Here is a 57,671-nt window from a genome sequence, read left to right as displayed (position 1 = left end):
CCCATAGTGTTATATCGATGCTTGGCGCGAGAGCTCACAAAGAAATTTTCGACTCCAGGGATTCTTCACTGTTTGGCTCGGCGGGTCATCCTATCATTGGAAGCCATATTCAAATATGCGCTCCAGATGGCAGTGAAGTCGCCCAGGGGGAGATAGGCGAAATAAGAGTAAAATCTGACCTGGTTATGAAGGGGTACTGGAATAATCCAGAGGCTACAAATGAAGCCATCCAGAATGGTTATTTACTTACCGGCGACATCGGCCGTATCGACGAGCGAGGCTATCTTTTTGTTGTCGACAGACTGAAGGACATCATCGTTTCAGGTGGGGAGAATATATCTTCCCTGGAGGTTGAATCCGTCCTCATGCGACACCCAGCTGTTGCCGACGCCGCTGTCATCGGCGCACCTCACGAAAAATGGGGCGAGATTGTTCTAGCACTACTCGTTGTAAAATCACAGGTGAATGCCTCAGAAATATCAGAATTCACTCGCGAGTATCTATCCGGATTTAAGGTACCTAAACTAATTGTCTTTATCGATAGTATTCCGCGCAACGCGGGCGGGAAAATTCTAAAGCGAAAACTGCGAGAATCCTATGCTACACCCAACGAAAGCGCTCCATCTTTAGCTAGCGCTGAGGCCACAAATTAATTAGTGGTTATAAGCGTTCTAATAGGAAACGTCGAAACGCGGGCGGCACAATTAAGTTTTAAACCATTTGTAATAGCTCTGACTTGCACAGACAGCGACCTCCTTTTATAGCTATCTTTCTGTGCAAGCCGGAGCAACTATATTTAGTTCAATAAAAATAAGCCACATCCCTACCTCTTACCCTGAGATTTACGCCATCACAGGCCATCGCCCACTTCCTATCTCTCCTTACGGCCTATGAGTGAAATCCTGAATTTTGTATTGTGAATACTAGCTTAGCTCGCGATTTTGATGCTATTCAGGGCGCCGTTTATGGAATGACATCGCTGGCTCAAGCGAGACCTTGTCGCAAATGAACAAATCACGACTATAGAGTCCAGCTTGATAAAGCGTGGTGTATAGAGCTATAAACCATCTTTTGCGCAAACAACAAGTGCCTGAATAAGGTCTTTTGCCATTTTTTAGGTAATTTATATACTCAGGGTATTAAATCTATCCTGTACATGTTGATATAATCACGCCGATATTGATTGAGCACACAACACGGAACCTCATGCCAAAAAGCAAAGCCATGTACGGCATAACTCGAATTGATGATGACTACCATCGCACACACGCTTGGCGGGTCAGCCTGCGTAGACAGAACAAGATGCACGTCAAGAATTTCCCCGATAAAACCTTTAAGGGCAAGCGCAAAGCCCTGGCTGCGGCGAAAGTCTTCCGCGACGAGATCATAGATAAGTACCCACCCACTACGCGTCAAGCAATGTGTAATATCCAGCGCAGTAATAACAAGTCAGGTATTACTGGTGTTTACAGCTACGCGAAGAGATACAAACTAAAAAATAATTGTATTAAAGAACTCTGGTACTGGGAGGCCCACTGGCCCGGAGAAAAACCAGGCACCTTCGGCAAGGCAACATTCTCTTTCCAACAATACGGAGAAAAGAAGGCACATAAACTCGCCATAGCTGCGCGCAAAGCTGGCGTCGCGAAATTGAAAGGCGTGTTTTGGGCCAGCGAGCGGGGAGAGAAGTCACAGTAGCACCAAGCGGAAACCTAAGTCTTTCGACTTGATACAGTGTGACGCTCTGCAATTTCTCAGATCCGACAATTATCGCTATCTGCTGTGTTTTAACGCAGCACTCAAATTTCACCCAATCCCGAAAGACGCAGCTCACCGCCGCCCCACTAAATAGCCCCTGAGTCGGCTCGCATACTTAATAAGCGATAGGCCTGCACGCACTAACACCCTGCCAAACCTAAACCGGTCGAAGGTAGATTTCAGGGAAGCGTCGTTTTAAATTTATTTGAAACTTATTCAAGACGTTTTGTAGAATCTCTTAACTCGAGGCTAAACGGCAAAATAACGCGGCTAGCTGCGGGGCTTGCGCCAGACAAAATATTGAGCAACAGCGTCATTGCCTGCTCGCCTATTTCATTGCGGGGCTGATGAATTGTCGTTAGACGCGGACTGGTGTACTCAGCAAAAACGATGTCATCGAAACCCAGAATGGAGATATCCCTGGGCAACTCACACCCTGCATCGCGACAGGCTTGCATTGCGCCAATCGCCATTTCGTCGTTCGCACAAAATACCGCACTCGGACGCTGCTTCCTTTGCAACAGCGTGGTCATAGCACGGTAACCCGATGCTAAAGTAAAGTCGCCCTGCGCGACCAAGCCCTTTTCAAAACGAAGCTGACTCGACTTCAGGGCATTTTTGTAACCCTGAAGCCTGTCCTCACAAAGAATAGAGTCTTCGGGGCCATCAATATAGGCTATATGACGATGCCCCAAGCTTAGTAAATGGCGAACCCCCACCTCCGCCGCAGCGACATTATCTATACCCACTGCCGGAACGGGAATATCTCGATGGTACTCACAGGCCATAACAAAAGGCGGCCAAGCGGGGTCGAGCGACTGTCGACCTTTGCGATACGGGAATGGAATATTTCGACCGAGACAGATAATGCCATCAGCTTGTTTGTGAGAGACTAAATCACTGTAAATACGCTCGTTCTCGTCGTAGCCCTGAGTATCACCTAAAAGCACTCGGTACTTAAATTGCCGAGCGACTTGTTCGATACCTTGAATAATATTGGCAAAGAACGGATTGGCGATGTCTGGCACTAACACGAGTACGGTGTTACTTCTGCGCCGGCGAAAATTTTGGGCCAATGTGTTTGCAACATAGCCACTTTCCTCGACCGCCTGAATGACTTTATTTCGGGTTTTTTCCGACACTTTATCTGGCTCGGCCAGCGAGCGCGATACCGTCGCGATCGACACCCCGGCTAGTTTGGCGACGTCTTTAATGGTTACCATGTGACTCCTTCAGTGACGACGCTCAGGCTATGTCGCACTGTCATTTTTGTACGCCGCTGTAACGCGATCTCGCCACCAAACCATGCCAAATACCGGTAGGAGCAACAGGGGCAAGATGGCGACGGATTGGAATGATTCTACGGAAGCATACCTCAACACAGCAAGCATCTCTGCCCCCTCCAAGCTCGCCAAACGCGCTACGCCACCGGCCGCCTCGATTTTCGCGGTATCGAAAATTGCGCCCATTTTCGGCAATAAAAATTGAATCGAAAGCCCACCCGCAAAGCCGGTCAAACCTAAAAATAAGGCGCCGCCACGCGTATACCGCTCGCTGACAACAGACAACATGGTGGGGTATAAAAAGCACACTCCCATTCCCCACACCGTCGCTGCGGCAAAAGCGGCCAGCGGGGACTTGGAGATACTGAGCGCGTACAGGCCTATAGCCGCCAACACACAACTGCAAAACAACAAGCCGACTGACGATACATATTTAGCGATGGCGCCCGCAAAATGCCGCATCACAAACATCAGCGTACTGACGTAAATCAACACCCAAATGCCCGGCATTCCGACAATATTGGTCAGCGCCAAATCAACCCACTGCCCGGGCGCCAGTTCGGTAGCAGCGGTTATCATCATTGCAAAGAACCAAATGAAGTAGCTGGGCGCGCGAAACAGTTCGCGAAACATATCACCGTAGGAAACCCCCGACTGCACCCTTTCTGACTCCGGAAAAATCGTAGAGAGTGTGAGATACGCCAGCAGTAATCCGGGCACTATCAGCATCAATAAATTTGCTTGCCACGGTAAGTCGAGCGCAGAAAATGCTAAGCCGGCCAGCCCGCCAACGACAACGCCCGCAGGCCACCATGCGTGAAGTATATTCAAACGTCGGGTTTTTTCATCCGGATACACCGCAGTGATCATCGGATTGCTTGCCGCCTCTACCGCGCCCCAACCCAAACCCGTCAATAAAAATCCTATGTAAATTAGCCAATACGTTATCCCGCTAAGCGGCATGAAAGAGGCGATAGCGACAGCCAGGCTGCCGCCGATATACCCCAATGCAGAAAAGAGCATCATGGCTCGCATTCCAACTTTGTCGACCAGTGCGCTACCAAATAAAAGGGTAAGTGCAAAACCGATAAAGGTCGCCCCCAACACTTCGCCGACCAGCGCGGCAGAGCGCGCCAAGTTCATCTGATTAAAAATATCAGCCTGAATGTCAGACGCGATACTAGCGCGCACAGCAAAGCCTAAGCCGATCATAAATATCGACAAATTACCGACCAGAAAAAGCCGTTTACGATCCAGCGCTTCGCTCATAGAAACAACCTCTTATTATCATTGTGCTGCCGCCAATGCGGCCTTATTAATTCGGCTCGATCCCCAGCACTTGGCGATTGAATGCGTCGTCGCCGCCCGCGCCAGCGAAATCATCAAAAGCCCGATCAGTGAGGCGTATCATGTGATCGCGAATAAAGGGCGCCCCTTCCCGAGCGCCGTCTTCTGGATGCTTCAGACAACACTCCCATTCCAACACCGCCCATCCGTCATAGCCGTATTGGGCGAATTTACTGAATATCGCCTTGAAGTCGATCTGCCCGTCGCCGGGTGAGCGGAAGCGGCCGGGGCGGTCCACCCAATTGTCATAACCGCCGTAAACACCGCTGCGACCATTGGGGCGAAACTCGGCATCTTTCACATGAAACGCTTTAATCCGCGAGTGATACAAATCGATAAAGGCGAGGTAGTCCATCTGCTGAAGTAGTAAATGGCTGGGATCGTAGAGTATATTTGCCCGCGGATGATGATCGACGGCTTCGAGAAAACGCTCAAAACTTGCGCCGTCATGCAGGTCTTCACCGGGATGAATTTCGAAGCAGCAATCCACCCCCGCCTCGTCAAAGGCATCAAGAATCGGGCGCCAGCGTTTGCCCAACTCTGCAAATCCAGCCTCTACTAAACCTGCTGGACGCTGGGGCCACGGATAAAAGGTATGCCATAGCAACGCGCCGGAAAACGTGGCGTGAGCAGTCAGCCCTAAGCGCTGACTGGCTTTAGCCGCTAACATCAATTGATTTACCGCCCACGTCTGCCGCGCGGCTGGATTGCCCCGCAACTCAGCGGGAGCAAATCCGTCCATCAATTGGTCGTACGCTGGGTGCACAGCCACTAACTGGCCCTGAAGGTGGGTCGACAGTTCAGAAATCTGCAGACCTGCAGACGCTACTCGACCCTTGAGTTCATCGCAGTAGTCCTGGCTTTCCGCCGCTACTGACAGGTCAATTAAGCTGCTCTCAAAACTAGGGAGCTGCACACCCTCATAACCCAATTCTTTCGCCCAAACGCACAGACCTTCCAAGGTATTAAAGGGAGCTTCACTGCCTGTAAATTGAGCAAGAAAAATAGCTGGGCCTTTCATTATTTATTCTCCAGTTCCGCAATGGCTTGCAAGGGATGCCACTTCCGGGTGGATTGCGACGCCGCAACGGTCGCCTCGATAAAGCGCATGCCACGCAGAGCATCTGCTATACCGGGCACGTCGCGCTCAACCGCGGTGGCGTCGCGGCCCTCTAGCCGTGCGCGTACCTGACCGGCAAAATTTCGGTAGTGATTGGCGAATGCCTCTAAATAGCCTTCCGGATGGCCAGCCGGCGTGCGGCTGTTGGCCAAAGCAAGCGATGACAGTCCTGGCCCGCCCGCACGCAGTATCTGCGCAGGGCGATCAGCCCATTTTAAGCACAGCGTATTTGGTTCGTGCTGCTGCCAATCCAAGCCACCTTTGTCGCCATACACGCGCAGCCGGAGATTATTTTCCTCACCAGCGCAGATTTGACTGGCGATCAACACCCCGCGCGCACCGTTTTCAAAACGCAGTAATACGGTTGCGTCATCGTCCATTTGTCGACCTTCAACCACCGCGTTGAGATCAGCGCAAATTGCTGCGATAGCCTGACCGCAAACGTACTCACTTAGCTGCGCAGCATGCGAACCAATATCGCCAACACAGCTGCTTATTCCCGCCTGCGCCGGATCAAGCCGCCACGCCGCTTGTTTGCTTTCGGCTTCAACACCGGACTGTGCCAACCACCCCTGCGGATACTCCACCAATACTTTGCGCACCTCACCCAGCGCACCACTAGCAACAAGACTCCGCGCCTGCTTTATCATTGGATAGCCGGCGTAGGTGTGAGTCAGACCATAGAGCAAACCGGTCTTCTGCAGCTGCACCGCCAACTGCTCCGCCTCGTGCAGTGAGCGCGTTGCAGGTTTGTCACTGAGCACATGAAACCCGTGCTTTAACGCCGCCGCTGCGATTGCGAAATGGCTGTCGTTCGGCGTGACTATAACGACAAAATCCATACGCTCACCATCAGGTAGCGCCGCCTCTGCCGCCATCATACTTGTATAGCTTTGGTAACTGCGCTCCGCGGGTAGACACAAACTTTCGGCAGTCTCCTGCGACTGCACCGGGTTGCGAGAAAACACACCACACACCAGTTTAATCTCGCCGTCCAAGCGAGCGGCAATACGATGTACAGGACCGATCATGGCGCCGGGGCCGCCCCCCACCATACCCATACGGATTTTTCGACGCGCGCTCATAACTCTCCCTCTCGCTCGACGGCCGGCACTGCCTTAGCGGGATCCGGCTGCGCAGTTTTTAACGGCGACTTAAGCCAATGCATTGCCTCTACCAAAAACCGCTGGTAGTCCGCCAGCCTATATGTGTGAGGCTGATGGCCAATAGCGCTGTACAGCACCCGCCCCTTGCCCAACGCATGACGCCAGGCAATGGGATGCTCGCCCGGCATATGATCGCTGCCGAACAGACTGTCGCCCTTTACCTGGTATGAAGACTCATCAACCGTCAGCAAAATCTCATAGCCTTTGTCGCGGGGATTCGCCGCAAAGGCGTACCACTCTTCGTCGGCTACCAGCCAGGGAGAAGGCAGGTGCCGGGTTATCGGCGAGGCCGGATCAGCCACAAGCACATCGGCATCCTGAAACTGTGGATGCATGGTATGACCGATAAACTGCGCGCCCACCAAGGTGTCGACATACCATTGCCAGCGGTAACTGGAGTCACCTCCCGAGGCGTGAATACCCAACCAGCCACCGCCGCCCTCCAACCACTGCCGCAATGCGTCGCGCTGGAGCTCAGTAAGTACGTCGCCAGACACGTTATTCCAAATGATGAGGTCGAACTGGGCGAGCAACTCCGGAGAATGCACAGCCGCATTATCAGTAAGATAAGCCTGCCAACCCTGTTCAGTAATTAATGACGACAACACCGACTTGGCGACAGGAATCGCCTCTTTGTGAATAAAGCCGTTGGTCTTGCTGAATACCAGCACCGCGGGTCGACTAAATGCCGGCAGATTCGGCGCTTTGGTATCGTAGTCGTAACGTGGGATGAGCCCCATGGAGCGCACCTGGTAATAGGCCACCGCGACTAAGATCAGTAGCGCTGCCAAGCCCACCCACAAGCTGCGCTTTAGCCATTGTTTCACTTATCATTTCCTCACTGTTCAGCGCGGCACACGACGATAATCACAAGACCCCCGCCTGCATCTGTTTCACTGCGTAATCACAGGCTCTGGCGGTGAGTGCCATATACGTTAGCGACGGGTTGACGCAAGACGCTGACGTCATACAGGCGCCATCCGTAACGAACAGATTCGGTACATCGTGGGCCTGATTGTGGGCATTAAGCACCGCTTCTGCTGGATCATTACCCATGCGGGCAGTGCCCATCTCATGCACCGCGCCGCCCACCGGACTGTCAATTTGGTGCTGCTTCAAATTCAGCACCGCGCCCGCTGCGCGCATAATGCGATCGCTTTGACCGACCGCATCCTCCCACAACTTGTATTCGTTCTCGCGCCACTGCGCATCGAATACCACTTGTGGGATACCAAAGCGGTCGCGCTTATTTGGATGCAAATAGAGATGGTTGCGTTTGTCTGGCAGACATTCGGCAAACACGGCCATCGCCCATACCCATGGACCTGGCTTTCGAAGGCTGTCTTTGAGACTGGCACCGAAGCCTTTGCGGTGATAATTCACCTTCCAGTTCATACGCACAACATTGCCTTGAATACCGTAGCCGCGCACGAAGTCGCTTTGGTCTTCCTGCCCCGGCAGATTGCGAAACCGCGGAATATACGTCCCATTCGGCCGATTTCCATACCAATAACTATCCATGTCGTCGAGGAAAATTCCCATCGACGCGACTCCGTGAACATGGTCCATCAGGTAGCGTCCCAATGCACCACTGCGGTTTGCCAAACCATTGGGGAATGCCTCAGACGCAGAGTTTAGCAATAACTGGGTGCTGCCTACGGTGGATGCACACAGGAACACCAAGCGCGACCGAAAGCGCAGGCGCTCACCCGTTTGACTGTCGATCACGCGCACTTCTGACACCTTGCCGGTCTCAGAATCAAGCACTAATTTCTCCACCACAGAGTTGGGACGCAAGGTCATATTTCCGGTGGCGGTGGCCGCCGGCAAGGTCGCGCTCTGCGAGCTAAAATAACTGCCAGTGGAACAACCGCGGTGACAGGGGCCGCAGTAATGGCAGGCCGCTCGACCATTGTGATTTTGGGTGAGAACAGCCGTCCGGCCAATGGTCAGATTCACGTCCGGTGCCTTGCGTTTTAGACGCCCGCGAATAGTCTCTTCAATTTTATGCATCCCCATGGGCGGCAAGAATTCGCTATCTGGCAATTCATCCAAGCCCAACTTCTCGCCGCTGACGCCGATAAACTTTTCGACGTAGCTATACCACGGCGCGATATCGTCGTAGCCAATTGGCCAGGGAATACCGTGACCGTCGCGCTGATTGGCCGCAAAGTCCTGCTGACTCCAGCGATAGGTCTGCCGCCCCCATACCAGAGAGCGACCGCCCACCACGTCAGTGCGAATCCAGTTAAACGGCTTTTCCGTTTGATAGGGATTTTGCTTATCGTTAACGAAGAAGTGACGCGTTGCCTCACCAAAGGCGTAAGACGTGCTTTGTACCGGATACTCGTCTGCATACAACTCGCGGGGGGGCTTACCCTGAAAAGGCAGCTTCCAATCCGGCGCATGTTCGCCGGTATAGTCGGCGCCATGACGCAATTCGCGACCGCGCTCAAGCACGAGTACCTTCAAGCCCTTTTCGGTCAATTCTTTTGCCGCCCAGCCACCGGTAATCCCAGAGCCAACGACTATCGCATCAAAATCGTACTGTGTTGTTGCAGACATCGCCGTTCCTTTAAATCAGCACTGAAACCCAACTGCTATCGTCGTCATGCAGTTTTTGATGACCGTCAAACTTCATCGGCATAGCCTCGTAACGCAGCACTTGCGTGCCACCGACCTCAGAGGTAAAAAAGCCCCAAATCGTTAATTCTTTAAGCTGGCAAATAAACGGGGCATCACTGACATACACCGGTATTTCGCCAAATGAATACCAACTGGAATCCGAGGCTGCGCTTTCCAGATCTTCTAAAATATTAATTCGCGTTTTTTCAGCTAGCGTTTCAAAAGCTTGCTGATGATCGCGCTGCACCTGCGCCATCAACGCCTCAAAACCATCGACGAACAGACTTCGCTCTTGCTCATTGAGCCACTCAAAAACCATGAGCTCTACGAAGCGCGGCACGCCGGCATCGATGGCGCCCGGTGATTCCGTACGCGGTATGACCGTTTCCGTTAGCATTGCCAGGGTGGCCCGCTGCGCAGCGTTAAAATACGACATCTTGCGGTCGATATAATTGGGCGCCGCCGCCATGTGCTGCTGTTGTTCCACAGTTAATGTGATGCCCATCTGGCTGGCGCTAACACCGCCAATTAGCAGCGCCGCACACTCCAAAAACTCTCGACGATTCATGAATGACCTCCCAGCTTTGACCGCAAATAACGCCACCACGGCAGCGCCACTAACAAACCGGCAAGTAGACACGCCAGCCACTGGTAGTGCCATTCGCCAAAATAGAATGAGGCCGCTTTAAAAACACTATAGCCATAGTAGATAAAGCCAACGCCTGTAAGGTGGTGTAGCTCGTAAAAAAGCGTCGCTGTTGCGCCCAGTAGGGCATAGAGGTAGACAGCCACCCCCAGCCCCGCCAGCAGGCGCGGAATTCGAATTTCGACACGTTCAACCATGATCTCTAGTCACCCATTCTTCAAAAGCTTAGCTCCACCTCGATACCGGAAACACGCGGCGGTAGATTGCCAATTAATACAAGTTGACTGGGACGATCGCTGCCCAGGAAAAGCGGTGCCGCCGAGAAAAACAAATCACTATTATCTTCGAGGTTCTCAACAAAGGCGGTGACTTTGATCTGACGGCTGGCGTTTTGCCAGCCCAAACGCACCGAACTGTTGGTGTATGCATCCACGACATCGTCGTCGTTACCCAGTCCCCGGCGGTTAATTTGATCTGTCCAGCTGGTTTGCACGGAGGTAGTCACCCGCCCCCAGTCATTTAACTCAACAACATAACTGGCCAACAGCGACACCGCAAACTCCGGCGATGCTGGCAAGGTTTCGCCAGAAAAGTCGAAAGGATCGTTCGCATCACAACCCGGCGCTGGACTGCCCTGCTCCCGCACCGGATCGTTGCCGCAGTAGCTGTCATAAGACGCATCCGTCCACGCAAAGCCGCCCATCACACTAAGACTGGCGGTAGGCATCCAGCGCAAATCCATTTCTAAACCGTGAATTGATGCGGCGGCAGCATTTTCAGTAATCACTCCGCCTGGGGTTATCTGGCTAACCTGCAAATTCTGATAATCGTAAAAATACAAGGCCATATTGGTCTGCAGACTCTGCCCCAGGAAACTTGCCTTCCAACCAAACTCAAGGGAATCGAGAAACTCCGGATCGACTGGATTTTGAATCACGCCCTCTTCTAAAGATTCGATTCGCTGCGCTAAACCTGGCTTATAACCCCGCGCTGCCTTCACATACGCCATACCGCTTTCGTTGTAGAACCAGCGCACACCCAACTCACCGGTAGTCTCTTCGAAGGCGGCGTACTGATTGATATCTTGCTCCTGAACCAGCGGGAAGTTGCCGAGCGGAGTCACAATGGCATTTACCGAACTCGCCGTCTCGTTGGTAAATTCGTCACGATTGTGGCGAATGCCGGCAGACACCTCGATATTTGGCCAGCCAAACAATTCACCCAAGTCCAAATTGGTATTGAGAAATACCGCCCGACTGTCATCGACAATATGAATACCATCGATCCGCACCTGTGCCGTGATAGGACCGGAGATCACATCCAGCCAATCCGGCAAGCCCACCGTCGATGGCGACAAATGACTGCGCACGTCGATAGCCTGCCGCCAGTCATCGGTTTTGCGATACGCGAAAAACCCCAGCAACCAATCCACACCACTCGCGTTATCTGATACAAACCGCAGTTCTGCCGTGCGTCGGACATCGCTGGGGTGCTCAGATACGCCATCAGTGATGGCAGCGTCGGTGCCGTCCAGGTCAAATACTGACCGCCAATCGCGACGCATTTCACCGCCCACGATTACCACGTCCATATTACCGAGCAACGGCAGGTCTTCTAGCGACCACGTGAGATCTGCCGATATACGCGTAAAATCTTCTTCAAAGTTACCGAAGCGCTCGTGGGCCCGCGACCGAACTTGCCTCACGTCATCGGGTAGCGGAGTCGCGCCCAACGCTTCCAGCTCGCCACTTTGGCGAGCCTTCCGGGAAGGGGAAAACACGGTGTTGGTGCCGTTGGTCCGATACTGATATTTAATTGCCCGGAGCCCAAGCGCCAGCGAATCATGTAACTGACTCGTTAGATAAATGCGTAAAAAGCGGTCTTGGAGATTACCCGGATCAGCGTCATCTGGTGTCAGCAGATTGTCATAGTTGCCGTCTTTTTCACGCGCGAAACCGGCAACGCGGGCCAATAGGCGGTCATCACCCGCGCCGAGTAAAGGCATATTAATATAGGCACGCAGCTCTTTTGAGCTTAAGTCCGTCTGCCGATAGCTGCCCCCCATCCCCAGCTCAGGCTCCGGCTTAGCCCACTTGGCGTTAATCGCCCCGGCAGTTGCATTTCGTCCGTAGGCGGTGCCCGATGGGCCACGCACCACCTCCACAGCCTGCAAATCGTAATAGGGCTCTCCGCGCAGATCCAAAAAGAGGTCGTTCACGTGAAATGCCACTGGCGATGGGCCGTCTCGGGTGCGACTAATTCCGCGTATAGCGACCTGCTCACTGCCCGCCTCCTCGCCCTGAACGATCACACCGGGCATGAACTGGGCCATGGTGCGAAAATCCTGAATATTCTGCTCAGCCAGCATTTGGCCGCTCAACGCAGACACAGAGCCGAGCACATCCTGCAGCGACTCGCTACGCTTAGAGACCGTCACTACAACTTCTTCTATCATCAAGCCAGATGGCGCGCGATCTGGAGCCACACTGGCTTGAGCAAAAGCTGAGCTGACGATAAGCCACTGCAGTACTGCAGTCGCCGCGACCCAAAAAATCTTAGACACCATGGCTGTCTCCCTACCCCTTTGCCAACTGACACGTTGTTCGGGGCATTAGTTATTATTATGTAATCGTTTACATCATAATAACGACCGCCTCCAAAATACAAGTCCCATAATGCAATTTATGTGAAGTAGGCCTTAGCTTGGCTGCCGAGTGATGACAACAAACAGGCGCAAAAATCATTACCGACATCGACAGCCAAACGATAAATTATGATGCCGCGCGCCACTCTTAACTATGACGTATCCTATATACGCCTGCTCTTGCTAACAAAACCCAATACAACACCAATTCGCAAATTGGCCATTTTGATTCTTTTATTACGCAGACATACCCAAGTCACCCACTATTGAGCACAACTCAATATAAATTCTCCACAACCTTGTTATATCCGCCATTAATCAGGTATATTAAGGATCATCATAATCACAGCAAGCCTCAATAGCAGAACACGAGCTCTTAACTCAGCACGCTTAAGGATCAACATGAGCGACAACATCATCAAATACCACGTGGGCGACAGCGGCATTGCCACCATCACCCTCAATCGCCCCGACATTCACAATGCCTTTGACGATACCGTGGTTGCCGCACTGACCACCGCCTTTAGGCAAGCAGGTGAAGACCCCGCTGTGCGGCTTGTGGTTTTGGCCTCTACCGGTAAAAGCTTCTGCGCCGGCGGCGACCTCAACTGGATGCGCCGCATGGCGACCTACAACTTTGAAGAGAATTTGCGCGATTCCAATATGCTGGCCGAGATGCTGCGCACATTGAATTACCTACCCAAACCCACGATTGCGCGGGTACAGGGTGCCGCCTACGGTGGCGGCGTCGGCTTAGTCGCCTGCTGCGATATGGCGGTGGCCTCACCCGAGGCCGTATTTTGCTTGAGCGAAGTGAAGGTCGGATTGATACCCGCCACCATTGGCCCCTATGTGGTTCGCGCCATTGGCCAACGCGCCTCGCGCCGCTATTTCACCACCGCCGAGCTAATCAGTGCCGACAAGGCGCTTACTCTGGGCCTGGTCTCAGAAGTCGTCGCTAGCGATCAGCTTGACGAGTGTATCGCCGGCATCACTAAAAATTTGCTACGCAATGGCCCCCGCAGCGTCGGCGAAGCCAAACGTCTAGTACTGGATGTGGCCGACGGCGAAATAGACGCCGCCATGATTGCCGACACCAGCCAGCGCATCGCCGAGACCCGCGGCTCTGACGAAGGCCGCGAGGGGCTGACCGCCTTTCTAGAGAAACGCAAACCGGCCTGGATTAAATAATCGCTTTATAGCCGAACCCACTTAACTCGATTAACACGCTAACAGGAACGTATTATGAGCCAAGATAAAACCGTGCTTATCGCCAACGGCCAAGGCTTTTGGGGTGACAGCCTCCTGGGTCCGCTGCGCCTGGTTGAAGAAGGCCCACTGGATTACCTAACGCTGGATTATTTAGCCGAAGTCACCATGAGCATCATGCAAAAGCAAAAGCTGCGTAATCCCAACGCGGGCTATGCGACTGACTTCGTGGAAATGCTGCGCCAAATTTTGCCGACTTGCCAAAAGAAGGGCATTAAAGTGATCGCCAATGCCGGCGGTGTAAACCCTAGAGGTTGCCTGGAAGCGATACAAAGTGTGGTTAAAGAACTGGGCATGACCGGCATTAAAATCGGCATCGTTGAAGGCGACGATATTCTCGACCAATTGCCGGAACTGATAGCCTCTGGCGAGAAGTTCAAAAACCTCGACAACGGCGAGGCCGTGGACTCCATCCTAGACAGAATGTCTAGCGCCAACGTTTACATCGGCGCCAAGCCCATTGTGGATGCGCTGGCACAGGGTGCTGACATTGTGGTGACGGGCCGTTCGACCGATCCATCACTGGTTGTGGCGCCACTGATTTACGAATTTGGCTGGTCAATGGACGATTTTGACAAGCTGGCTGCAGGCACCGTCATGGGTCATATCTTAGAGTGTGGCGCGCAGTGTACTGGTGGTAACTATAACGACTGGCGCAATGTGCCCGACTTCGCTCGCATCGGCTACCCGGTGGTTGAAGCTAAAGCCGACGGCACCTTTGTGGTCACTAAACACGCAGGCACCGGCGGCTTAGTTAACATCGACACCATAACCTCACAGCTGATGTACGAGCTGGGCGACCCGGTCAACTATTTAGGGCCTGACTGCACCTCTGACTTTACCACCATCAAGCTAGAGCAAGACGGCGAGAACCGCGTGCGTGTCAGCGGCGTGAAGGGTTCTGCCCCCACCCCAACCTATAAAGTCTCTATGTCGTATGAAGACGGTTACAAGATTGTTGGCCAATTAACTTATACCGGTCCAGACGCCATAGAAAAAGCCAACCTTGGCGCGGCTATTTTGTTTGAACGCGTCGGCATGTACGGCAAGCCCATCCCCGAAGCGGATCGCTTTGTTGAATTGTTCGGCACCAATGTTTGCTACAAAGGCATTGTGAAGCAGGAGCAAGAGCCCAGTGAAGTACTGCTGCGTGTTGGCGCCAAAAGCCACGACAAAAACCTGCTCAACACCTTAGCTCGCGAGCTAGCACCGCTGATTACTAGCGGCCCCGTTGGTGTTACCGGCTTTGCGGCTGGTCGTCCACGCCCGACTGAGATTGTAGGTTACTGGCCTGCCTTGATCGACAAAACTAAAGTCACCACCAGCGTCATTGTGGAGGAAGTATAAGATGGCCCGTGTACAATTATTTGATGTAGCAATTGCCCGCTCTGGCGACAAAGGTGACGGTTCTAATGTGGGTATTAAAGCCCGCACACCGGAACTGTATGAGTTTCTGCGTGAGAATTTAACAACCGCGGTGGTTAAAGAGCACTTTAAAGAAATCTGCTTTGGCGACGTAAAGCGTTACGAATTGCCCAACCTGCAAGTATTGAACTTCATTCTTGAAGATTCACTTGGTGGTGGCGGCACCGAAACGCTGATCATGGATGCCCAGGGCAAGGTGCACAGCCTGGCGCTGCTGCACATGGAAATGGATATACCTGACGCACTGCTTGCCTAGTCAGCGAGTATTAAATGCGTAAGACGATTCAGGCCGGTTATCCGGCCTGAATGCTTTTTTGCTTTTCAAATGTGCTTTTCAAATTAGACAAAGCAAAACACAATACACACTCACCTGAAGCCAAAGAAAGTAAAAGCCATGAGCGGAATACTAAGCGCCTTACATCAGCAGGCTAAACAATCACCTAAGCGCGTTATTCTGCCAGAGTACTACGACCCTAGAGTAATAAGCGCGGCATCAACTCTAGCCCAGAAAAAGCTGGCGACGCCCATCTTAATAAGCGCTCCAGACAACACACCATTGCCCGCTGATATAGAAATATTTGACCAACGTCCGGACGCAGAATCTTGGCGCAACAAAGCCATCGCAGCCTTTACCGAAGCGCGCGCAGCCAAAGGTATGACCGAAGACAAAGCCCGCGACGCACTGCAAAACCCGGTACTACTTGCCGCCGTACTGATTAAAATCGGCTACGCCGATGCCGGCGTTGCCGGCTCTACCGCCACCACGGCCGACGTCTTGCGCGCAGGGATACAAGGCTTAGGTTTAGACGCCAACGCCAAACTGGTTTCAAGCTTTTTCCTGATGGAATTACGCGATGGCAGAGTGCTGAGTTATGCCGACTGCGCCGTCATACCTGACCCCAATAGCGACGAGCTAGCGGACATTGCCATCAGCAGCGCCGCGAGCTATCTGCGCTTGACCAAAGAACAGCCCAAGGTCGCCATGCTGACTTTTTCAAGCAAAGGCTCAGCCAGCCACCCCCGCGTCGACAAGGTCATTGACGCCCTAGCCCTAGCCAAAGCGCGTGCGCCGGAGCTTGATATAGATGGCGAGCTGCAATTCGACGCCGCCTTTGTGCCCGCTATCGGCCAACGCAAGGCGCCGGAATCGACCGTCGCCGGCCAGGCAAATGTGTTTGTGTTTCCTAGCCTAGAAGCAGGTAACATCGCTTATAAAATCACCGAACGCATCGGTGGCGCCAAGGCCATCGGCCCCATTTTGCAGGGGCCGGCCAAACCTTGGATGGACTTGTCACGGGGATGCACTGCCGAAGACATCGTCGATGTCGCGGTAATTGCAGCGGTGCTAGCGGAGTAGGTAAAACAAGGCACAACAAACAAGGCTTAAAAAAAGTGGCGCACTGAACTCAGCGCGCCATTTTTTATTCAGCGATAAAACAACTCAGAAGCAGCTAATGCCTACACATTTAGATCAACGTAATAGCAGTAAAGGCCGCTTCGTTTTATGCAGCATTTTAGCCGTTAAACTACCCAAGAGCATATCGCGCAAAGGATGATGACTGTATGCACCCATTACCGTTAAGTCGATATCATTCTCAGCCTGATAGTGGCACAACTGCTCATCACTTTTACCCTTAGGCAAATTTACAAGCTCGTGACTAACCCCGGCGGTCTGCAATACAGCTGCCGCTTCATTCAACACACTGCTAGCCGTAGACTCGTCACCGACATAGACCAAATGACAGGGGATATCTTTAAACACTGGGCTAGAAGCAACCATATCCAAGGCTTTTCGAGACGCATCCTGGCCATCGTAAGCCAGCATTATTTTCTTCGGTACAGCAAACGCCGCATTCACAACCAAAACAGGTTTATGTAAAGCGCGAATAACGGTTTCCAAATGCGCGCCCAGCTGGCCTTCGCGATGCTCTTCGCCACGCACCCCCATCACTAACACACGAATATCAGTCTCTAACTCAACCAGGGACTCTTGCAAACTGCCGTGCTGCTGCCAAGCTTCTACGTTAGTGACACCAGCTTGCTCAACTCGCTGTGTAGCTGCCTCAAGCATCAACTTACCCTTCTGCATTAACAGACGGTTGCGCTGCTGCTCAACCCGCGTTAGCTCTTCAAGTAACTCCTCTTGGCTTCCCAAGCCAATACTGCCGCTCAGATCTGCCACCGCCGCCTGCGGACGATGCTCAATATTATGCAATAACTTTAACGGCGCGCCCGCTCTTTGCGACATCCACGCCGCATAATCACACACCGCCGTTGTCAAACTCGCGCCATCTATACATGCCAACACATAATTATTATTCATTAGTGGCCTCCCAGTACTTTTTCAATTTCCTCGGGTTTGTCGTGAACACCAAAGCGATCAACAATCGTTTCGCTAGCCTCATTCAAACCAATCAGCTCTACGTCAGCACCTTCTCGCCTGAACTTAATGACGACCTTATCTAAAGCGCCAACCGCAGAAATATCCCAGAAGTGGGCGCGATTCAAATCGATCACCACCTTATCAACCACCTCTTTAAAGTCGAAGCCCGCGTTAAAACGCTCCGCTGAATTAAAGAACACCTGACCTACTACATGATAAGTTCGCGTGGCCCCGTCCTCACTCAGCGCTTTGCTGATGTACATAAAGTGACTGACTTTATTGGCGAAGAACAGCGCGCCCAACAGCACACCCACAAACACACCGTAGGCCAAGTTATGTGTCCACACCACTACTGCCACGGTGGCCAGCATAATAATGTTTGCCGATAGCGGGTTGGACTTTAAACCCGTTACCGAAGACCAATTGAAGGTACCAATAGATACCATGATCATTACCGCCACCAAGGCGGCCATCGGGATCAGCGACACCCAATCACTTAAGAATACGACCATTGTTAATAACATTGCGCCAGCAAAAAGGGTCGACAAGCGTCCGCGTCCGCCAGACTTCACATTAATCACCGACTGACCAATCATCGCGCAACCAGCCATACCGCCCAGCAGTCCAGAAAAAATATTGGCGATACCCTGCCCCTTACACTCTCTGTTTTTATCGCTACCGGTGTCCGTTAGATCGTCAACGATCGTCGCTGTCATCAACGATTCCAGCAAACCTACAACCGCCATCGCCGCAGCGTAGGGGAAGATAATACCCAGGGTTTCAAAATTAAGCGGCACATCTGGCCACAGGAAAATCGGCAGGGTATCGGGTAACTCGCCCATATCCCCAACAGTGCGAATATCAAGCCCCACCAACAAGCTCACCGCCGTCATGGTGAGAATACACACCAAAGGCGAAGGGATGACCTTGCCGACAACCGGCAGCAGCGGAAACAAATAAATAACACCCAAGCCAGCCGCGGTCATGGCGTACACATGCCACGTCACATTCGTTAGCTCCGGCAGCTGCGCCATAAAGATCAAAATAGCTAATGCGTTGACGAAGCCGGTAACAACCGAGCGCGACACAAAGCTCATCAACTGCCCAAGCTTTAAATAGCCCGCCACAATCTGTAAGGCACCGGTTAGCAAGGTCGCCGCCAAAAGATACTGCAGGCCGTGATCTTTTACCAAAGTCACCATCAACAGCGCCATAGCACCTGTTGCCGCAGAGATCATACCCGGACGGCCACCAACAATCGCCGTCACTACCGCGATACAAAATGACGCGTACAAACCAACTTTTGGATCAACACCTGCAATAATCGAAAAGGCAATCGCCTCTGGTATTAGCGCAAGGGCAACCACTAAACCCGCAAGAATATCCCCGCGGACATTTCCCAACCAATCTTCTTTCTTTGAAAGCAAAAGCATAGATAACCTGAAATATATAAGTAAACACAAACGGCTTTGTGTAAAAAGCGGCATTATACACCCTAGAACTCCACCCCCTCCATCTATAGCCAAACCCGCCAAACTCTGCCCTATTTACAGTATTGAACACCCTCAATATGAGATATTAGCAACGAATCGACCCCGCTTGACCGATAACAATATGCGTTTCCATTTCATGCCAGATCTTTAAAAAAATGGCTGCATAGGGCTTTTATAAACACGCCAACCCCACAAATGGGGTTTAATATAAGTCACCGCACTGCAGGCTCGGCTGGCAAAATGCTATATTACGCCTTATAAAATTTGCGCCGCCACACAAAGCAATGGCGATAATACGAGACCCAGCAATGTACGATTACCTTATTGTAGGTAGCGGCCTTTATGGCTCAACCTGCGCTCACGAGCTTACGAAACGCGGCAAAAAAGTACTCGTCGTCGAAAAAAGAGCGCATATTGGCGGAAATATCTTCACGGAGTGTCAGCACAAGATTCATGTTCACAAATATGGCGCCCACATTTTTCACACCAACAACAAGCCTATTTGGGACTATATAAATCAATTTGCCGAGTTTAATCGCTATACCAATAGCCCCGTCGCAAATTATCAGGGGAAACTTTTCAATCTTCCTTTTAATATGAACACCTTCTATCAACTGTGGGGCACAACTACCCCCGCAGAGGCTGAGCGAAAAATAGCTGAACAGCAGGCAATATTAGAAGGAAGAACCCCTAGTAACTTAGAAGAGCAAGCCATCAGCCTAGTCGGTGAGGATATTTACAACATCCTCATCAAGGGATATACAGAAAAACAGTGGGGCCGCTCAGCTAAGGAACTTCCCGCATTTATCATTAAGCGATTACCCGTCCGCTTCACCTACGACAACAACTACTTCAATGATCGCTATCAGGGCATCCCCATCGGCGGCTACACACAAATTATCAATAGAATGTTGGACGGCATAGAAGTACGCCTAAATACAGATTACTTCGAACACAAATTAGATTTGAATAAACTGGCTAAATATCGGATTTACACCGGAGCAATTGATCAATACTACGACTACCAATTTGGAAAATTAGAATATCGTAGCCTCCGTTTCGAATCCAAACTCGTCGAAACAGCTAATTTCCAAGGCAATGCCGTTATTAACTACACAGGCAATGAGGTTCCTTATACGAGAATTATTGAGCACAAACATTTTGATCCCGTCGACACAGCAGTTTCCATTATTACAAAGGAATATCCGGCGGAGTGGACGGAGGGCATGGAACCCTATTACCCGATCAATGACGAGAAAAACGATAGCTTATATCGACAATACAAAGCCCTAACAAAAAACGATGCGAACGTGTTCTTCGGAGGAAGACTCGCCGAATATCGATATTATGATATGCATCAAATACTAGGATCTGCACTAAAAGACCTGAAAGAAATGCCCTAAAGAACAACACAGAGAATACGGTGGTTAAGAAAATACCTCCTCAACATCCCGATAAAAACGAGCCTCTTCAGCCCTGATTTTTTCACGATACTCAGCAAACAGTGCCGATTTCTCTTCATACATAGTGAAACAAAGACGAATTTCTTCGCTGATCGCAGCTAAATTAGAGAAGTGGCGAGAAAATTTAAAGCCTGTCGGTATGGGAAGATCCACCGAGTTCCCCGCCGAACCGCTTAAGCCGGTAATAATACAGGCACCAGAAATACACGCCTCTCTAGGAATTCGATCTTTGCCAGGGTGCTCACCAAAATCGATATAGACCTTAGCCATCTGCAGCAATTCCACAACCTGTGCGCGCGTCATATTCTCTAAGGGAACAAATTCGATATCTGGACAATGGGCAATGAGCTGCGAAGTAAATTCAAAGCCTTTCTTGGGATTATATATAACGATATCTTTTTTCTCGGCGGAGGTCGCAGCCGATCCAGAAGAAATAAAATCAGCATTTAAATAATCGCTAAGATAAAACACGCGATCTTTATCTACATCCTTAGTTCTCAGATGCTCTGCAGCATACTCGCTTTGAACAAAGTGGTAATAATCTTTATATCTTTTATCGCGAAAGAAAAAATTTTTCTTCTTCCTACTCGACTTACCAAACAAAATCATTTTTCTTAACAATGGAATGGACAGAGGGCCATGTATCGAAACTGAAAACCCCATAGCATCGTAATAAAAATCGATGCTTAACCACCAAACTACTTTCTTAATATTAGAATAGTCGTGCAATATATCTGTTTTAGTCTCAGGGACAATGAGTACATTATTACCTTGATCATCGACCACATCGACATAAGGGTTTTCATACTGAGCGAACTCAATATGTCTCGGATCAACTCCCTCGACTCGGCGATAATAATACATATACGCGCTTATGCCGCGCTTACGAAGCGCAGAGACCAACTGCTGCAAAAGCTCTGGCCCACCGGAAGCCTGCCCAGCAGGTGCAGCAACAAATACTTTCATCTCAGTGCTGCCGTGGATCAACATGCCTGTCATTTCTAAACTCCATTTTCTAGGCATGCCGCCGAATTATTGATTAAACGCATACTGTAATTAAGGGGTTACCGTAGGTTGCACACCTAAATAGGCAAGCAACCTTGAGGCGATATGCTCTACGAGATATTCAGACCCCGCCTTAGAAATATGCCCGTAATCGATTGCAGTAAAGTCCGTTGGCTTATTCCCCACCCTCGCCAAGCACTCGCCTTGATCATCGCAGAATATGTCTATTGCTGAAATAAAACTGACCGATTGCTCTAGAGCCACGCTCTTAATCGTTGCCTCGTATTCACGGAGTATGGTTGCCGGCTGCATGTCAGACACCGTACCGCTCAGCCGATCAAAATTGATAAATGACTCTCGCTGCGGACTTCCCTGCCAGCGCGGCACCGGCCCGACAAGTACAAGCTTGCTTTCGGGAAGAGTGTCTTTCAAGCGGTTTACCGTATTCTCCAGCGACTCTCTGAGCTCCTCAGGAGTCAAAGGGTAGTCATCATGTTTCCAAGAAGAATGCAAAATGATCAGATCTGGCTTCGCCTGCGATAACTCGCGCAATACTTGCTCAGCATTTTCCGGACAATCCTTTCTATAACCCGATGTCACGCCGAACAAAGAAGGGCATGCCGCATGAGTGAGTTGAATCAATTCAAAATCACCTTTGTCCGATAATGCCTTAAGGCCCGGATATAAGGCTGCCCCATGGGAATCCCCCCAAACAGCAACTTTGACGCCCTCACCTCGCTCTTGATAACAAGAGGGATCATGAAGCAGCAATTCAGGTTCTTCTAAGTAGCAAGTATTTCCCTGCACATAGGATGACCACTTAAAATCTACATTGTCCGTGAACTGTCGAACGTTGGCAGGAAAGCGGAACTCCAAACCGTCAAACTTATAGTTCACCCAACCGAAACCGCCTAAAAGCACCAACCCAAGACAGAGCGCTTGTATCTTTTGCTTTTTATACGCGCCAAACCGAAAGGGGTTTTCAACAAAACGATAGGTAAACCACGCAAGAAATATTGACAGAAGAACAGCACTCACCCGAAAGGCGACGGAGGCTCTCTCTGCGTTCGCGAGATTGCCATATGACAGCAAAGGCCAGTGCCACAAATACAAAGGATAACTTACTGCCCCAAACCACAGCGCGACCTTATTAGAAAGTACGACTCGGCTAAGCAAGGGCTCTGCTCCGCCAGCAATGACAAATGCAGACCCTATGACGGGTATCAATGCCCACGCACCGGGGTAAACGATACCTTCCGGAAGAAATAATACGCCCCCGAAAAGCAAAGCTATTCCAGCAAAACTAAGTACATTATAGGTGCCGGTGTCGGCAAGAGATGGGGAATAGCGAAACAGGGTAGCCGCCAAAAAGCGGTCAATTTTTTGCCTACTAAACTCTAAAAATTCTTTGCGGAAGATACTCATCCACGCCATAATTGCGCCGATTAGTAACTCCCAAAAACGAGCTATTGGCCAAAAAAAGACTGCCTCGGTTTCCCCGCCCACAAAGGCAATATTTAATATAAAAGAGAATACCGCCACACCGATCATTAACTTCAGAATGCTAGCGTTCTTTTGCCAAACAAACCAAAGGGCAAGGGGCCATAAAAGATAATATTGCTCTTCAACTGCTAGGCTCCAAAGATGCAGTAGTAACTTTCCTTCGCCAGATGGATCGAAATAGCCGGACTCACTCCAAAACACGAAGTTCTGAACAAACACCGCGCTGGCCGCCGTATGTTTACCGAGCTGTTGGTACTCCACTGGTAACATCAAAAACCAGCCCGCAATATTAGTTACCGCTAAAACGATAACCAGCGACGGAAAAATGCGCCTTACTCGGCGGCCAAAAAACTCAGCAAAGCTAAACCTTCCCGTCTGCAGTTCAGAGATCAGAATACTCGTAATGAGGTAGCCAGATATGACGAAGAACACGTCAACACCAATATATCCACCAGACAAGGCACCCGGAAAGGCATGAAAGATAACGGCGGATATGACGGCAAACGCTCGCAAACCATCGATTTCTGGGCGAAATTTCATCCGCTGTCCTTATCTAGAGCGAAATTTATACAGCGGGCCATTTTACAGCTAGATATAGACGCGAGAAAGGAATAAGCGCACAAATCTCATCTAAGACCTAAACCGAAACCGCGAAAAGTGCTCCTCTTTCGATACTCTAAAATTAGTTTTACCAGAATGCCAAGAATATAAAGTACCACTTACCTCGACAGATTCTACGACGATACTTTTCTTGCTGTCGAAATAAGGCAAGAAAAGTGTCACCATGTTTTTTTAGAAAACTACGAAGTTTAAAGTTATAAAAAACTTTATTATACCTTGAGTAGTAAGCGTAAAACTCTTCGAGCAACTCTTTGTCATCGCCGACGAGAATATCAGCTTCCAATACGGCGCGAATAAAATGACATACTCGCTCAACATCTCGCAACGTCTTAAGATACTTAGCTTCAATTCGTTTAGACTTCGTTTTCCAGACCGTATTATTTTCATGCTGCCGATAATATGACAAAACCTTGTCGCTTGCTTTAAGCTTTCCTCTCGACGCAGCAACTATCGCCAACCACTGATCATGAAAAGGCATGTTACTCATTGCCGGCATAGCAACCAGCAGTAACTCTTGTTTTATCAAACTTGCATGCCCGGTAACGCAATTATTAAGCATTAAAGCAAGCGGGCAGCGACCCTCAAGACGGTTGACATTAGGAAAGCTTTCACCAATAAGATTTCCCTCAAAATCTACTGGACTTATCTCTGAATAAATCAGCCAGTTCTCGCCGATCTCATTGTGTAAGACTTCAATTTTTTCAGGGAACCAGATATCGTCTTGGTCAGCTAGTGCGATGAATCGCCCGCTACACTCCCCCATCGCCTTCTCAAAGTTCCGCACAAAGCCGATATTCTGGCCATTGCGAATAACACGAATCCGCCCATCACGCCTTGCATATTCTTCAAGCAACAATAACGTGCCGTCCGTTGATAAATCATCAACAATCACCAGCTCAATATTCTTATATGTCTGGTTTAAAATGGAATCCAGCTGCTCCGCCAAAAATCGTTCGCCATTATACGTACACATAGCAACTGATATTTTTGGAAGCGGCTCCCTAGCCGTCATAAACTACCACCACACCAGAACGAACCAATCTCGAACCGAATCAACGGTATAAACTTCGAAACTTTGGCATTCAAAAGCTTTGTAACTCCCATTTATGCTATCGGCTCGGCATAACCATTCACAACCGAAATTACTTGACTAATTTCTTCAGTATCCATGACGGAGCTCAAGGGTAAACTGAGTACTTCTTGATGAATTTTCTCGGTAATAGGTAACGACAAATGATTCCAAGAGCTATACGCCATTTGTTTATGCGGCGGCACAGGATAATGAATCAAGCTTTGCACGCCATGAGATTGAAGATGTTCTTGCAGCGCCGACCGATTAGCTGACCTCACAACAAACAAATGGAACACATGCTCTTCAAAGTTTGCTTCTACGGGCAGCTGGATATATGGATTTTTTATTTCTTGAAGATATCTCGATGCCACCGACCGCCGCCGCTGGGTTTCATTATCCAGATACCGTAATTTAATTCTGAGCATGGCCGCCTGAATTTCATCTAAGCGACTATTTACACCTTGATAGCGATTTTCGTATTTAACTACAGAACCGTAATTTCGCAGCGCCCGCACGGTATCAACAAGCTCATCGTTATTGCTAACAACCGCACCTGCGTCGCCTAAAGCACCAAGATTCTTGCCCGGATAAAAACTAAATCCAGCCGCGTCACCCCAACTTCCAGATCGCCGCCCGCTAATACTCGCACCGTGAGCCTGAGCGGCATCTTCCAGCACCAAGATATTGGATTCCTTGGCAAGCGCCATAATTTCTGGCATTGGCGCAATCAAACCGTATAAATGCACCGGCAAAATGGCCTTCGTCCGACTGGTAAGCACACTTTTGACACCGGTGACGCTTAGATTATACGTCTTCGGATCAGGCTCGACCAAAACAGGTTTCAAACCGTTCGCTGTAATTGCAAGGATCGACGCAATATACGTATTGGCAGGCACAATGACTTCATCACCATCACACAACCTACCAAGCTCCTTCCAAGCGCGCAAAACAAGCACAAGAGCCTCTAATCCGTTAGCAACCCCAACAGCGTGCTTAGCCCCACAAAATGCCGCAAACTCACTTTCGAAAGCGTCAAGCTCGTCACCCAACAAATAGCGACCCGAATCAATCACACGCGCACAAGCTTCTTTCAGCTCATCCTTGTACTGCGCGTTGATGGCCTTTAAATTTAGAAAATCAATCACTTTTAGATATCCATTTAACGACTTTGGCGGGGTTTCCAGCAACAACGGCATAAGCTGGCACATCCTTTGTCACGACAGCTCCAGCGCCAACCATTGAATACTCCCCAATAGTTATTCCCGGAAGGATAGTGGCATTTGCGCCAACAGATGCGCAGCGCTTAACAAGCGTACGCAAAAATGCTTCAGGGTAACATTTTGATCTCGGCATTTTATCGTTAGTGAAAGTCGCATTCGGGCCAATAAAAACATCGTCCTCTAAGGTGATGCCGTCCCACAAGAAAACACCTGACTTTACTGTAACGTTGTTCGCGATAATGACATCGCCTTCAATCAGGGTATGCGCACAAATATTACAATTCTTACCTATTTTCGCACCCGCAAGCACGACAGAATATTGCCAAATTTTGCTACCTTCACCAATATCGGTGGCATGTACATCACTAAGAGGGTGAACAAACATTGCTATCTGACCTCTAGCAAAAAGTCGTCGTAATTGCGTATATAATCCGCTTCATCATAATAGGCGCTGGCGAACACTAATAAAACGCAGTCTTCGCTAAAATCATGCATTTCACGCCAGACAAAGGAATCTATCAGCAGCCCGGTCAAAGGACTGTCTAAAACAACAGATTCCCGCTTAACGCCATCATCTAAAACAAAACGGCAACGCCCTTTAACAGCCACCGCAACTTGCTTCAATTCTCGATGAGCGTGAAATCCACGAGAAACATCTACTTTGGTATCAAAAATGTAGTACATTCGTTTGATCTCAAAGGGAATGTTCCGGCCCGCCTCCAATGCCACTAAAGATCCGCGATCATCGCCAAAACTATTGAAATTAATTATTTTAATCAAAGCGCTTGCATCCTAATTATCTATAAAAAATTTTGTGGCCTATAACCCATGCAAAAATCGCTTTACAACAAGCTCTAACTTTATCACTACACGCATAAGCTTAATACGAATTAAACGTTGCCACTTTCTCTTTATATGAACACTAGCTAAATCACCTAATGCATTTAAATAGTTATCGATTTGCACTTGCGCATCAGCTTTCTCACTCACCGAAAAAACACGCTTATCCTTATACAAAGTTCGCTGCAAACTGAAAATAGTCAAAAACTGAAACCTTCTAGCTTTATCACGAACAGCGGAGCCCAAATTGTGAGTGTCCACCAGCTCAATTAACTTGCTATTCGTCTCCAAGGCGCCGAACATTCTAAGGCTAACCTTCGACGTTATTGACCCAGGATTATTTCGATAAAAATATTTTGCACTGCTTATAACAATACTGCCTGCATGCAAGAACAATACCCTACTGATATACTCATCTGAATTGTAATTATTGATTGCAGGATTCTCTCCAACCGCATGTACTTTTAAGAGCTCCATTCGCCACAGACACCACCCGTGCACTGCCCATGGCAGAGTCCGCTCAAACGCATCAGCTCCAGACATCCTATTACCAACATACAAACCATTCAGCTGATTAAAAGACACATAACTACCTTGGTCATCACCAACGCCAGTCATTAAATCACATAACACCGCGCTTTCATTCCCTTGCACAGCTGTACTATATAAAACCTCAAGAAAATCTTCTGCCACAAAATCGTCCGCATCAAGCGTGACACCGTACTCACCGACAGCCACCTCAATACCTCTAGATCTCGCTTGCGCAGGCCCGGAGTTTTTCTGCGTAATAACTTTCACTCTTGAGTCGACTTTCGAAATACTATTTAAGTAGTCAAGAGAACCATCTACCGATCCGTCATCAACACAAATCAACTCCCAACCTTCAATACTTTGCGACAAAATAGACTGAATAGAATGCGGCAAAAAAGACTCCGCATTATAAACCGCCATAATCACCGAGACTTTTGGCATCCGCTGCCCTCTCTATATAGTTATTTCAAAACGCCAAACAATCGATTTAAGCTAAAACAACACATCATCTCAGGAAGACATATTTAATTAAAAATTTCACCTCACCGCCAACCCCATCAAAAAAGCTAATCGGCGTCATCAATAGATTCCTAATCAAGGCCACTCTATTTTCATAAAAATTACTTCTGACTTGAACAAGCTGGATTCTCCGACCTAACTTTTCCATCAGATCCACTCGGACACCACCAAATTTATTCACATCATCCTTGCGCTGCAGAAAGATATCTTTTTCTCTACGAATCTTTGCAACTCGATTTGCCAAGCACTCAGCCCCCGTCAGCGGCACTTTACCGCCGCTAATCCCCACATCAGTTCGATAAGCTAATAGACACTCATCTATGTATTCAATTCTGCCTTCGATCACAGCCCTAAACCCCATGATCAAATCCTCATAGGCATGGCGATAGGAAATCGGCCCATATTTATCAATTAAATCTCGAGACCAAGCGCCGCTGGCACCCAAATATATTCTCTGCGATAGCAAGGATTCTTGGATCGTAAGCTTTTTCCTCAAAGAAACATCGGGATATTCCTCGCCAGTTTCTTCTCCAAAACTATCGATTGCAACCGCCTTAGAGTGCAGCAACATTGGCCGCCCTGCAGCCAAATAAGTTTCCACGATTTTTTCCACTCTATTCGGAAACGAAACGTCATCTCCTGCCGCAATAACAACAAGCTCACCCGTCGACAGCGCCATCACCGTGTTTACATGAGCAATCAGCCCCTTGTTACTTGAATTTTTCCGAACGGTAACATTTTTCCCAATCCCATATTTATCAACCGCTATTTGCAGTTTTGCGAAAGTCTCGTCAGTCGAGCAGTCATCTGAAAAAATAAACTCATCAACATCATAGCTTTGCGAAAGAATCCCTTTCACAGCAGCTTCAATATATTGCTGTTGGTTGTAGCAAATAAGAACACATGAAACTGTGAGCCCCTGCTTTTCCATCTAATCACACCTTAGAAACGGCTGTATATACAGCCCGATTAACCAAAAACCAGCCACTGACATAGATTCATATTTTGTAAGTAATTTGATTTTTATCCACTACCAAGATTTGCGGCCTCGCACTTCCACCTCCACCTTAGCGTGCAGAGTTAACACCCTGGATTTTGGCCTTTGCACGAGTATATCTCGCCACACCGAACGTTAGCAGCGCCACAATCATTCGCTTTTTATTACTGCGCACGTACGCCTCAACAATTTTCTCGCCAAGCTCATGTTTGCGCGCATAAAGAGCATAGGATCGGCCCTTATGAAAATGAATAAATTCGTTTACTGTCTTGGTTCGTACCGTGGAGCCCGCACCGACATGCGGGATACTCACATTGCGGCAATGGATCACTTTTAAGCCCGCATCATTCGCACACTTGCAAACATCCTTGTCTTCTTCATATAAAAAGAACCGTTCATCAAAATAGCCGACCGGATTCATTAGCTGCGTATCAAACAGCAATACAGCACCAACTAACCAAGGCGCATCGATAATTGATTTATCTTCTTCCAGCTCTAAAGCGGGACCGGCAATCGCCGCACCTCGCGCTTTTAATTCAGCAAGCAACTGATCGATAGCCGCTTCTGAAAGCTGTGTATCGGGGTTCAGCACCATGACATAGCGAGTTTTACTGGCATGAATCCCAAGATTACAGGCTGCACCAAAACCGAGGTTCTTCTCGCTTTTCAGCATTTCGACACAATCGCTGTTGGCGCTCACAATTGTGTCAGTGGCGTCGGTGCTAGCATTGTCAACCACAATCCAGCGCGGCATTGTAGTGGTGGCCGTTTCTCGCAGCGATGCAATATGAGCCGGGAGTACTTGGGCACTGTTATAAGTCACCGTAACCAAGGTCAATTCGTTTAACAAATCCTGCATCAGTAGCACTTACTCCAAACCATTATTTTTCTCTATGCCGCGTAATGTAAAACTAGTACGCAACTTGCATTTTACAGGCCACCCGCCAATCACTCGGCGTCACATTGTAAACATTTTCAATCTTAGCCGTACTCAGCACAGAATACGCTGGACGCTTGGCCGGTGTCGGGTAGGCTTCTGTGCTTATCGCATTGACCGTCGGTACGGTTTTCAGCACGCCCTGATTATGCGCTTCAGTAAAAATAGCTACCGCAAAGCCATGCCAGCTCACGGCTTCATTTCCAGCATAATGATAAACGCCATAGCGACCCGGCGTCCCACTTTTGTTTTGCTCTGCCTCATGCAATTGCTGCGCGATACTTATCAATGCTTTCGCAATATCACCCGCATAAGTAGGGCAACCAAACTGATCCGCCACAACACCCAAGGTGTCGCGCTCTTTAGCTAAGCGAAACATGGTTTTCATGAAGTTATTGCCGTATTCACTAAACACCCACGCGGTGCGTAAGATAATGTGTTTAGGGCAGTGGCGCTGAACCGCCAATTCGCCATCGAGCTTAGTTTTGCCATACACGCCTGTCGGGCCAGTTTGGTCTGTTTCCACATAGGGTGTTTGTTGATTACCATCAAACACGTAATCGGTTGAGACGTGTAGCAAGGGAATATCAAAACGACTGCATAGTTTGGCCAGCGCAGCGGGGCCATCTTCATTGATGCGCTTGGCTAATTCAGGTTCGGATTCGGCCTTATCAACGGCAGTGTATGCAGCCGCATTGATGATCGCTGTCACGCCCTTATCCGCAATGATCTTTTCTAATACCACAGTATCGTTGATGTCGGCGTCTTGGCGGCTCAACAGGGTATGGGCAATACCTTGATCACGCAGTTGATCTGCCAAACACTGACCTAATTGACCGTTCGCACCAGTGACCAGCAAATGCATTTCACTCATGACTGAAACAACTCGGCAAAGGTGGGCGCTTTACTGTCTTTGTCAGACAAGGTCGGATTATCCAGCGGCCAAGTAATTGCCATAGCGGGGTCGTTCCAAATCAAACTACCTTCGTCAGTCGGGTCGTAGTAATCCGTGCACTTATACTCAAAGTCAGCTGTATCACTGAGCACCAAAAAGCCGTGCGCAAATCCCGGCGGCACCCAGAATTGACGCTTATTTTCTTCAGAAAGGATCACGCCCTCCCACTGACCAAAGCTCGGCGAGTCTTGGCGAATGTCCACCGCCACATCATAAACTTCGCCACTCACCACTCTCACCAATTTGCCCTGTGGTTTTGTCTTTTGAAAGTGCAAGCCGCGCAGCACGCCTTTGGCGGAGCGGGAGTGGTTATCTTGCACAAAGGGCAGGCTAATTCCCGCCTGCTCGCGATAGCGATCTGCCTGAAAGGTTTCTAAGAAAAAGCCGCGATGATCGCCAAATACCTTGGGCTCGATAATCACGCAGTCTTTTAATTTGGTTTGGATAACGTTCATTTTTTGCCTATCTATTATTTGTAACCGTCAGCAACACGCAGCAGGTATTGGCCGTAGCCGGTTTTCTTCAGCATTTCACCCTGCTTAATCAGCTGATCCGCGCTAACCCAGCCTTGGCGGTAGGCAATTTCCTCTAAACACGCCACTTTTAAGCCCTGGCGATGCTCAACCGTTTGTACAAATTGCCCCGCATCAATTAGAGAATCATGTGTGCCCGTGTCCAACCACGCAAAGCCTCGACCTAGCACTTCGACGTTCAAATCGCCGCGCTTAAGATAAGCGAGGTTCACGTCGGTGATTTCCAGTTCACCACGAGGGGAGGGCTTAATGCTACGCGCGATATCAACCACGTCGTTGTCGTAAAAGTATAAACCCGTGACCGCGTATGCCGATTTTGGTTTGAGGGGCTTTTCTTCGATACTAATGGCCTTGCCGTCGTCGCCAAATTCGACGACGCCAAAACGCTCAGGGTCTGTTACGTGGTATCCAAATACCGTAGCCCCACTGTCTTTAGAGACAGCGCTTTTTAGGTTATCTGAGAAGTGTTGGCCGTAGAAGATATTGTCGCCCAGCACCAAACTGACATTGTCATTGCCAATAAAATCGGCGCCAATGGTAAAGGCCTGAGCCAGCCCATCGGGACTTGGCTGCTCTTCGTAGCAAATATTAATGCCGAACTGGCTACCATCACCCAATAAGCGCTGAAAGCCCGGCAAGTCTGTCGGCGTAGAGATGACCAAAATATCTTTAATACCAGACAGCATTAGAACCGACAAAGGGTAGTAAATCATGGGCTTGTCATAGATGGGCAGCAGCTGCTTAGAGATGCCCATCGTAATCGGGTGCAGGCGAGTACCTGAGCCGCCAGCCAGAACTATGCCTTTGTATTTTTTGCTCATTGAGTTTCCCTAAAACCTATTTAGCGTGCCTAGTATTCGTTTATGCACAAACGCTTTCACTTCGCTCACATGGATACCCGATCGGGGCCGGGTATGACGAACTTCTTACATCAGCCCTAGAAAAACCGTCGTCATCCCCATACCTCGCCATTTCCAGAAGGCCTCACCATCCCCAGCAAAACCGTCCGTCATCCTCTGCAGGTCTCTCGTCATCCTCTGCAAAGTCTCCCGTCATCCCCAACTTGATTGGGGATCCACATACCTCAGATTTTAAGAGACACCACCCATCGTAAAATAACCATCAAATCGGGTACGACGAAATACTTACTCGCCCGCACCACCAATCCGATCCAATTTGTAATCCCCAGACAAAACACGCTGCCACCATTGTGGATTATCGAGATACCACTGCACGGTTTTACGGATACCCGATTCAAAGGTTTCTTGGGGCGTCCAGCCCAGCTCACGCTGGATTTTACTGGCGTCGATGGCGTAGCGAGCATCGTGACCGGGACGGTCTTTCACAAAGGTGATTAAGTCCTTAAATCCCTTGCCGCTGGCAAGAGAGTTTTCATTTTCCGGTGCCAGCTCTTCCAGCAAGTCGCAGATGGTATGTACCACCTCAATATTGCGCTTCTCGTTGTGGCCGCCAATGTTATAGGTCTCACCCAACTTACCTTCGGTAACCACTTTAAACAGTGCACGAGCATGGTCTTCGACATACAGCCAATCACGTATCTGACTACCGTCGCCATACACCGGCAGAGGCTTGCCATGCAATGCATTCAATAAAATGTGGGGAACGAGCTTTTCCGGAAAGTGATAGGGACCGTAGTTATTTGAGCAATTGGTAACCACAACGGGTAAACCGAAGGTGCGCCCCCATGCCCGAACTAAATGATCAGATCCCGCCTTGCTCGCGGAATAGGGTGAACTCGGCTCGTAGGAGGTGGTTTCGGTAAACAGGTCGTCGGTGCCATGAAGGTCGCCATAGACCTCATCGGTGGAGATATGGTGGAAACGGAAGCCCGCTTTTTTATCTCCTTCAAGACCCTGCCAATAGCTACGCGCAGCCTCAAGCATATTGTAGGTACCGACGACGTTGGTTTGGATAAAGGCGCCCGGGCCATCGATTGAGCGGTCAACATGGCTCTCTGCCGCCAGATGCATCACAAGATCAGGCTGGTGCTCGGCAAACACCGCACTCAGGGCCGCGAAATCGCAAATATCCACCTGCGCAAATTCGTAACGCGCTGACGCTTCCGCATCGGGAATGGATTCCAGGTTACCGGCATAGGTCAGAGCATCGACATTGATGACCGAGGCGTTAGTGTCGGCCAAAATATGGCGAATAACGGCACTGCCGATAAAACCGGCACCGCCGGTAACTAAACATTTCATATTAGAACCTGAATAATATCGCTTCTAAAAAGGCGACTCTGCCTACACGTCAACACTATCGTGCCCGCTCAGTATTACCCACTTTATACTTTGGCAGGGACGCATTACGAAAATCACGCCAATGACTAAAACGATAAAAATGTCTGCGCAAACTAAACCACAGTTTTACCGGGTGAAATACCAGCCGCTGCCAAAGCAGCGGCTTCTCAATATTCACCGACAAGGATTTAACCACACTGGTTTCATGAACCAATTCAAAGGCAACGTGGGGCTCAACTGCATACACATTTAAGTCAAACAAAAAAAAGTGGTCGAATACTTTATCAACGGGCTCGTATATCTGCTGGGCATAATCAATAAACTTTTTCATTCCAACACGGTTCAACACGTAGGCCTGCGTTCCCAGTCCACCGCGCTCTGGGCGAACTAAATTATGTTCACCGATAAGGGGTTCGATTACCGTCCGCTTACGAATCCGCAGCGACATTAACCGGACCATATCGAGACCACGACCAAGAACCGAGCGATATACATCACCAAAGTGCTGTTCAATCACAACATCATCTTCGATCAAGCAGACGTGTTCATAATCATTGTTATACGCCTTTTTCACCGCGCGCAAATGGGACAAATAACACCCTAACTCGCTTGCCGTTAAGCGCCTACCATGACGCACCATCGCCAAATTGCTGAGTATACGCTCGCCACCCTCTAAAGACGGCGATCCTAAACGACCATCAATAGCGGGGAAAACCTCAGCATCGACCCCTTGGCTCACTAGGTCGGTAATCAACTTCTGAGTATTCTCCGCCTCAGGATTTAGACTTATCACCCAACAAACACATTTTTTCGGCATGAAGCCCTCTAAATAATATCCAACACCGCCACCCATCAGGTCATACCGATGACACAGGATTCACGCTCTTTTGTCACGTTGGAATGCACAAGTAATACCTCGCATCACCTTGTAACAGCACAACGTGCCGTTTATATTCACTCAGCACTTTAGCCGCGCGTCACACAGACCCAGGATCGACTCTTATTTGGCGGCCATTGTAACATTGAAAACAGCGCAGAACGCAGTGCCGCAACCAAACTCAATGGAACGACTTTGCCACATACGCCAGCACCCACACCGGATTCTCACGCAATGCCCGTCAACAATATAATCATAAGCACGCAAAATTACCCCCCTAGCGCCGGTGGCATACAAAACTATATGCACGAGCTTGCCGTTGCACTGCACAAACTCGGCAACAACGTGCAAGTTATCTGCGACGCTCCGACTGTTGACGGCCAAGCTGATTTTGACAATAGTTTGCCCTTCTCCGTAGAGCGGCTAAGTGGCCCCAAATTTTTACGCCGCCGCCGCAAAGCTAAATCCGTGCTATCACAGCTTAAAAAAACCAACCAGGCTATTTTAATTTGCGATAGCTGGAAAAGTTTAGAGCTACTCAAATCCGAAAAACTGGGCCATGCCTACTGTATTTGCATAGCCCACGGCATGGAGTTTCCGGAGCAGGTAAAACAAAAGTACAAACGTATTTTTAAAACCTTATCTCGAGCAGATATTATTCTTGCCAATTCGCAATTTACCGCCCAACGAGTAAAGCCATATGCGCCTATCCTTGAAAAGGTGCAGATTCTTCATCCCGGGGTTACACCGCCTGCGCAAGCATCTGAAACCGACCTGACAACAGTCCAAAACTGGCGTGGCAAGCACTCGCCCGCACTGCTCACAGTAGGCCGTATAGAAGCGCGCAAAGGCCAAGACAAGGTCATTGAAATTCTCCCCAAACTGCTAAAAGACCACCCGCAACTAGTCTACTTGATTGCGGGAACAGGCCCCCTACAAGAAACCTTAATGGCACGCGCAGAGGAGCTGGGCGTCACAAGCCATATCAAATTCTGCGGTCGAGTCAGCGACGGCGAGCGATCAGCCCTGCTGCAAAAAGCCGACCTTTTTGTTATGCCTTGCCGCGCCGTAGGCAATTCCGTTGAGGGTTTCGGGATAGTTTATATTGAGGCCGCCATGCTCGGCCTGCCAAGCCTTGCCGGACGCACCGGTGGCGCTCGAGATGCCGTTTTAGATGGCCAAACCGGGCTATTGTGTGACGGCGACTGCGAAGACGATATTTACCACACCGTAAACAAAATGCTCAGTGATACACAAAAACTAAAAGAGATGGGGCAGAAAGCGCAGCACCGAGCACAGACTGAATTGCAATGGCGGCACATAGCCGAAAAGCTACTGCGCTATGTTGGCTAAGGTCAAACTCTAAAATACGAGTTGTCGGAGTAGTGCTTACTTCCCATTATGGAATAAAAAGCCGTGCATTCCCGGCCCCTTACCACGGGCCTTATCACTAAGCAGCTCGTCAATCCGCTCATGGATATTAGCCACTTTTCTTTTCGCTTTCTGTAACTGCATAAAGTCCGGCATACGATGACCGGGAATAATACCTGCGTTACCCACACCATCAATAACAACCAATCTTTTAATTTTTACCTCACCAGCGTCATCTTGCTCGCACTGCACAACAAGATTGTGAAGTATCAAATCCCGAGACGGAACCCGATATCGCAACCAGTGCCGACAAAGTTCGTCAACCGCCGCCCGACACTCATTGCTATACTCCTTTTCCCAAAGATACTGCTTAAGAGATACCGAAATATCGCCGCTGCTATCTCTGATCAATTCTGAGCTCAAACCCTTACCCATATCTGTTTCTACAAAACCGAAACAGCGGCTAATGTGCGCAAAAATGCCATCATCATAGTGCCGCTCCAAACTTCGCATTACCCGAAATTCGTCGAGATTATCGTCAAAGCTCGATAGAGGTTTAAGATTTTTTGGAAAACCTTTACTGCGCCGCCTCTCCTCGATACTGAAGTCAGGACGCCGCACTTTTATACAACGATCAACATCAGCAGGATCAACATAACACCACCGATTCCCCCCTGCCGCGAAGGGCTTCACGTCATGCAGAACAATCATCATTTATCACTGCCATCTGGGTTAATATTGCGCGCCCAAACATAGTCGTGACTAAAAGGCTGAGCCAATGTCGCCTCAATGATATAGCGCGAATAAAGCGACGAATTTAATTCTGCATGGAAAAACTCACGAGCGCGCGCAGCCCAATCCTGTCGCTTGGCATCATCGTTATGAAATTCAAGAATTTTATGAATCAGATCTTCTTGATCATCAAAGTACACCAAGGTTTCCGGCGGCACATAGTCGGCAAAGTCGCCGCTGCTATGGGCGAACTGCAACACGCCGTTGCCGCCAAGCTGGGACATTCGGTCTGAGGTATACCAGTGATCTCCTTCCTGACGATTTAAATTAAGCGCCATTTTGGTTTTGGCCAATGCGAGATCGTAATCCCGCCCCCACACAGGTGCCTCGCCAAAACTGCCGTAGGTCTTGAAATTTAACTCACCATCAACAGCGTCTTTAATTCCCTTAACCATCTCTAAACGCTTGGTAAACTTAGTCGCATTACTGCAAAACAATAGATCAATTGGCAATTCTGAATCTGCCTTAACAGAGTTGTCCAAAATTTCAATACTTGGCTCTACCGGATTCGGAATATAGTAAAGTCGCGCCCCCAGACCGGCGAAACGCTTTAAATCCCTCAGGCCGGTAGTCACAAAAACGGCATCTACCACCTCGGCAAACGCCGCTATGCGCTTGCTATTATCAGGCACAAACAAGGGATCACAATTGCAGTGAATTAGCACGCATTCAGGCCGACGCTGACGCACTAAGCGAAGACTCTCTACGGTAATAATATCGCTATGACCGATAACAACTAAGTCAGGATCATTACTTTCAACAACCTCAAGAAAGCGTTTATTTGCAGCCTTTTTACCCAGCTCACGGATACCAAACGGCGCTTCAAATGCGGCGACATCGCGATCGGAAAAACTCCTCACATAGTGCTCATTGCGAATAAAGCCATACTTCATTTTTTCGGCCCAGCTACTCCGATTAGAACCATAGCTGCGCAAGCGCTCATAATCCACATGAAGTATTTTCATTATTTAACCTCGCCCCAACGCTTTCGTAATAAGCGCTGATATACACCTAGCGTAGCCGCCAACTGACTACTTAAATAATAGTTTTCCGGAAGTTTAATCTCTGCGTCGGCATCAATTAAATCATCTACCCTAGCCGCAAAACTCACCACATCATCGGGCGCAACCAATCCCTGCGGAAAACCTGCGCTCAGTGATTCGCTAGCTCCACCGCGATCGTAAGCGACCACCGGTGTGCCACTTGCCAATGATTCCGGCACGGTGCGGCCAAAAGGTTCTTCCTTGTTAGACATATGACAGGTCACTGACGCCAAGCCATAGAACTGCGCAATATCGCTGCGATGACCGACAAAGGTCACCGCGTTATCTAGATTCAACGACGACCGCATGGCGAGTAATTCATCGAAGTAATGCTGCTTACCGGGCTCAGCATCGCCCACCACAACACCATGGCAATCCTGACGGAGTCGCACCAAGCGTGACATCATTTCCAAAAATGCTTCCTGGCCCTTCCAGCGCGTTAAGCGTCCGGGCATTAAAATAATGTGCTTGCCCTGCAATTGCGGGTATTGCTCAAATAGTTCTTTTTTCCAAGCAGGCGTGCACGCATCGTGATTAAAGACAGCAGGATCTAAACCGCGGGGAATAAGGGTAATTCGACTTTCATCCGCCTTGTAATTATCAATAATATATTTTTTTACGCAGTCCGAAATCGCGATGAGATGCTCCGCTCGCGCCATAACCGCGCTGTAAAAATTGACTGAATACATGCCGTGAAATGTGCTCACCAAACGCGGCCGAGTTGCCGGATCCATTTTTCGCCACGCCAACCAAACAATCCATGCCGGCGCCCGCGAGCGCACGTGGACGACATCCGGCTTTAATAATTCAAGCAATCTTCGCATAGGGCGAACTTGCAGCAATGACCACAGCGATTTCCGGTGCACCGGAAACGTAATATGCTCACTGCCTTCAGCGACTAGACCGTCGACCATACGGCCGCCAAAGGAAATGACGACCGACGTGTGACCACCGCGCACCAGCTCGCGCGCGAGCTCAACCGTACCACGCTCTACGCCGCCTGAATTTAAAGCGGGCAAAACCTGCACGATTTTAAGCGGTCTAGTCTCGCTGATTTTTATGCTCTCTGCGTCGGACATGCACAATCCAAAAAGTAATCAATTAACGCGGTCATTATCTTCGCCGCCACGATCAATCTGTAACCACCAATCTGCAACCCTGTCGGCCTCCCATAGAGGGCGAACAGCTGGCGGCAATGGCCCCGCCAAATCTGCCGCACTGAACGTCGTAGCCAAGCCACTGCTAGCAAGCTGGGTCATACTTTTCACAACCCGAGAATCTCGCAGCGGCAAGAGTTCAAGCAGCCCCGTCGGTGCACCCGAACTTACACTCTCATACACCATTGAGACACTGTCACAGCTCACCCAGACCTGCCCGACGTCTTGTAATATTTTCGGCAACCAACCCGGCCCAGTGTCGGAATAGGGCAAAATGTTAATATTTGCCAAGGACAACGCCGCCAATTCATCCAATAGATCGTGCGGCGTTCGAGGCGAATCTGACACCAGCCACTCCATTTCCGGCGCAGCTTCTGCAATGCGCTGAAGCTGCTTCACAATGCCCACATTATCCCATTGATAATGGGTATTTATTCCGCCCAACAGCATGAGCCCCTGACTTTTATTTCGACCCTCATAACGCGGAACAATATGGTTGATCACACCGTAGGTGCCCAGCACTGAATCTCGCTTAGGCGGTGAATCGTGGTAGGGCATACACACAGCATCAAACAAACCTAGGGGCAGCGAGGGGCGCATCAATAGAAATGCCTTAGCACCCAAAACCCACTTACACCACAACATCGGGATATGGGTTTTACTGCCGGCGGCAAGCACCCAATCCGGTTTGATTTCCGCATCAAACTGAGCCAACAGGCCCTTGCGCCCGACAAAGCGAAAGGACTTCGATGTCAAATCAAACCAATGTACCTCAAGCTCGGCTTTTTCTTGCACCCGCGCAAGCAAGCCGCGCAATTGGTTGAGATGCCCCAGTCGGCCATCGGTAATAAGCCATATGCGACGAACGCTCATTCGTAAAATCCAGCCTCGCCCTCAGGTCGCGTTTTGAAACGACGATGCACCCACATGTATTGCTCAGGCACCATGCGAATATTTTCTTCAAGGATGGCATTAATCGCTTGCGCGTCGGCGGCGGGATCTCCACTGGGGAAATTATCCATAGGAATTATTTCAACACGATAACGGCGGCCACTATCGAGTCGCTGCTGCTTAGCGTAAACCACCCTCGCCCGCCCGCCCTTCGCCAGCGTGCTCGTGCCAATAGTGGTCGCAGTGGCAATACCAAAAAAAGGCACAAATTCAGCAGACTTTCGACCGTAATCCTGATCGGGCAAATAGTACAAGCGCCGCCCCTCGCGAAGTCGCTTTAGCGCGCGCTTTATGTCACGCCTGTGAATAGGCTCGCCATAGCGGCCGCGGGATCGGCTCAGAATATATTCAAATACGGGATTTTTATGTTTGCGGTAAAACGAGTCTGAAGGGTACTGCAAACCAATTAATGTGCCGCAGACATCGAGCGTGGTGAAATGGGTGCCAATGACAATAATCCCACTTCCGCCCTCTTCAACCTCAAGATGTTCCTTACCTAAAAGCTCAAATTCTACACCGAGGTTTTCAGGCGCAATAAACCACACCCGCAGCGTTTCCATTAGCCCCACACCCTGATTGCGCATGGTCTTTTTGACTAATAAGCGGTATTCCGCCTCGCTCAACTCAGGAAAGCAAAGCTGCAAATTTACCTCACAAATATGACGACGTCTTTTCGCAAAATAATAGAATACATTGCCAATTCCCGCGCCCAAAGCATAGCTAAGGCGCCGCGGTAAGTGGGCAAGCAGCCACAGCATGGCGATACCAAGCCAAACCGGCCAGTGTCGTGGATAAAGCAACTGTCTCTCAATTGTCATCTGATTGCATTACACTATTGCTACATTTCAATGCGGTTCCCGCGCTTAATATTACACGGCGTAAAGTGCCGCATTGTACACTGTTTGCCAACGGCGGTTAGCCGAGTATTGCCCCACCGACCAGAAGAATCGCCCTGATCATTCGCAGCCAACGCGGAGACTTACAAACCATTATGATGAATAAACCAGGCCGCACCGGCCCCGCCCGCATTCTGGACGCTTCAAAATATTCGCTCAAGGGGTTGCGAGCAGCCTGGCGGCACGAAGAAGCTTTTCGACAGGAAAGCACGCTCGCGCTCATCATGCTGCCTGCCGCGCTCTGGCTAGGCACTAACGCCAGCCAGCGCTCGATTTTAATTGCCACCGTGGTGATTGTCGTTATCGTTGAGCTTATCAACTCCGCGATTGAGGCAGTGGTCGACCGCATTAGCACCGATCACCATCCCCTGTCAGGCCAAGCAAAGGACATTGGCTCCGCTGCCGTCATGCTAAGCCTGCTACTTTGCATAAGCTGCTGGGGAATGATCGCCGCCGAGCGGTTTTTATAAACAAATAATTAGCCGCATAGCGCTAGCAGGGCTTGACAATGGCTCGCCAAACGCGAATAATTCCCGGCCTAAATTTTCAGCACTAGGTTTCAAGGAGTTATAAGGGTGGCGAATTCTCCACAAGCTAAAAAACGCGCACGCCAGGCGGAAAAAAGTCGTACGCATAACGCCAGCCTGCGCTCAATGGTACGTACATACCTGAAGAAAGTACTGGCTGCTATCGCGTCTGGCGATCAAGAAGCGGCAAAGACTGCGTACGTATCTGCAGTTTCCGTTATCGACCGCATGGCCGATAAAGGCATTCTTCACAAAAACAAAGCAGCTCGTCACAAGAGCCGCTTGAACAGCAAAATTAAAGCAATGGGCGCTACTGCGTAATTAACTGCTTTTGTTTTGCCAATAAAAAACCCGCCTTGAGCGGGTTTTTTATTGCATGCTATTTACCATTGACCAATCAGCCACTCACCACCAAGTTATCGCGGTGAATCAACTCGGGCTCACCAACAAAGCCCAACAACTCAACGATCTTGCCACTCGACTTACCAGCTAAGCGTCGCGCATCATCAGCACAGTAGTTCACCAAACCGCGCGCCACCTCATTTCCCTGACCATCAACGCACTTAACAAGGTCACCACGGGAAAATTGCCCAGTCACCGCCACTACCCCCACGGGTAATAAGCTACGCCCCTGCTGACGCAATACGCGCACAGCACCATCATCAATCTGCACCGAACCCCGCAACTGCAACTGCCCCGCCAGCCATTTTTTACGCGCTGTAATCGGCGGCTCTTTTGATAGCAATAATGTACCTAAGTCTTCCGCCTCAAAAATACGATCCAACACCCGATCTTCGCGACCGCCCACGATAACGGTATTCGCCCCGGAGCGAGATGCCAACCGTGCCGCGCGCAGCTTGGTTAGCATACCTCCGCGCCCCAGCAAACCAGCCGCACCACCCACCATTACATCTAGCGAGCGATCTTCTACTGAAGCCTCAGAAATTAACTTCGCATTCGGATTTGAGCGGGGATCCTCTTCGAACAAGCCGCGCTGATCCGTCAATATAACCAAGGTATCGGCGTCAATTAAATTCGCAACGAGTGCAGCCAGGGTATCGTTGTCACCAAAGCGAATCTCGTCGGTGACAACCGTATCGTTTTCATTAACAACTGGCACCACACCTAAATCCAGCAAGGTGAGCAAGGTGCTGCGCGCGTTCAAATAACGATCACGCGCAGAAATATCATCGTGCCCCAGCAAGATTTGTGCAGTTTGCAAACCGTGGGTACGAAATCGCGTTTCGTAGGCGTGCACCAAACCCATCTGCCCAACGGCCGCCGCAGCCTGCAATTTATGCAAATTATCGGGGCGCTCACGCCAACCCAAACGCGTCATACCCTCGGCAACAGCACCCGACGAAACCAAAACCACTTCACGACCAGACGCCCTGAGCGCCGCCAACTGCGAAACCCAAGCGTCGAGGCCTTCGGCATAAAGACCGCGACCATCATTGGTAAGCAGTGCCGAGCCAATTTTGACCACCACACGCTTACACGTTTTTAGCGCCCGCCTATTCTCAGACAAGATCACAGCACCTCAAGGACGATAGATAACTTCAACATCGTGATCATCATCTTCATCGTCGTCATCATAGTCTTCGTCATCACCAGCGGCACGGCGCTCTGAGCGGCGCTGATCCGCCAGCGCCTGAATACGCTCGCGCGCCTCAGCCTGCATGGCATCCTGTATATCTCGCTCACGCTCGGCAGCCTCAGCGTCGGTAGCCAGCAATTCAGCCTGCTCTTCGACAAACTGCAATACATCCTGACACAGCGCCTTAGTATTCTCGCCCGTCAAGGCTGACACGCGATAAACCGGCCCAGCCCAACCCAGCGCATCAACCACTTCCTGGCAGCGCGCATCGCGCTCATCATCCGGCAGCATATCGAGCTTATTCAATACCAACCAGCGCTCGCGCCCGGCCAGGGTCGGACTAAAGCGCGACAACTCCTTAGAGATAATCGCAACCGACTCCTGCGGCGTAACACCATCATAGGGCGCCATATCCACCAAGTGCAAAAGCAAACGAGTGCGGGTTAAGTGTTTAAGAAACCTAATGCCAAGCCCAGCGCCATCTGACGCCCCCTCAACCAGGCCCGGAATATCGGCCAAAACAAAACTGCGATGCTGCTGCACCCGCACCACGCCCAAATTGGGCACCAAGGTCGTAAACGGATAATCCGCCACCTTGGGCTTGGCCGCCGACACGGCGCGAATAAAGGTGGATTTGCCCGCGTTTGGCATACCCAGCAGACCAACATCAGCCAAAACTTTAAGCTCTAAACGCAGGTTTCGGATTTCACCATCACTGCCGCGGGTAAACTGCCTCGGCGACCGGTTAGTACTCGACTTAAACCGCGTATTACCCAAGCCGTGAAAACCACCCTGAACAACCTTCAAAAGATCGCCAGCCGCCACTAAGTCGCCGAGCACCTCTTGGGTGTCCTCATCGACAACGGTAGTGCCCACCGGCACATTCAAAATTAAATCTTCTGCACTTTTACCGCGACAATTAGCGCCGCGACCCGGCTCACCAACCCTGGCGTTGTATGCTTTAACAAAACGAAAATCAACCAAGGTGTTCATTGACGCCTCAGCGCGCAAAATGACGCTGCCACCATCGCCACCATCACCGCCATCCGGACCACCCCAGGGGATAAATTTCTCGCGGCGAAAGCTCATGCAGCCATTGCCACCTCGCCCCGCCTCAACCCTGATTACCGCCTCATCAACAAACTTCATGACTATGCCAACCTACAAAAGGAATATGCTTAAAACCTATCTACAGAAACAAAAAAGCCCCGTCAACAGACGAGGCTTTAAACGTCACGAAGAGGGCTTAGGCCGCAACAATACTAATATACTTGCGACTCTTTGGACCTTTAACTTCAAACTTCACCACGCCGTCTGCCTTTGCAAACAAAGTGTGGTCGGTGCCGCAACCTACGTTTTCACCAGCGTGAAAGCGAGTGCCGCGCTGACGAACAATAATGCTGCCCGCGCTAACAGTTTGACCACCAAAACGTTTTACACCTAGACGCTTACTCTGCGAGTCGCGTCCGTTACGAGTACTACCACCAGCTTTCTTGTGAGCCATGAGTCTCTCCTAATTCCTTAAGCACTGATACCAGTGATTTTCACTTCGGTGAACCACTGACGGTGACCAGCTTGTTTCATGCTGTGCTTCCGACGGCGAAACTTAACAATTTTCACCTTGGCGTGACGACCTTGCGAAATAACTTCCGCAGTCACTTTGCCACCTTCAACGTAAGGTGCGCCAATCTTCAATTCTTCACCGGCCTTAACCATCAACACTTTGTCGAAGGTTACGCTTTCGCCAGTGGCAACTTCAATTTTTTCCAGCTTGAGGGTTTCACCCTCAATCACACGGTGTTGCTTACCACCACTTTCAATAACTGCGTACATGGGCATAATCTCCAAGAGCCTGCTTGCAATAATTTGTTTCGGCCGAGCGCTTTACACTAAGTGCATCACGCCGGGACAAGTCCAGGCACCGTCACCACCACTTAACCATTAAGGGGCCGCACGGTTTTGCTTTCAGGGGCGCGAATTGTACGCAGTATCGCAAAAATAAACAACACCCCTAAAACCCTTTAATGCAGAAACCTTGACAGCTCGCAGCTGCGCTCATACGATGCCAACCGACTCCGCCAGACGTATCGTCGTAACCATGCAACAGATCCGCCAGATCGTTGACAGCGAATTTGCCGCGGTCAACGAATTTATCATCGAACAACTGCACTCCAACGTGCCCCTCGTAGAAAACATCGGCCACTATATCGTCGATGCGGGAGGAAAGCGGCTGCGCCCCTTGCTCACACTGCTCTGCGCTGGCGCCATTGGTAATATTGAACAGCGACACATGCACTTAGCGGCGGTCATTGAGTTTATTCACACCGCCACCCTGCTGCACGATGACGTTGTCGACATCTCTGCTCTGCGTCGCGGGCGCCCTACCGCCAATGCCAACTGGGGCAACGCCCCCAGCGTCCTGGTCGGTGACTTTCTGTACTCACGGGCTTTTCAGATTCTGGTTGAGATCGGCAGCCTACCGCTGATGGGCTTACTTTCCGGCACAACTAACACCGTCGCCGAGGGCGAAGTCTTACAACTTAGTCGCGCAGGCAATGCAGACACCAGCGAAGCAACCTACTTTGACGTTATTCGCTGCAAAACCGCCGTGCTATTTGGCGCCGCCTGCGGTGGCGCTGCGATCATTAGCCAAAAAGGCCAACATCAAAGCGCACTTTATGATTACGGCTTAAATCTCGGCATCGCCTTCCAGCTCATCGACGACATTCTCGACTATGAAGGCGACCCAGAAGAAACGGGCAAAAATATCGGCGACGACCTCGCCGAGGGCAAACCCACCCTGCCGCTAATTTACGTGTTGCAACATGGTAACGAACAACAGCAAGCACTGGTTCACAATGCCATTAGCAATAAGACTGCGGAACAACTCGACGAGATCGTCGAAGCCGTCACCTCTTGTGGCGCTCTTGCCTACTGCCGGGCAGCAGCAGAACGCTATACCGAAGCCGCATTAGCAGCACTAGCGCCGATTAACGACTCACCCTATCGCCGCGCGCTGGAAAAACTCACCACTATCGCCCTTTCAAGACGTAGCTAAAGGCCTCAGCGGATTACAATTCATGCCCGAAACCGCTACAATTTAGTGGCTTTGCCGGTATGGAGAGGCCGGCCCCACTAAACGGATATTTAAAAGGAAATGCTGTGAGCACCACGCCACAACACGGAGCCAGATCGCGCTACGACGCCGAGATCAGATCAACTCTACAAAACATTGCTCAAAACAGTATCACAACCTCGTTAAGTCAACGCTTCCAAGAAGATACCGACCGCGCAGCGCGTTATAGCGCCGACGTTGGCCCCTTATTTGTTGATTACTCAAAGCAACATATCGACAAAGACATCCTTGCCACGCTCTGCACCTTGGCGCGGGACACCGGTGTACCAGAGCAATTCGCCGCCTTAAGGGCCGGAGCCCACCTCAACAACACCGAGGATCGGGCAACAAACTACCCCAGCTTGCGCCGCTGGGCGGTCGACGGCAAAAGCAGCGACCACGCTATTAATGAAATGTATAGCAGCATGGCGAAACTCGTCGCCGCCGTGCACAGCGGCGAACTGACTGGCGCCACCGGCAAGGCATTCACCGACGTGGTCAATATAGGCATCGGCGGCTCTGACTTCGGCCCCCGATTAGTATGCGACGCCCTTGCAAATCAAGGCGACGGTATTCTCAATGCCCATTTTGCCGCCAATATAGACCCCAGCGTCATCACCGAAATTTTAGCGACAGTACCCGCGGAAACCACTCTATTTATTGTGGCATCCAAATCCTTTGGCACCCAAGAAACACGAAGCAACGCCAATGCCGCCCGCGCCTGGCTATCCTCCACACTGAATTGCAAAAATGTCGACCAGCACTTTGTCGCCGTAACCTCAAAACCTAGCGCTGCCAAAAACTTCGGCATCAAAGAAGAGCTGATACTTTGCACCCCGGAATGGGTAGGCGGCCGCTTTTCCCTTTGGTCAAGCTTCGGCTTAGCAGTGGCGCTATGCTTCGGCATGGATAATTTCCGCGCCATATTGCAAGGCGGCCATGCAATAGACCTTCACGTTGAACACACGCCACTAGAAGATAACGTTCCTGTTATTCTCGGCCTTCTGGATGTTTGGTACCGCAACGCATGGGGCATCAGCTCACAAGCCGTATTACCCTATGAGCACCATCTAAAATTATTGCCGATTTATCTCCAGCAATTATTTATGGAAAGTGCAGGCAAATCAGTAAGTCGAGATGGTGAGGTACTTAAGTACGGCACAGGCGGTGTCATTTGGGGAACCGAGGGTACCAATGGTCAGCACTCGTTTCACCAGCTGCTACACCAGGGTAGCGACACCATCCCCTGCGACTTTATTGCCAGCCTTCGCTCTTACAATCCTGTTGGCGAACAGCATCAAAATCTTATTGCCAACTGTTTCAGTCAAAGCCTAGTACTCATGCAAGGCCAGAGCGCTGCAGACATCAAACAAACGCTGATCAACAATGGCACAGGACCCGAGGAGGCCACGCAATTAGCACAGCACAAGGCCATGTTAGGTAATCGCCCAAGCACCACCATATTAATGAGACAGTTGGACGCAAGCGCGCTGGGCGCCTTAATTGCGCTATATGAGTACCGCTTGTTCACCGCCAGCTTTGTTTGGGGCATTAACCCCTTTGATCAGTGGGGCGTGGAACTCGGCAAGCAAATAAGCCAGACCCTAATGGGTGCACTGTCAGGGGACGACGTCAGCTCCTTGGATAGCTCAACGGCACAATTAATAGCGCGGTATCAAGAAGCGCAAAAAACCTAAAAAGACAGACATAAAAAAAGCGCCTAACGGCGCTTTTTTTATGTCTGTACAATACCAGTATTACAACATAGCTAACAGCTCAGCGGTCTTGGCTTCCATCAAAGCAAAGTCACCATCACTTTCCACATTCAAACGCACAACAGGCTCAGTGTTAGACATCCGAACATTAAAGCGCCAGCCCTCAAAACTCATACTCAAGCCGTCAGTGAAATCCACCGCCGCCGCACTGGGTTTATATTTCTCTTCGATCAGTGCAATAACCGCTTTTGCATCCTCAACTTCGCGATTGATTTCACCACTGCAGGGGAATAGCGCAACGCGCTCCTCAACCAGCGAAGACAAGCTCGCCGACTTCACCGACATCAATTGAGTCACCAGCAACCACGGAATCATTCCGCTGTCGCAATAAGCAAAATCACGGAAATAATGATGCGCACTCATCTCGCCACCGTAGACGGCATTCTCAATGCGCATACGCTCTTTGATAAAAGCGTGACCCGTTTTACACTGCACCGCTTTGCCGCCTGCCTCTTCGACAATGGCGATGGTATTCCAGGTTAAACGCGGATCATGAACAATATTCGCACCCGGATTTTTCAGCAAAAACGCTTCGGCCAACAAGCCAACAACGTAATAGCCTTCTATAAAGTCACCGGTCTCGTCAAAGAAGAAACAGCGATCAAAATCACCATCCCATGCAACGCCTAAATCAGCGCCGTGTGCTTTAATCGCATCAATACTTGGCTGGCGATTTTCCACCAATAGCGGGTTTGGCACACCATTCGGGAAGTTGCCATCAGCCTCGTGATGCACACGAATAAATTCGAAGGGCAGATGCTTCTCCAATAAGTCCACAACACGCCCAGCACCACCATTACCGGCATTCACTACAACTTTTAATGGCTTTAGCGAGGCGACATCTACGTAACCAAGCAAATGCTCAACATAAGCTGCTGACGTATCTAAAGGCTGTAATGTGCCGCGTTTTTCTGGGGTAGCGAATTCATTTTTCTCAGCGAGCTTTTTAATATCAAACAGGCCGGTGTCGCCGCTGATTGGCTTAGACTCTTCACGCACAAACTTCATGCCGTTGTAGTCTTTAGGGTTATGGCTAGCGGTAACCGCAATACCGCCATCCATACCGGCATGCGCCGTCGCAAAATAAATTTCCTCGGTGCCACACAAGCCAATGTCATAGACATCGACGCCAGCATCCAGCAAACCATTTGTCAGCGCAGCCTTAATTGCCTCGCTACTAAGACGAATATCATGCCCCACCACAACTTTCTTTGGCTGGATAACTTCAGCAAAAGCGCGGCCTATGCGATAGGCGATATCTTCATTTAACTGATCAGGAATACGACCGCGGACGTCATACGCTTTAAAACACGTTATTTCGCTACTACTCACGCGGAACCCTCGGCATAAATATTTTCATAAACATAGTTAGTCGCTTCAATGAAACCAGGCACACTGCCACAGTCGAAACGCTTGCCGCGGAATTTATATGCCAAGACACAACCGTTTTGCGCCTGCGTCATCAACGCATCCGTCAACTGCACTTCACCATTTTTGCCCGGCGGAGTATTGCGTAAAATATCGAAAATATCAGGTGTAAGGATATAACGGCCAATGACCGCCATATTGGTTGGGGCGTCCTCCGGCTTAGGCTTCTCAACCATTGTGCTGACGCGATACAAGCCGTCGCCCATTTCTTCGCCAGCGATAACACCGTATTTCTCAATGTCTTCCATCGGTACTTCTTGAATAGCGACGATGCTACAGCGGAATTGGTTATACAGTTTTACCATCTGCGCCATGACACCTTCGTCGTCATGATTAAGACATAAATCATCAGACAAGATTACACCAAAGGCTTCGTCACCGATCAGGCACTCACCCGTCAAAATCGCGTGACCCAAGCCCTTCATCTGACGCTGGCGCGTCATCATAAACGTGCCCTGCTCAAGCACATTACGAATGCAATCCAGGTAACGCTCTTTGCTGGTACCAGCGATCTGGTTTTCTAACTCATAGCTAATATCGAAGTGGTCGGCAATGGCCCGCTTACCGCGGCCAGTCACCAAGGCAATTTCTTTCAAGCCAGCATCAATGGCTTCTTCAACACCATATTGCACCAAAGGCTTATTCACTATGGGCAACATTTCTTTAGGCATTGATTTAGTAGCAGGTAGAAAGCGCGTACCATAACCTGCAACGGGGAACAGACATTTTCTAATCATAATATTTCCTTTAACACCTTCCGGACGTTGGGCCGGCTCCTTTTAACTGCATGTAAACTGGCCGCTATTTTCCATGTAGCGCCTTTACTTAGCAAGAACCGCTCTTTTACTGACTAATCATGACAGGGGTATGACAGCAATGTTCGCGCCAATGTTGACATTTTTATGTGCCATCGAAATCCTTCGTGCTAAGATGGCCGCAACATTTTCAAGCTGATAATTTTGCCTCATGTCTTTAATTCATCAAAATAGCTTTACCAAACAAGAACTCATCGACTGCGGGAACGGCACGCTTTTTGGCCCCGGCAACCCGAAGCTCCCCGTTAACAATATGTTGATGGTGGATCGTATCACAAACATTAGTACCGAGGGCGGCACCTACGGCAAGGGTATACTGGTCGCCGAGCTAGATATAAATCCGGATTTATGGTTTTTCGACTGCCACTTTGTCGGCGACCCTGTTATGCCTGGCTGCCTTGGACTTGACGCCATGTGGCAGCTGGTTGGTTTCTACTTAGGCTGGCGTGGCAATAGTGGTAAAGGCCGCGCGCTAGGTGCTGGTGAAGTTAAATTCACCGGACAAATTCTACCGGACGCCAAGCTGGTCACCTACACACTTAACTACAAACGCTTGATCGAGCGAAAACTGGTCCTCGGCATTGCCGATGGCGAAGTTGCTGTTGACGGTAAAGTGATATACACCGCAAAAGACTTACGCGTCGGCTTGTTTAAAGACGACGCTAGCTTCGAGTAGCATCCATAAACATTTAATCTAACAAATTCATCACACGATATAAGACGAGGTATTCGATGAAACGTGTTGTCGTCACTGGCATGGGGATTGTTTCGAGCATCGGTAACAATCTAGCCGAAGTATTGAGCTCACTACAGGAAGGCAAGTCAGGTATTGCGTTCAACGAAACCTATAAAGAAATGGGTTTTCGCAGCCACGTTTCTGGCTCCATCAAAAACCTAGACCTGAAATCTCTCATCGACCGCAAGCAATTTCGGTTTATGGGTGATGCCGCGGCCTACGCCTTCCTTTCAATGCAGGAAGCTATCGCCGATTCAGGCTTAGAAGAGCACGATGTCAGCAATGTTCGCACCGGCATTATCGCTGGCTCCGGCGGCGCCTCATCAGAGAATTTAATTGATTCTGCCGACACTCTGCGCGAGCGCGGAGTGAAGCGCATTGGGCCCTATCGTGTCACGCAAACCATGGGCAGCACCGTGTCGGCCTGTCTAGCAACACCATTCAAAATTAAAGGTGTGAACTACTCAATTTCATCCGCCTGCGCCACCAGTGCACACTGTATTGGCAACGCGATGGAGCTTATCCAGCTAGGCAAGCAAGACATCATATTTGCTGGCGGTGGCGAAGAAGAACATTGGTCACTGAGCTGCCTGTTTGACGCGATGGGTGCATTGTCGACTAAGTACAACGACACCCCCGAAAGCGCTTCACGCCCCTACGATGCAAACCGCGACGGCTTTGTTATTGCGGGCGGCGCAGGCATGGTCGTACTTGAAGAGCTCGAGCACGCCAAAGCACGCGGTGCGAAAATTTACGGCGAGCTAGTTGGCTATGGCGCAACCTCTGACGGCTACGACATGGTCGCGCCGAGCGGCGAAGGCGCAGCGCGCTGTATGCACCAAGCATTAATGACAGTAGATAGTGACGTTGACTATATCAACTCGCACGGCACTTCAACGCCCGCTGGCGATATGCAGGAGCTGAAAGCGGTAAAACAAGCTTACGAAGGAAAAAAGATTCCTGCCATTGGCTCAACCAAGTCGCTGGCCGGTCATTCACTGGGCGCGACCGGCGTTCAGGAAGCGATCTTCTCATTACTTATGATGAAACATAACTTTATTGCCGCGTCTGCCAACATCGAAACCCTGGACGACGAAGCGGCAGGCGTACCGATCGTGCTGAAAAAGCAAGAAAACGTGACGCTAAATACCGTTATGTCCAATAGCTTTGGCTTTGGCGGCACAAACGCCAGCTTAGTGTTTAAGCGCTATACTGCTTAACATTCTGAAGGCCTGCGGTGAAACCATTTCACTGCAGGCCCGCTAGTACAGCTACGTTAAATCCCGCAGAAAAATCACCTCGACGCGATCACCTCGCTGCAAAGTACGACCAACCGGAATCACCGCTAAAGCATTGCACCATGACACTGACGTTAACGCGCCGGAACTCTGCTGCGGATGAATATCGACCTGAAGACCACTATCACCGGGCGTCACTCTAGCGCGGAGATACTCTTGACGGCTGCCCGCCTTAGGCCAGTCAAAATTGGCCTGCGCAGGCCATTGCGGCGCAGTCGTTTCGGTCAAACCCTGCATCGCCAACAAATACGGCCTGACCAGCAGGCAAAATGTCACAAAGCTAGAGACGGGATTTCCAGGCAGGCCAAAAAATGGCACATTCGCCAAGCGGCCATATGCCAGCGGTTTACCCGGTTTTATTGCCAGCTTCCAAAGCTGCAGCGAGCCCAACGCTTCAACCTGTGCCTTGACATGATCCTCTTCGCCCACGGACACACCGCCGCTACTTATCACCACGTCTGCACTATCGCGGGCCTTAATCAATGCGGCCCTAGTAGTAGCGGGATCGTCAGCCACAATACCCAGATCCACAAGCTCACAACCTAAGGCGCGAATCATTGCCGCAAGCATCGGCCGATTAGAGTTATAGATTTGCCCTGGCGCCAGTGACTCACCCGGTTCACACAATTCGTCACCGGTGGACATTAACGCGACTCGGATCGTCGAACTGACACGGAGCTGAGACACACCCAGTGAAGCCAGCAAACCTAAGTCCGCGGCCTGAAGTCGATGGCCAGCTTTTAACAACAACTGCCCTGAGGCAATGTCTTGTCCACAGGGGCGAATATGCTGGCCTTTGCTCGCCGCGGCATTCACTGTTACAAAGCCGTCAACTTGCTCGCAGTCCTCCTGCGCAATCACGGTATCGGCACCGGCCGGAATAAACGCACCAGTAAAAATTCTGGCCGCAGTACCCAGCTTTAATGGTTCGCCAATCGCCCCAGCAGGGATTCGCTGACTTAGCGGTATTGGCTTGCCTAAAATTAGATCAACATGACGCAGCGCATAGCCATCCATAGCACTATTATCAGCTGGCGGAACATTGCTTTCTGCATACACATCGTCTGCTAACACTGCGCCCAAGCATTGGGCTAAAAGCCGATCCTCAGAGCACCATTTTTGTGCGTCCGCCAAAAGATGGTGCAAAGTGTCGTCAACCGAGCGCAACCCCACAATCAAGCCCTTGAATCGCGACGAGTTTTTAACACCCCAACAAAATTGCAGGGACGGTGCCGGCTATCAAGCTGCTCACTAATAAGGCCCTGCCACGCGGTCTTACACGCACCGGTAGATCCGGGAACACAAAAAATAACGGTGTTATTCGCCAAACCTGCCAACGCCCGCGACTGAATAGTCGAGGAGCCGATCTCTTGTAAAGACAGCGCGCGGAAGACTTCACCAAAACCGTCAATCTGCTTATCGAATAAGACCGACACCGCCTCAGGGGTAGAGTCCCGACCAGAAAAACCAGTGCCGCCAGTTACCAATACCGCCTGTATATCAGAGCGGTATATCCACTCGGACATCACCGCGCGAATTTGATAAATATCGTCTTTAACTATTTGCTTTGCGGCCAGCTCATGGCCTGCTGCCGTCAGAGCTTCAACTAAAAATCGGCCGGACGTGTCGCTATCTTCATTACGCGTGTCGGATACGGTAAGAACAGCCACCGCCAGTGCTACAAAACCGTTGTCACTACTCATTTGGTGACCTCCTCACAAATTGCTCTCACCATCCGGGGCAGATAAGCCCGCCACGGCAATTGCTTAATGCCAAAATCCTGCAAAATTTGATTGCAAGACAATACCGGTGCATCAGGCCGCCAGGTGATACCCTCATCGTCTGCGGCAATATCCGCGACCGGCGCAACAAACTGAGAAGCAAATGCGCAGACCACTTCGGCAAACTCATAGGCGCTAGCTGAACCGCTGCTATTGTAATGATAGACACCACGACATGAGGCGCCACAACTTAATTGGTCGACAATGCCAGACACTACTCGCGCCAGATCTGAGACCGGGGTCGGGCAGCTCGTCACAGAATCATTCAAGGTCAAAACGCTACCGCCACGCATCGTGACCAAACAATCGCCCAGAAAATTACCTTCTTGCGCCGCAATTAATGGCCCGGTCCTTAACACCAAGCCTTGCCCAGCGACGTCGGCAACTAAACTCTCATACTCAGCTAACTGCTTTCCCGCAACACTGCCCGCATTTTTCTGATCGCTCTCGACGTATTCATGTTGCCGCTCAGTAAAGCCATCAAAAACTCTGCCATCACTGAGAAACACGTAGGGGACATCCATTGCCAGACAGGATTGAAGTACTTTTCTGCGCGCATCTAGCAAGCGAGCATGATCTGCTTCGGCCACACCATCGCTAAGCTGAAAAGACACCAGCGCATCGCTATCAATGACTATTGAATTTCGCAGCAACGCGGTATCAAATGCCTGCAAGTCGTCGACCGAAACGTGCGCGAAGGGACGCCCCCGCGAACCTAGCTGGCTGCAAATCGCGTCACTCAAGGCGCTAGGGCTGGAAATTAAAACTACATTCACAGAAACATTCACATGTTGTTAGAGGGACAGTAGCGCGAGTGACACGCATACCTTAAACATTTAATTGCAAACAACATTACTCAAAGCCCCTGCGGTCTGCAAGGTATTAGCGGCCTACCGAGCATTAAGTCCCAACAAAAACGCCCTATCTTTAATAGGGCGTTCCGCTGCGTGATTACCACAATGACATCGAAAAAAATAAGCGCTGGCTAGAATGGTAGTTCGCATAAGGTGGCTGGAAAAAGCGCCAACATACTTGTATCAATGCATATCCTTCAAAAAAACCAAAATACTGTAAAGTTAAGTCAAATATTTGCCACTTTTGGGCACCTAAAATTTAGGAACCAACATAAAAGTGTAAAGATACCTTCTTTACACTAATTCTACTGCCTCCGACTAAACCACACCAGTATATTGCCGCAAAGCATTCCTTGCCTGGTGCCACGACCAGAACCTACTGGGAAAATACAGCCACCCACAGCCCTAGACATGTAAGAAAATCATTTTAGGGCAGACATGAGGAAAGGCCACTGCGGACGCCTAGAAATCTTCACTGACAGTACCTAAGGTGTAACTCAGCCTCCTAAAGCACGCACCCGACGCCGCCTTCAACGCCAATCAATATGCCGTAAACCATTGTTTTATATGGATTTAAATTAGAATCATTATTGCAACCGCAAGTGATTCCGATATTATCACCAATCAAGTACACAACGAGAAAGCCCACTTCAACTAGCTTTAACAATCAACTAAGTACATTCAGCAGCACGCCAAAGGCGTGCCAACATGACCAAAGTACACATACGCAGCGACAGTCACCATGAGTTTTATCGCGGCAAAGGCGGGGAACACCCTATACCAAGTGACGCAGACTTAATTATTTTAGCCGGCGACATCGACATAGGCGTTGCAGGTATCCACTGGGCATCATCTTTAAAGCACCCTGTCTGGTACGTTCCAGGAAACCACGAATATTACACCAAGAACATTGACACCCTCGAATATGAAATGCGAAGACTCGCCCAAACAACGAACAATGTTATTTTCCTGCAAAATGATACCCACATTGTGGATGACATTCGATTCTTGGGAACCACCTTATAGACGGATTACAATATCTTCGGTCAGCCCAAAGTCGCAAAGAGCCACGCCGAATTTGGCATAGTAGATCACAGGCTAATAACCCGTGGACATCGTCAGCCACGTCATTTTTTCGCGCCAGAGGATGCTCAAAAAGTACACAACAGATCTAAATACTGGCTTATAAACGAACTCGCGAAGCCGTGGGATGGAAAAACAGTAGTCATCACGCACCACGCCCCTCACAGAAACTCCGTTCACCCCAAATTCATCACCGATAACTTAACACCAGCGTTTGCGTCCGACCTTTCAGAAATTATCAGATCCTTCGACATCCAGCTGTGGGTGCACGGACACATGCATGATGCTGCGGACTATTCAGTGAGTGAAACAAGAGTGTTGTGCAACCCGGCAGGATATCCAGGTACGCCAGAGCAGGAGGACTTCAATCCAAACCTAATTATTGAAATTTGATTTTGAAGACATCAATTGGCTGATGTTCTGCGTCACCAATAGCGCCTCATTTTCACCAACCTACGAAGATGGCTCTTCTTTTAGGTGTTTAATCTGGCCCAGCAAAGTCGTTTGCTCCTTCTCCGACAGCTTATCAATATGACAAACAAGCTCAGCAACTACGCTTCTTTCACAGAAAAAGTAAGCAACCGGCACATCTAACTCGGCAGCAATTCGCTTTAAGGTCGGGTAGTCAGGCGTGTGACGACCTTTCTCGTAGTGATTCATTCGACCGCTGGCTGAGCCCGGCTCCATCCCAAGCTGGATACCCAATCTTTTCTGACTAATGCCTTTAAGGGTACGCGCCTCCAGAAGACGCTGCGGTAATGGGCTGATACTTGCCAACTTTGAATCATCTTTATAGGCCTAGAGAGCTTAGATTGTCTAAGTATATTGGGTTAAAGTATACTTAGGAATCCTAAGCTTCATTTGGCGATCATTTTTTGATCAAAATTCGTTCTAACTCAGAAATACAAGCGATCATGCCTAAGTTGAAAATCAAACCCGAGCTACTGTCTCTGCTAACCTCTCATGAATTTCTGACGTTTAGCAGAGCAGATCTAGTAGAGGCCTATTTAAAGCTAGGCAGCAGCCCAAACTTGAATACAAAGCAGGCTCACCAATTTATTCAAAGAAATATTGATCGACTGATATGGGCTGGATTTGCAATAAAGGAATCAGACGATAATAACGGACGGCCACGCTATCGGCTGACGAACAGCTTTAACCCGGAAAATTACTCAATTGGCTCACCTCACCGCAAAACGCCACCCAAGGAATCCAACAAAAGTTCAAAATCCAATAATCATTATATAAATGACCTAAAGGAACAACTGAAGAAACATAAGCTTGAACTGCTAACCACCATCAGCGAAGCAGAAGAATACGAGGTACTTAGTAGTCAGCTACCCAATCGACGTGACGACCTGCAAGAGCTCTACAACGACGCCCGCAATCGCTACTCAAAAACGCTCGGCCGAGTTAAGGCCATTGAATCCCTCATATCCAAGTGCCAATAGGCTTAATAATGAACCTTAGACTCTGGCAGCATGAATGCATCACTAAAGCCATTTATCAATACAAAAACCATCACTCCCATTACCTTTGCCTCGCAACGCCAGGTGCGGGGAAGACCCTGATGGCGGCAATTCTCGCCAAGCAGCTTTTCGACACCGGCCTTATCGATTTAGTAATCTGTATTGCTCCTTCTATTATTGTTTCTGACGACTTTCGCGAGGAACTTGAAACTCAGATGGGAAGAAAGCTTGACGGCAAGCTAGGCTCGATTGGCCGCACATTCACTTATCAAGCCATGATAAGTGAATGTGATATTTGGGATTTATTCAACAGCCATAAAGTATTCGTTATTTTTGATGAAATTCATCACTGCGCCGGCAGCGATTTAAAAAATGCTAACGCGTGGGGAGGAAAGATAATCTCTGAAATCCAGGGAAAGGCCGCGTATACACTCGCGCTTGTTCGGCGACAATTAGGATGACCGGTTGACGACAACTATCTTGGCCGGTT

Annotated in this window: 57 protein-coding genes (1 of these 57 running past the window's edge); 17 read left to right on the top strand and 40 right to left on the bottom strand. The window is 49.9% G+C overall.

The genetic code is table 11. The features are described 5' to 3' along the window. Both AAC007_RS13235 and AAC007_RS13230 read left to right on the top strand, forming a co-directional pair. Positions 1-653, top strand: partial view of an AMP-binding protein gene (locus tag AAC007_RS13235; RefSeq protein ID WP_339677395.1) — the end only. 937 nt of this gene lie to the left of the window's left edge; the window shows 653 of its 1,590 coding nt (coding positions 938-1,590); the start codon falls outside the window, past its left edge; the stop codon is at positions 651-653. Between the two features lie 553 nt (positions 654-1,206). Beyond that, positions 1,207-1,698: an AP2 domain-containing protein gene (locus AAC007_RS13230; protein WP_295876814.1), complete on the top strand. Its 492-nt coding sequence runs from the start codon at positions 1,207-1,209 to the stop codon at positions 1,696-1,698. A 272-nt stretch (positions 1,699-1,970) separates the two neighbouring features. Here AAC007_RS13230 and AAC007_RS13225 read toward each other — a convergent pair whose 3' ends face one another. The 9 genes from AAC007_RS13225 to AAC007_RS13185 are packed head-to-tail and all read right to left on the bottom strand — an operon-like array spanning position 1,971 to position 12,511. After that, positions 1,971-2,981, bottom strand: a complete 1,011-nt coding sequence (locus AAC007_RS13225; RefSeq protein ID WP_295876815.1) for a LacI family DNA-binding transcriptional regulator — start codon at positions 2,979-2,981, stop codon at positions 1,971-1,973. A gap of 27 nt (positions 2,982-3,008) precedes the next feature. Next, positions 3,009-4,310: an MFS transporter gene (locus tag AAC007_RS13220; protein ID WP_295876818.1), complete on the bottom strand. Its 1,302-nt coding sequence runs from the start codon at positions 4,308-4,310 to the stop codon at positions 3,009-3,011. Between the two features lie 46 nt (positions 4,311-4,356). Next, complete coding sequence (locus AAC007_RS13215; protein ID WP_295876821.1) at positions 4,357-5,409, bottom strand: sugar phosphate isomerase/epimerase; 1,053 nt, start codon at positions 5,407-5,409, stop codon at positions 4,357-4,359. Beyond that, a complete protein-coding gene (locus AAC007_RS13210; protein ID WP_295876824.1) occupies positions 5,409-6,593 on the bottom strand; it encodes a Gfo/Idh/MocA family oxidoreductase in 1,185 nt (394 codons plus the stop codon). Before AAC007_RS13210 ends, AAC007_RS13215 begins: the two co-directional genes overlap by 1 nt. Continuing rightward, positions 6,590-7,501 carry a ThuA domain-containing protein gene (locus tag AAC007_RS13205; protein WP_295876827.1) on the bottom strand — a complete coding sequence of 304 codons (912 nt, stop codon included), beginning with the start codon at positions 7,499-7,501 and terminating at the stop codon, positions 6,590-6,592. Before AAC007_RS13205 ends, AAC007_RS13210 begins: the two co-directional genes overlap by 4 nt. A 40-nt stretch (positions 7,502-7,541) precedes the next feature. After that, positions 7,542-9,239: a GMC family oxidoreductase gene (locus AAC007_RS13200; RefSeq protein ID WP_295876829.1), complete on the bottom strand. Its 1,698-nt coding sequence runs from the start codon at positions 9,237-9,239 to the stop codon at positions 7,542-7,544. 10 nt (positions 9,240-9,249) lie between these two features. Beyond that, positions 9,250-9,867, bottom strand: a complete 618-nt coding sequence (locus tag AAC007_RS13195; protein WP_295876832.1) for a gluconate 2-dehydrogenase subunit 3 family protein — start codon at positions 9,865-9,867, stop codon at positions 9,250-9,252. Beyond that, complete coding sequence (locus AAC007_RS13190; RefSeq protein ID WP_295876836.1) at positions 9,864-10,142, bottom strand: hypothetical protein; 279 nt, start codon at positions 10,140-10,142, stop codon at positions 9,864-9,866. Before AAC007_RS13190 ends, AAC007_RS13195 begins: the two co-directional genes overlap by 4 nt. Positions 10,143-10,162: 20 nt before the next feature. Beyond that, complete coding sequence (locus AAC007_RS13185; RefSeq protein ID WP_339677393.1) at positions 10,163-12,511, bottom strand: TonB-dependent receptor; 2,349 nt, start codon at positions 12,509-12,511, stop codon at positions 10,163-10,165. Positions 12,512-12,991: 480 nt separating this feature from the next. Here AAC007_RS13185 and AAC007_RS13180 point away from each other — a divergent pair, with 480 nt between their 5' ends. The 4 genes from AAC007_RS13180 to pta all read left to right on the top strand — a co-directional run bounded on the left by AAC007_RS13180 (position 12,992) and on the right by pta (position 16,640). Then, positions 12,992-13,780 carry an enoyl-CoA hydratase/isomerase family protein gene (locus tag AAC007_RS13180; RefSeq protein ID WP_339677391.1) on the top strand — a complete coding sequence of 263 codons (789 nt, stop codon included), beginning with the start codon at positions 12,992-12,994 and terminating at the stop codon, positions 13,778-13,780. A gap of 54 nt (positions 13,781-13,834) precedes the next feature. Next, on the top strand, positions 13,835-15,205 hold the full coding sequence (locus tag AAC007_RS13175) for an acyclic terpene utilization AtuA family protein (protein WP_295877947.1): 1,371 nt from the start codon (positions 13,835-13,837) through the stop codon (positions 15,203-15,205). A 1-nt stretch (position 15,206) separates the two neighbouring features. Next, the gene (locus AAC007_RS13170; protein ID WP_295877946.1) at positions 15,207-15,539 is read left to right on the top strand and encodes a hypothetical protein; all 333 of its coding nucleotides are present in this window, start codon (positions 15,207-15,209) and stop codon (positions 15,537-15,539) included. A gap of 138 nt (positions 15,540-15,677) precedes the next feature. Further along, entirely contained in the window at positions 15,678-16,640 is a 963-nt protein-coding gene (pta, locus tag AAC007_RS13165) for a phosphate acetyltransferase (protein WP_339677389.1), read from the top strand. Between the two features lie 114 nt (positions 16,641-16,754). Here pta and AAC007_RS13160 read toward each other — a convergent pair whose 3' ends face one another. Further along, on the bottom strand, positions 16,755-17,606 hold the full coding sequence (locus AAC007_RS13160) for a universal stress protein (RefSeq protein ID WP_339677387.1): 852 nt from the start codon (positions 17,604-17,606) through the stop codon (positions 16,755-16,757). Continuing rightward, positions 17,606-19,099 (bottom strand): SulP family inorganic anion transporter, encoded by a 1,494-nt coding sequence (locus AAC007_RS13155; protein ID WP_295877942.1) that lies wholly within the window; start codon positions 19,097-19,099, stop codon positions 17,606-17,608. Before AAC007_RS13155 ends, AAC007_RS13160 begins: the two co-directional genes overlap by 1 nt. Positions 19,100-19,467: 368 nt before the next feature. Here AAC007_RS13155 and glf point away from each other — a divergent pair, with 368 nt between their 5' ends. Next, on the top strand, positions 19,468-20,562 hold the full coding sequence (gene glf, locus AAC007_RS13150; protein WP_295877941.1) for a UDP-galactopyranose mutase: 1,095 nt from the start codon (positions 19,468-19,470) through the stop codon (positions 20,560-20,562). A gap of 24 nt (positions 20,563-20,586) precedes the next feature. Here glf and AAC007_RS13145 read toward each other — a convergent pair whose 3' ends face one another. The 14 genes from AAC007_RS13145 to AAC007_RS13080 all read right to left on the bottom strand — a co-directional run bounded on the left by AAC007_RS13145 (position 20,587) and on the right by AAC007_RS13080 (position 34,433). Beyond that, a complete protein-coding gene (locus AAC007_RS13145; protein WP_295877940.1) occupies positions 20,587-21,588 on the bottom strand; it encodes a hypothetical protein in 1,002 nt (333 codons plus the stop codon). A gap of 90 nt (positions 21,589-21,678) precedes the next feature. After that, on the bottom strand, positions 21,679-23,670 hold the full coding sequence (locus AAC007_RS13140; protein ID WP_339677384.1) for an acyltransferase family protein: 1,992 nt from the start codon (positions 23,668-23,670) through the stop codon (positions 21,679-21,681). A gap of 148 nt (positions 23,671-23,818) precedes the next feature. Beyond that, the gene (locus tag AAC007_RS13135; RefSeq protein ID WP_295877937.1) at positions 23,819-24,763 is read right to left on the bottom strand and encodes a glycosyltransferase family 2 protein; all 945 of its coding nucleotides are present in this window, start codon (positions 24,761-24,763) and stop codon (positions 23,819-23,821) included. 92 nt (positions 24,764-24,855) lie between these two features. Next, positions 24,856-25,968, bottom strand: coding sequence for a DegT/DnrJ/EryC1/StrS family aminotransferase (locus AAC007_RS13130; protein ID WP_295877936.1), 1,113 nt, complete (start codon positions 25,966-25,968; stop codon positions 24,856-24,858). Then, positions 25,961-26,428 carry an acyltransferase gene (locus AAC007_RS13125; protein WP_295877935.1) on the bottom strand — a complete coding sequence of 156 codons (468 nt, stop codon included), beginning with the start codon at positions 26,426-26,428 and terminating at the stop codon, positions 25,961-25,963. Before AAC007_RS13125 ends, AAC007_RS13130 begins: the two co-directional genes overlap by 8 nt. A 2-nt stretch (positions 26,429-26,430) precedes the next feature. Beyond that, positions 26,431-26,823 carry an FdtA/QdtA family cupin domain-containing protein gene (locus AAC007_RS13120; protein WP_295877934.1) on the bottom strand — a complete coding sequence of 131 codons (393 nt, stop codon included), beginning with the start codon at positions 26,821-26,823 and terminating at the stop codon, positions 26,431-26,433. 39 nt (positions 26,824-26,862) lie between these two features. Beyond that, entirely contained in the window at positions 26,863-27,855 is a 993-nt protein-coding gene (locus AAC007_RS13115) for a glycosyltransferase family 2 protein (RefSeq protein WP_295877933.1), read from the bottom strand. A 64-nt stretch (positions 27,856-27,919) separates the two neighbouring features. Then, positions 27,920-28,864, bottom strand: a complete 945-nt coding sequence (locus AAC007_RS13110) for a glycosyltransferase (RefSeq protein ID WP_295877932.1) — start codon at positions 28,862-28,864, stop codon at positions 27,920-27,922. A gap of 136 nt (positions 28,865-29,000) precedes the next feature. Continuing rightward, a complete protein-coding gene (locus tag AAC007_RS13105) occupies positions 29,001-29,789 on the bottom strand; it encodes a glycosyltransferase family 2 protein (RefSeq protein ID WP_295877931.1) in 789 nt (262 codons plus the stop codon). Between the two features lie 52 nt (positions 29,790-29,841). After that, positions 29,842-30,741: a dTDP-4-dehydrorhamnose reductase gene (gene rfbD, locus AAC007_RS13100; protein WP_339677379.1), complete on the bottom strand. Its 900-nt coding sequence runs from the start codon at positions 30,739-30,741 to the stop codon at positions 29,842-29,844. Then, positions 30,738-31,277, bottom strand: a complete 540-nt coding sequence (gene rfbC, locus AAC007_RS13095) for a dTDP-4-dehydrorhamnose 3,5-epimerase (RefSeq protein ID WP_339677378.1) — start codon at positions 31,275-31,277, stop codon at positions 30,738-30,740. The genes rfbD and rfbC overlap by 4 nt, the downstream gene beginning before the upstream one ends. Positions 31,278-31,291: 14 nt before the next feature. Then, positions 31,292-32,176 (bottom strand): glucose-1-phosphate thymidylyltransferase RfbA, encoded by an 885-nt coding sequence (gene rfbA, locus AAC007_RS13090; RefSeq protein ID WP_339677376.1) that lies wholly within the window; start codon positions 32,174-32,176, stop codon positions 31,292-31,294. 324 nt (positions 32,177-32,500) lie between these two features. Continuing rightward, on the bottom strand, positions 32,501-33,577 hold the full coding sequence (rfbB, locus tag AAC007_RS13085) for a dTDP-glucose 4,6-dehydratase (protein ID WP_339677375.1): 1,077 nt from the start codon (positions 33,575-33,577) through the stop codon (positions 32,501-32,503). 55 nt (positions 33,578-33,632) lie between these two features. Continuing rightward, positions 33,633-34,433, bottom strand: coding sequence for a glycosyltransferase family 25 protein (locus AAC007_RS13080; RefSeq protein WP_295877993.1), 801 nt, complete (start codon positions 34,431-34,433; stop codon positions 33,633-33,635). Positions 34,434-34,727: 294 nt separating this feature from the next. Here AAC007_RS13080 and AAC007_RS13075 point away from each other — a divergent pair, with 294 nt between their 5' ends. Continuing rightward, positions 34,728-35,846 carry a glycosyltransferase family 4 protein gene (locus AAC007_RS13075; protein WP_295877994.1) on the top strand — a complete coding sequence of 373 codons (1,119 nt, stop codon included), beginning with the start codon at positions 34,728-34,730 and terminating at the stop codon, positions 35,844-35,846. 36 nt (positions 35,847-35,882) lie between these two features. On the opposite strand, the gene AAC007_RS13070 is transcribed toward AAC007_RS13075, so the two are convergent. The 5 genes from AAC007_RS13070 to lpxL are packed head-to-tail and all read right to left on the bottom strand — an operon-like array spanning position 35,883 to position 40,625. Then, the gene (locus AAC007_RS13070) at positions 35,883-36,578 is read right to left on the bottom strand and encodes a YrbL family protein (RefSeq protein WP_295877996.1); all 696 of its coding nucleotides are present in this window, start codon (positions 36,576-36,578) and stop codon (positions 35,883-35,885) included. Further along, on the bottom strand, positions 36,575-37,621 hold the full coding sequence (locus AAC007_RS13065; RefSeq protein WP_295877998.1) for a glycosyltransferase: 1,047 nt from the start codon (positions 37,619-37,621) through the stop codon (positions 36,575-36,577). The genes AAC007_RS13070 and AAC007_RS13065 overlap by 4 nt, the downstream gene beginning before the upstream one ends. Further along, on the bottom strand, positions 37,621-38,778 hold the full coding sequence (locus AAC007_RS13060; RefSeq protein WP_295878000.1) for a glycosyltransferase family 4 protein: 1,158 nt from the start codon (positions 38,776-38,778) through the stop codon (positions 37,621-37,623). Before AAC007_RS13060 ends, AAC007_RS13065 begins: the two co-directional genes overlap by 1 nt. An 18-nt stretch (positions 38,779-38,796) precedes the next feature. Next, positions 38,797-39,729 carry an ELM1/GtrOC1 family putative glycosyltransferase gene (locus AAC007_RS13055; protein WP_295878002.1) on the bottom strand — a complete coding sequence of 311 codons (933 nt, stop codon included), beginning with the start codon at positions 39,727-39,729 and terminating at the stop codon, positions 38,797-38,799. Further along, on the bottom strand, positions 39,726-40,625 hold the full coding sequence (lpxL, locus tag AAC007_RS13050; protein WP_296434584.1) for an LpxL/LpxP family Kdo(2)-lipid IV(A) lauroyl/palmitoleoyl acyltransferase: 900 nt from the start codon (positions 40,623-40,625) through the stop codon (positions 39,726-39,728). Before lpxL ends, AAC007_RS13055 begins: the two co-directional genes overlap by 4 nt. Before the next feature lie 176 nt (positions 40,626-40,801). Between lpxL and AAC007_RS13045 the strand changes: the two genes are divergently transcribed. Together AAC007_RS13045 and rpsT are read left to right on the top strand one after the other, a co-directional pair. Continuing rightward, the gene (locus tag AAC007_RS13045; protein ID WP_339677419.1) at positions 40,802-41,173 is read left to right on the top strand and encodes a diacylglycerol kinase; all 372 of its coding nucleotides are present in this window, start codon (positions 40,802-40,804) and stop codon (positions 41,171-41,173) included. Positions 41,174-41,278: 105 nt separating this feature from the next. Beyond that, positions 41,279-41,551, top strand: coding sequence for a 30S ribosomal protein S20 (rpsT, locus tag AAC007_RS13040; protein WP_103684217.1), 273 nt, complete (start codon positions 41,279-41,281; stop codon positions 41,549-41,551). Positions 41,552-41,627: 76 nt separating this feature from the next. Here the strand turns inward: rpsT and proB are convergent, their stop codons facing one another. The 4 genes from proB to rplU all read right to left on the bottom strand — a co-directional run bounded on the left by proB (position 41,628) and on the right by rplU (position 44,660). Then, the gene (gene proB, locus AAC007_RS13035) at positions 41,628-42,758 is read right to left on the bottom strand and encodes a glutamate 5-kinase (RefSeq protein WP_339677372.1); all 1,131 of its coding nucleotides are present in this window, start codon (positions 42,756-42,758) and stop codon (positions 41,628-41,630) included. Positions 42,759-42,770: 12 nt separating this feature from the next. After that, on the bottom strand, positions 42,771-43,976 hold the full coding sequence (gene cgtA / locus AAC007_RS13030; RefSeq protein WP_339677370.1) for an Obg family GTPase CgtA: 1,206 nt from the start codon (positions 43,974-43,976) through the stop codon (positions 42,771-42,773). Positions 43,977-44,073: 97 nt separating this feature from the next. Beyond that, positions 44,074-44,331, bottom strand: coding sequence for a 50S ribosomal protein L27 (gene rpmA / locus AAC007_RS13025; protein WP_103684220.1), 258 nt, complete (start codon positions 44,329-44,331; stop codon positions 44,074-44,076). Positions 44,332-44,348: 17 nt separating this feature from the next. Then, a complete protein-coding gene (rplU, locus tag AAC007_RS13020) occupies positions 44,349-44,660 on the bottom strand; it encodes a 50S ribosomal protein L21 (RefSeq protein WP_123183200.1) in 312 nt (103 codons plus the stop codon). Positions 44,661-44,925: 265 nt separating this feature from the next. Between rplU and AAC007_RS13015 the strand changes: the two genes are divergently transcribed. Together AAC007_RS13015 and pgi are read left to right on the top strand one after the other, a co-directional pair. Continuing rightward, a complete protein-coding gene (locus tag AAC007_RS13015) occupies positions 44,926-45,885 on the top strand; it encodes a polyprenyl synthetase family protein (RefSeq protein ID WP_339677418.1) in 960 nt (319 codons plus the stop codon). Positions 45,886-45,989: 104 nt separating this feature from the next. Next, a complete protein-coding gene (gene pgi / locus AAC007_RS13010) occupies positions 45,990-47,639 on the top strand; it encodes a glucose-6-phosphate isomerase (RefSeq protein WP_339677365.1) in 1,650 nt (549 codons plus the stop codon). Positions 47,640-47,699: 60 nt separating this feature from the next. On the opposite strand, the gene AAC007_RS13005 is transcribed toward pgi, so the two are convergent. Then, positions 47,700-49,049, bottom strand: coding sequence for a phosphomannomutase (locus AAC007_RS13005; protein WP_296435844.1), 1,350 nt, complete (start codon positions 49,047-49,049; stop codon positions 47,700-47,702). Then, positions 49,046-49,882, bottom strand: coding sequence for a UTP--glucose-1-phosphate uridylyltransferase GalU (gene galU, locus AAC007_RS13000; protein WP_296435845.1), 837 nt, complete (start codon positions 49,880-49,882; stop codon positions 49,046-49,048). The genes AAC007_RS13005 and galU overlap by 4 nt, the downstream gene beginning before the upstream one ends. A gap of 229 nt (positions 49,883-50,111) precedes the next feature. Between galU and fabA the strand changes: the two genes are divergently transcribed. After that, positions 50,112-50,636: a bifunctional 3-hydroxydecanoyl-ACP dehydratase/trans-2-decenoyl-ACP isomerase gene (gene fabA / locus AAC007_RS12995; protein ID WP_296435846.1), complete on the top strand. Its 525-nt coding sequence runs from the start codon at positions 50,112-50,114 to the stop codon at positions 50,634-50,636. A gap of 56 nt (positions 50,637-50,692) precedes the next feature. Beyond that, on the top strand, positions 50,693-51,916 hold the full coding sequence (fabB, locus tag AAC007_RS12990; protein WP_296435848.1) for a beta-ketoacyl-ACP synthase I: 1,224 nt from the start codon (positions 50,693-50,695) through the stop codon (positions 51,914-51,916). A gap of 51 nt (positions 51,917-51,967) precedes the next feature. Here fabB and glp read toward each other — a convergent pair whose 3' ends face one another. Genes glp through AAC007_RS12975 form a run of 3 tightly spaced genes read right to left on the bottom strand, consistent with a single transcriptional unit; the run spans position 51,968 to position 54,551 of the window. Continuing rightward, complete coding sequence (gene glp, locus AAC007_RS12985) at positions 51,968-53,167, bottom strand: gephyrin-like molybdotransferase Glp (protein WP_339677363.1); 1,200 nt, start codon at positions 53,165-53,167, stop codon at positions 51,968-51,970. A 2-nt stretch (positions 53,168-53,169) separates the two neighbouring features. After that, on the bottom strand, positions 53,170-53,697 hold the full coding sequence (moaB, locus tag AAC007_RS12980) for a molybdenum cofactor biosynthesis protein B (RefSeq protein WP_339677361.1): 528 nt from the start codon (positions 53,695-53,697) through the stop codon (positions 53,170-53,172). Next, complete coding sequence (locus tag AAC007_RS12975; protein ID WP_296435851.1) at positions 53,694-54,551, bottom strand: sugar nucleotide-binding protein; 858 nt, start codon at positions 54,549-54,551, stop codon at positions 53,694-53,696. The genes moaB and AAC007_RS12975 overlap by 4 nt, the downstream gene beginning before the upstream one ends. Positions 54,552-55,337: 786 nt before the next feature. On the opposite strand from AAC007_RS12975, the gene AAC007_RS12970 reads away from it, so the two are divergent. Next, a complete protein-coding gene (locus AAC007_RS12970; RefSeq protein WP_339677359.1) occupies positions 55,338-55,655 on the top strand; it encodes a metallophosphoesterase in 318 nt (105 codons plus the stop codon). Between the two features lie 510 nt (positions 55,656-56,165). Here the strand turns inward: AAC007_RS12970 and AAC007_RS12965 are convergent. After that, a complete protein-coding gene (locus AAC007_RS12965; protein WP_339677357.1) occupies positions 56,166-56,489 on the bottom strand; it encodes a helix-turn-helix transcriptional regulator in 324 nt (107 codons plus the stop codon). A gap of 98 nt (positions 56,490-56,587) precedes the next feature. Between AAC007_RS12965 and AAC007_RS12960 the strand changes: the two genes are divergently transcribed. After that, on the top strand, positions 56,588-57,163 hold the full coding sequence (locus AAC007_RS12960; protein WP_339677355.1) for a hypothetical protein: 576 nt from the start codon (positions 56,588-56,590) through the stop codon (positions 57,161-57,163). Between the two features lie 8 nt (positions 57,164-57,171). After that, on the top strand, positions 57,172-57,642 hold the full coding sequence (locus tag AAC007_RS12955; protein ID WP_339677354.1) for a DEAD/DEAH box helicase family protein: 471 nt from the start codon (positions 57,172-57,174) through the stop codon (positions 57,640-57,642). Positions 57,643-57,671 lie beyond the last annotated feature (29 nt).

This window comes from uncultured Zhongshania sp. (genome assembly GCF_963975605.1).
Taxonomy (GTDB): domain Bacteria; phylum Pseudomonadota; class Gammaproteobacteria; order Pseudomonadales; family Spongiibacteraceae; genus Spongiibacter; species Spongiibacter aquimaris.
Note: the sequence above shows the minus strand (reverse complement) of the source record. Positions and strands in the feature narration are given on the sequence as shown.

Bases quoted from the DNA above. Each gene is read 5' to 3' on its own strand.
- AAC007_RS13230 (WP_295876814.1), top strand. From the start codon at position 1,207: ATGCCAAAAAGCAAAGCCATGTACGGCATAACTCGAATTGATGATGAC.
- AAC007_RS13225 (WP_295876815.1), bottom strand. From the start codon at position 2,981: ATGGTAACCATTAAAGACGTCGCCAAACTAGCCGGGGTGTCGATCGCG.
- AAC007_RS13220 (WP_295876818.1), bottom strand. From the start codon at position 4,310: ATGAGCGAAGCGCTGGATCGTAAACGGCTTTTTCTGGTCGGTAATTTG.
- AAC007_RS13215 (WP_295876821.1), bottom strand. From the start codon at position 5,409: ATGAAAGGCCCAGCTATTTTTCTTGCTCAATTTACAGGCAGTGAAGCT.
- AAC007_RS13210 (WP_295876824.1), bottom strand. From the start codon at position 6,593: ATGAGCGCGCGTCGAAAAATCCGTATGGGTATGGTGGGGGGCGGCCCC.
- AAC007_RS13200 (WP_295876829.1), bottom strand. From the start codon at position 9,239: ATGTCTGCAACAACACAGTACGATTTTGATGCGATAGTCGTTGGCTCT.
- AAC007_RS13195 (WP_295876832.1), bottom strand. From the start codon at position 9,867: ATGAATCGTCGAGAGTTTTTGGAGTGTGCGGCGCTGCTAATTGGCGGT.
- AAC007_RS13190 (WP_295876836.1), bottom strand. From the start codon at position 10,142: ATGGTTGAACGTGTCGAAATTCGAATTCCGCGCCTGCTGGCGGGGCTG.
- AAC007_RS13185 (WP_339677393.1), bottom strand. From the start codon at position 12,511: ATGGTGTCTAAGATTTTTTGGGTCGCGGCGACTGCAGTACTGCAGTGG.
- AAC007_RS13180 (WP_339677391.1), top strand. From the start codon at position 12,992: ATGAGCGACAACATCATCAAATACCACGTGGGCGACAGCGGCATTGCC.
- AAC007_RS13175 (WP_295877947.1), top strand. From the start codon at position 13,835: ATGAGCCAAGATAAAACCGTGCTTATCGCCAACGGCCAAGGCTTTTGG.
- AAC007_RS13170 (WP_295877946.1), top strand. From the start codon at position 15,207: ATGGCCCGTGTACAATTATTTGATGTAGCAATTGCCCGCTCTGGCGAC.
- pta (WP_339677389.1), top strand. From the start codon at position 15,678: ATGAGCGGAATACTAAGCGCCTTACATCAGCAGGCTAAACAATCACCT.
- AAC007_RS13160 (WP_339677387.1), bottom strand. From the start codon at position 17,606: ATGAATAATAATTATGTGTTGGCATGTATAGATGGCGCGAGTTTGACA.
- AAC007_RS13155 (WP_295877942.1), bottom strand. From the start codon at position 19,099: ATGCTTTTGCTTTCAAAGAAAGAAGATTGGTTGGGAAATGTCCGCGGG.
- glf (WP_295877941.1), top strand. From the start codon at position 19,468: ATGTACGATTACCTTATTGTAGGTAGCGGCCTTTATGGCTCAACCTGC.
- AAC007_RS13145 (WP_295877940.1), bottom strand. From the start codon at position 21,588: ATGAAAGTATTTGTTGCTGCACCTGCTGGGCAGGCTTCCGGTGGGCCA.
- AAC007_RS13140 (WP_339677384.1), bottom strand. From the start codon at position 23,670: ATGAAATTTCGCCCAGAAATCGATGGTTTGCGAGCGTTTGCCGTCATA.
- AAC007_RS13135 (WP_295877937.1), bottom strand. From the start codon at position 24,763: ATGACGGCTAGGGAGCCGCTTCCAAAAATATCAGTTGCTATGTGTACG.
- AAC007_RS13125 (WP_295877935.1), bottom strand. From the start codon at position 26,428: ATGTTTGTTCACCCTCTTAGTGATGTACATGCCACCGATATTGGTGAA.
- AAC007_RS13115 (WP_295877933.1), bottom strand. From the start codon at position 27,855: ATGCCAAAAGTCTCGGTGATTATGGCGGTTTATAATGCGGAGTCTTTT.
- AAC007_RS13110 (WP_295877932.1), bottom strand. From the start codon at position 28,864: ATGGAAAAGCAGGGGCTCACAGTTTCATGTGTTCTTATTTGCTACAAC.
- AAC007_RS13105 (WP_295877931.1), bottom strand. From the start codon at position 29,789: ATGCAGGATTTGTTAAACGAATTGACCTTGGTTACGGTGACTTATAAC.
- rfbD (WP_339677379.1), bottom strand. From the start codon at position 30,741: ATGAGTGAAATGCATTTGCTGGTCACTGGTGCGAACGGTCAATTAGGT.
- rfbC (WP_339677378.1), bottom strand. From the start codon at position 31,277: ATGAACGTTATCCAAACCAAATTAAAAGACTGCGTGATTATCGAGCCC.
- rfbA (WP_339677376.1), bottom strand. From the start codon at position 32,176: ATGAGCAAAAAATACAAAGGCATAGTTCTGGCTGGCGGCTCAGGTACT.
- rfbB (WP_339677375.1), bottom strand. From the start codon at position 33,577: ATGAAATGTTTAGTTACCGGCGGTGCCGGTTTTATCGGCAGTGCCGTT.
- AAC007_RS13080 (WP_295877993.1), bottom strand. From the start codon at position 34,433: ATGCCGAAAAAATGTGTTTGTTGGGTGATAAGTCTAAATCCTGAGGCG.
- AAC007_RS13075 (WP_295877994.1), top strand. From the start codon at position 34,728: ATGCCCGTCAACAATATAATCATAAGCACGCAAAATTACCCCCCTAGC.
- AAC007_RS13070 (WP_295877996.1), bottom strand. From the start codon at position 36,578: ATGATGATTGTTCTGCATGACGTGAAGCCCTTCGCGGCAGGGGGGAAT.
- AAC007_RS13065 (WP_295877998.1), bottom strand. From the start codon at position 37,621: ATGAAAATACTTCATGTGGATTATGAGCGCTTGCGCAGCTATGGTTCT.
- AAC007_RS13060 (WP_295878000.1), bottom strand. From the start codon at position 38,778: ATGTCCGACGCAGAGAGCATAAAAATCAGCGAGACTAGACCGCTTAAA.
- AAC007_RS13055 (WP_295878002.1), bottom strand. From the start codon at position 39,729: ATGAGCGTTCGTCGCATATGGCTTATTACCGATGGCCGACTGGGGCAT.
- lpxL (WP_296434584.1), bottom strand. From the start codon at position 40,625: ATGACAATTGAGAGACAGTTGCTTTATCCACGACACTGGCCGGTTTGG.
- AAC007_RS13045 (WP_339677419.1), top strand. From the start codon at position 40,802: ATGAATAAACCAGGCCGCACCGGCCCCGCCCGCATTCTGGACGCTTCA.
- cgtA (WP_339677370.1), bottom strand. From the start codon at position 43,976: ATGAAGTTTGTTGATGAGGCGGTAATCAGGGTTGAGGCGGGGCGAGGT.
- rpmA (WP_103684220.1), bottom strand. From the start codon at position 44,331: ATGGCTCACAAGAAAGCTGGTGGTAGTACTCGTAACGGACGCGACTCG.
- rplU (WP_123183200.1), bottom strand. From the start codon at position 44,660: ATGTACGCAGTTATTGAAAGTGGTGGTAAGCAACACCGTGTGATTGAG.
- AAC007_RS13015 (WP_339677418.1), top strand. From the start codon at position 44,926: ATGCAACAGATCCGCCAGATCGTTGACAGCGAATTTGCCGCGGTCAAC.
- galU (WP_296435845.1), bottom strand. From the start codon at position 49,882: ATGATTAGAAAATGTCTGTTCCCCGTTGCAGGTTATGGTACGCGCTTT.
- fabA (WP_296435846.1), top strand. From the start codon at position 50,112: ATGTCTTTAATTCATCAAAATAGCTTTACCAAACAAGAACTCATCGAC.
- fabB (WP_296435848.1), top strand. From the start codon at position 50,693: ATGAAACGTGTTGTCGTCACTGGCATGGGGATTGTTTCGAGCATCGGT.
- moaB (WP_339677361.1), bottom strand. From the start codon at position 53,697: ATGAGTAGTGACAACGGTTTTGTAGCACTGGCGGTGGCTGTTCTTACC.
- AAC007_RS12970 (WP_339677359.1), top strand. From the start codon at position 55,338: ATGACCAAAGTACACATACGCAGCGACAGTCACCATGAGTTTTATCGC.
- AAC007_RS12955 (WP_339677354.1), top strand. From the start codon at position 57,172: ATGAACCTTAGACTCTGGCAGCATGAATGCATCACTAAAGCCATTTAT.